This window comes from Pseudomonas xanthosomatis, assembly GCF_019139835.1.
Lineage (GTDB): Bacteria > Pseudomonadota > Gammaproteobacteria > Pseudomonadales > Pseudomonadaceae > Aquipseudomonas > Aquipseudomonas fakonensis.
Window position 1 is genome coordinate 3,927,598 of record NZ_CP077075.1, and the last position, 57,671, is coordinate 3,985,268.

Consider the following 57,671-nt stretch of genomic DNA (forward strand, 5'->3'; position numbering starts at 1 on the left):
GGCTGGTCAGGGCCTCGGCGCCCGGCACCGGCAGTGCCTTGCGGTCGAGCTTGCCGTTGGGGCTAAGCGGCAAGGCCTGCAGGTGCACGAACAGCGCCGGCACCATGAACTCCGGCAGGTGACGCAGCAGTTCGTCGCGCAGCACTTCCACTGCCTGTGCGTTGCCGGTGTAGTACGCCACCAGGCGGCGTTCGCCTTGCAGCTCGGGGGCCAGCACCGCAGCTTCCTGAATGCCGTCGATACGGGTCAGGCAGGCCTGGATTTCACCCAGTTCGATACGCAGGCCACGCAGCTTCACCTGGTCGTCGTTGCGGCCCAGGTATTCGAGGTTACCGTCCGGCAGGTAGCGGGCCAGGTCGCCGGTGCGGTACAGCCGGCCACCCGGGGTGAACGTGTCGTCGATGAAGCGCTCGGCGCTCAGTTCGGCGCAGTTCAGGTAACCGCGCGCCACCTGCACGCCACCGATGTACAGCTCGCCGGCCACGCCTTGCGGCGTCGGTTGGCCGTAGGCGTCGAGCACATACAGCTGGGTGTTGGCCACCGGTTTGCCGATTGGCGTGTTATCCGGCGTTTGTTCCAGCGGCTCGGCGCAGTGCCAGGCGCTGACGTCCACTGCAGCTTCGGTCGGGCCGTACAGGTTGTGCAGCTCCACGCCGGCCAGTTGTGCCTTGAAGCGGCGCACCAGGCTACCGGGCAAGGCCTCGCCGCTGCACAGCACGCGCTTCATCGCTGCCCGCTCGGCATCGCCGTGGGCCAGGAAGGCATCCAGCATCGAGGGCACGAAGTGCAAGGTGGTGACCTGCTGTTGAGCGATCACGTCACGCAGGTAGGCCGGGTCCTTGTGGCCGCCCGGGCGGGCCATGACCAGGCAGGCGCCGGTTTGCAGCGGCCAGAAGAATTCCCATACCGACACATCGAAGCTGAACGGGGTTTTCTGCAATACCACGTCATCTGCACCCAGCTGGTATTGCTGCTGGGTCCACAGCAGGCGGTTCACAACCCCGCGGTGCTCGTTCATGACGCCTTTGGGCAGGCCCGTGGAGCCGGAGGTGTAGATCACGTAGGCCAGGTGGTTCGGGGTCAGGCCGATGACTTCAGGGTTTTCTGCCGAGAGGTCAGCCCAGGTTTCGTAGTCCAGGTCCACCACCGGCAGCCCTTGCGGTACTTGCCGGGTAGCACCATGCACCAGCACCGCCACCGGCGCGCTGTCGGTGAGCATGTGGTTGATGCGTTCAGCCGGGTAATCCGGGTCCACCGGCACATAAGCACCACCGGCTTTGAGAATCGCCAGCAACCCCACCACCATCGCCAGCCCGCGCTCCACGCAGATCGCCACGCGGTCATCGGGTTTCACGCCCAAGGCAATCAAGTGATGGGCCAAGCGGTTGGCCTTGGCGTTGAGCTGGGCAAAGCTCAGCTCGCCTTCCTCGCCGCGCACGGCAATGGCCTCGGGGCTGATCTGCACTTGCGCCTCGATCAGGCCATGCACGGTCTGTTCAAGGTCGTAAGCCGCCGCCGTGGCATTGAAGCCGCGCACCAACCGGTTACGTTCCTCGGGCTCCAGCAGCTCGACCCCGGCCAACTCGGCCTGGTCGTTGGCCACCATCGCCCGCAGCAGTTGCTCGAAATAGCCGCCATAGCGGCGCACGCTGCTTTCATCGAACAGCGCCGTGGCGTATTCCAGCGAGCCGACGATGCACTCGCCCTGCTCGCCAAGGTTCAGCGACAGGTCGAACTTGGCCACCTGCCCGGCCTGCGCCACGCCCTCGATCTGCAAGCCGTCCAGCTCAAGCTCGCCCAGCGACCCCGGCAGCCAGTTCAGGGTGGTCTGCAACAGTGGTGCATGGGCCAGGCTGCGGGCCGGGCGCAAAGCCTCGACCACCTGCTCGAACGGCAACGCCTGGTGGGCCTGAGCCTCCAGCAGGCGGGCCTTGACCTGGCCGAGCAATACCTCGGTGCTGGCGGCCTCGGGCAGCGCGATGCGCAGCGCCAGGGTGTTGACGAACAACCCCACCAGCCCTTCCAGCTCAGCGCGGTCGCGCCCGGCGACCGGGCAGCCGATCACCACTTCCGGCTGCCCGGCCAGGCGTGCCAGCAGGCTGGCCCAGGCGCTCAGCAGCACCATGTACGGCGTGGCGCCGTGGCGCAGAGCCAGGCTGCGCAGGCCGGCGCTCAGGCCCGCGTCCAGGCGCAGCGGCAAGGTGGCCCCGGCATAATCCTGGCGGGCCGGGCGTGGCCGGTCCCAGGGCAAGGTCAGCAAGGCCGGCGCGCCGGCCAGGGTGGGTTGCCAGTAGGCCACCTGCTGCGCCAGGCGCTCGCCGTCCAGCCAGCGCCGTTGCCACAGGGCGTAGTCGGCGTATTGCAGGGCCAGCGGCGGCAACGGGTCGGCCAGGCCCTGGCGCAGGGCCGGGTACAGTTGCGAGAGTTCCGCGGTGAGCACCGCCAGCGAGCCGCCGTCGGCAACGATGTGATGCACGGTCACCGCCAGCACATGGTAGTCATCGGCCAGTTGTAACAGGCTGGCGCGCAGCAGCGGGCCGTTGCCCAAGTCGAACGGCTGCGCTGCCGCCTGCTGCAGGCTGGCGGCCATTTGCTGGGGCGCCTGGCGCAGGTCGAGGCGTTGCAGCCAGCCTGGCGCCGGGGTGGCGCCGGTCAGCACCTGCACCTGCTCACCCTCGGCCACAAAGCAACTGCGCAACGCCTGATGGCGCTCGACAATGCGCAACAAGGCCGCCTCCAGCGCTTGGGCATCCAGCGCACCGCGCAGGCCCAGGGCCAGGGGAATGTGGTAGGCCTGCCCCGCATCGCCCATCTGCGCCAAAAACCACAGGCGCTGCTGGGCATACGACAACACACCGGTTTGCCCGGCAGGCGCGGCGACGATCGGCGGCAGCTCGCTACCCTCGGCGCTGGCCAGGTAACCGGCCAGGGCGGCCAGCTCGGCATGGGCGAACAGCGCGTTGAGCGCCAATTCCGCGCCCAGGCGCAGGCGCACCTGGGACGCCAGGCGCATGGCCAGCAGCGAGTGCCCGCCCAGTTCGAAGAAGTGGTCGCGCCGCCCTACCCGCTCAACCTGCAGCAGCTCGCTCCAGATGTGCGCCAGGGTGTGTTCCAACTCGCCCTGCGGCGCCTCGTAACCGCGCTCGAACAACGCCGTGCGGTCGGGTGCCGGCAAGGCCCGGCGGTCAAGCTTGCCGTTGGCGGTTAGCGGCAGTGCCGGCAAGGCCACATAGGCCACCGGCACCATGTAATCGGGCAGGTGGGCCTGCAACTGCGCGCGCAATTGCGCAGGCGCAGCCACCTCTACCTCGGGCTGCGCCGTGAAGTAGGCAACCAGCCGCGCCTGGCCCGGCTGGTCCTCGCGGGCCACTACCACTGCCTCATTGATGCCCGGCAGGCTGTTCAGACGGCTTTCGATTTCGCCCAGTTCAATACGCACGCCGCGGATCTTCACCTGGTCGTCGTTGCGCCCCAGGTACTCCAGGGTGCCGTCGGCCAGCCAGCGCACCAGGTCGCCGGTGCGGTACATGCGCCCGCCGTGGAACGGGTCGTCAACAAAGCGCTCGGCGGTGAGGTCCGGGCGGCCCAGGTAGCCCCGGGCCACCCCGGCGCCGCCCACGTACAGTTCGCCCGCCACCTGTAACGGCACCGGCTGGCACTGGCCGTCGAGCACATACAGGCGGGTGTTGTCGACCGCCGCGCCGATATGCAGCACGCCACCGGCCTGCACCACGCCGGAGCTGGCCACCACGGTGGTTTCGGTGGGGCCGTAGTTGTTCACCACGCTGAAGGTCTGGTTGCGGTTGAACTGGCGCAGGCGGTCGCCGCCGATCAACAGGGTGCGCAGGGTCGGGTGGCCGATCTGCTGGCTGAAGGCGTATTCAGCCACGGGGGTCGGCAAGAAGCTCACATCCAGCGGCTGCGCCTGCCACCAGCTCAGCAGCACGTCGAGGTCGTCGTTACCATCGCCCGGTGGGGCGATGTGCACGGTCGCGCCGCCGCACAAGGCCGGCCACAGCTCCCAGGCCATGGCGTCGAAGCCAAAGCCGGCCAGGCTCGAGGTGTGCCGCCCTGGCCCCAGGTCGAAGGCCCGGCAGTGCCAGCCCACCAGGTTGGCCAGGGTGCGGTGCTCCACCATCACGCCCTTGGGCAGGCCGGTGGAGCCGGAGGTGTAGATCACGTAGGCCAGGTTGGCTGCATTCAGGCCGGTCACCTGCGGGTTGTCGTCACGGGCCGGCCAGTCGGGCTGGTCGAGGTTCAGCAGCGGCACTTGCACGGCGTCCAGGCGCCCGCGCAGTGCCTGTTGGGTCAGCACTACCTTGGGCGCGCTGTCGGCCAGCAGGTAGGCAATGCGCTCGTCCGGGTGCGCCGGGTCAACCGGCACATAGGCGCCGCCGGCCTTGAGCACCGCCAGCAGGCCGACCAGGGTGTCCAGGCCACGGCGGGCCACCACCGCCACCCGCGCATCCGGGCCCACGCCCAGCCCGATCAGCTGATGGGCCAGGGCATTGGCACTGTGGTTAAGGGTGGCGTAGTCCAGGGTCTGCCCCAGGCAGCTGGCAGCGATGGCAGTGGGCTGCGCCAGGGCCTGGTGCTCGACCTGCTGGTGCAGGGTCAGCGACAGGTCGTGGGGGTGCTGGCGGGTATTGATGTCGTCCAATAGCCACCGCCGCTCCGCCGCCGGCAGTACCGACAGGCTTTGCAGCGGCGCCTGGCCACCTTGCTCGAGGGCATCGACCAAGGCCTGCATGGTCTGTTCGAGGTAACCGCACACCCGCTCGCCAGGCACCTGGGCACTGGCCAGCAGGGTCAGGCGCAGGCCCTCGCCAAGGTCGTCCACGCTCAGGGTCAGCGGGTAGTTGCTGCGCTCCTCGGAATGCAGGATATCGATACCGGCCCAGGCCGCGCGCGCCTGGGCGCTGGCCTCGATGGCACTGTGGCGGTAGTTGAGCAGGCTGTTGAACAGCGGCGTCGGCGCCGCCACTGCGCTGCAGCGCTGGGCCAGGGCCAGCGGCGCATGCTCGTGGCGCATCAGCGTGGCCAGGCGCTGGTGGGTGGCCTTGAGCGCCTCGGCCACCGCCAGCGCGCCCAGCTCGACCCGCAGCGGCAAGGTGTTGATGAAAATGCCCAAAGCCCGGTCAGTGGCTTCGGCGCCTTGCAGGCGGCCCATCAGCACGGTGCCGAACACCACGCTGGCCTGCCCGGTCAGGGCGCCGAGCACCTGGGCCCAGCCCAGGTGGAACAGGCTGCCCACGCTGACCCCGCAGGCCCGGGCCTGGGCGCGGATGCGCAGGCACAGGGCGCTGTCCAGGGCCAGGCTGTGTTCCTCGGTCTGGCCGCTGTCGGCCTGTACGTCCTGCAACTGGTAGGCCAGGGTTGGGCTGTCGAGGTCACCCAGCATGGTGCGGAAGAACGCCTCGTGCTGGGCTTCGCTTACCCCCAGGCAGGCCTGGGCCACGTAGTTGCGAAACGGCACCGGCGTGCCCAGGCTCGCGCCCTGGCCTTGCAGCAGCGCCTGCATTTCGTGGCGCACCACGTCCAAGGCGCTGTGGTCCAGGGCGATATGGTGGAACTGCAGGCTGGCGAGAATGCTCCCGTCAGCGGCTGCGGCCCGGTGGCGCAGGCGAATCAACGGCGCCTGGGCAAGGTCCAGCCGGCGCGCGTCTTCGCCCTCCTCGACCTGCAGCGGCGCCTGGCGCCAGACCACTTGCAGCGGTTGCTCAAGCCCCTCCCAGTGCACCGAGGTGCGCAGGATGTCGTGGCGGGCGATCACCCCGCGCAAGGCTTCGGCGAAGGCGTCCAGGCGCTGGCGGTCGGCGAAGGCGAACTGCGCCTGCATCACGTAGGGGTCGCTGCCACTGCTGCTGGCGTGGTGGTAGAGGATGCCCTGTTGCAGCGGGGCCAGCGGGTAGATGTCCTGCACGTTGGCCGCCCCGCCCGGCACCTGGGCCAGCAGGCGGTCGATGGCGCCCTGGTCGAGCTCGGCCAGGGTCAGCATGGCGGGGGTTATATGGCTGCACCCGTCGGCGATGCCGTTGGCCGGCACCAGCACCGGGCCGCGCTGGCCCGGCTGGTAGCCGCCGCTGGCCAGCAGCGCGATCAAGGCTGGCTTGTGCTCGCGCAGTTGCGCCACCAGTTGCGGGTCGCCCAGCGCCTGGCGGTTGCCCTGCACGGCCAGCTGGCCATCCTTCAGGGCCAGCTGGATGTCGAGGCTGGCCAGGGTGGCCAGAAGTTGTTCGATGCTCACAGGACGATCTCCATTCTGTCTGTGATGGCTGCGTAGCCCGCCAAAGTGGGTTGTTCGAACAGGGCGCGCACGTCGGCCTCCAGGCCGTGTTCACGCAGGCGGGCGGTGAGGGTCACCGCCAGCAGCGAATGGCCGCCCAGTTCGAAGAAGTTGTCATGCCGCCCTACTCGCTCCAGCCCCAACAGCTCGGCCCAGACCTCAGCCAGCAGCTGTTCGGTGGCACCTTGCGGGGCCTCATACGGGCGGCTGGTCAGGGCCTCGGCGCCCGGCACCGGCAGTGCCTTGCGGTCGAGCTTGCCGTTGGGGCTCAGCGGCAAGGCCTGCAGGTGCACGAACAGCGCCGGCACCATGAACTCCGGCAGGTGACGCAGCAGTTCGGCGCGCAGCTCTTCCACCGCTTGTGCGTTGCCGGTGTAGTACGCCACCAGGCGGCGTTCGCCTTGCAGCTCGGGGGCCAGCACGGCGGCTTCTTGAATACCGTCGATACGGGTCAGGCAGGCCTGGATCTCGCCCAGCTCGATACGCAGGCCACGCAGCTTCACCTGGTCGTCGTTGCGGCCCAGGTATTCGAGGTTGCCGTCCGCCAGGTGGCGGGCCAGGTCGCCGGTGCGGTACAGCCGCCCGCCTGGGGTGAACGGGTCGTCGATGAAGCGTTCGGCGCTCAGTTCGGCACGGTTGAGGTAGCCGCGCGCCACCTGCACGCCACCGATGTACAGCTCGCCGGCCACGCCTTGCGGCGTCGGCTGGCCATAGGCGTCCAATACATACAACTGGGTGTTGGCCACCGGTTTGCCGATTGGGGTGTTGTCCGGCGTTTGCTCCAGCGGCTCGGCACAGTGCCAGGCACTGACGTCCACTGCTGCTTCGGTCGGGCCGTACAGGTTGTGCAGCTCCACGCCGGCCAGTTGTGCCTTGAAGCGGCGCACCAGGCTACCGGGCAAAGCCTCGCCGCTGCACAGCACGCGCTTCATCGCTGCCCGCTCGGCATCGCCGTGGGCCAGGAAGGCATCCAGCATCGAGGGCACGAAGTGCAAGGTGGTGACCTGCTGTTGAGCGATCACGTCACGCAGGTAGGCTGGGTCCTTGTGGCCGCCTGGGCGCGCCATGACCAGGCAGGCGCCGGTTTGCAGCGGCCAGAAGAATTCCCATACCGACACATCGAAGCTGAACGGGGTTTTCTGCAATACCACGTCATCTGCACCCAGCTGGTATTGCTGCTGGGTCCAGAGCAGGCGGTTCACCACCCCGCGATGCTCGTTCATCACACCCTTGGGCAGGCCGGTGGAGCCGGAGGTGTAGATCACGTAGGCCAGGTGGTTCGGGGTCAGGCCCAGAACCACCGGGTTGCTATCCGTTAGATGCGTCCAGGTGTCGAGGTCCAGGTCCACCACCGGCAGCCCTTGCGGTACTTGCCGGGTAGCACCATGCACCAGCACCGCCACCGGCGCGCTGTCGGTGAGCATGTGGTTGATGCGCTCGGCCGGGTAATCCGGGTCCACCGGCACATAAGCACCACCGGCCTTGAGAATGGCCAGCAGCCCCACCACCATCGCCAGCCCGCGCTCGACGCAGATCGCCACGCGGTCGTCGGGTTTGACGCCCAACGCAATCAAGTGATGAGCCAGGCGGTTGGCCTTGGCATTGAGCTGGGCAAAGCTCAGCTCGCCTTCCTCGCCGCGCACCGCAATGGCCTCGGGGCTGCGCTGCACTTGTGCCTCGATCAGGCCATGCACGGTCTGCTCAAGGTCGTAAGCCGCCGCCGTGGCATTAAAGCCCAGCAACAAACGCTCGCGCTCCTGCACCGGCACCACGTTCAGGCGCTGTACCGGCAGGTCCGGCTGGCGTTCAAGGGCTTGCACCAGCCCTTCCAGTACCGCCTGCATCTGCTGGCAGACCCGCGCCGCACCCACTTTGGCCGGCACTTGCGCGGTCAGGCGCAGGGCATCGCCGAAGTCATCCACGTTAAGGCTGAACAAGAAGTGCGTGCGCTCTTCGCTGGCCAGGGTCTCGATGCCCTGCCAGGCCTCGCGCTGGGCAGCCCCCTCAGCCTCGCCGTGGCGGTAGTTGAGCATGGCGCTGAACAGCGGCTGTGGCGCGGCCACTGCGCTGCAGCGCTGGGCCAGGGCCAGGGAGGCATGCTCATGGGCCAGCAGTGCGCTGAGCCGCTCATGGGTGTTGCGCACGGCCTGGCGCACGTCGAAGCCGTCCAGGTCCAGGCGCAGTGGCAGGGTGTTGATGAACATGCCCAGCCCATGGCTGGCGCCGTCGCCGCCGCCCATGCGCCCCAGCAGCACGCTGCCGAACACCACGCAGGCCTTGCCGCTGGCGGCCGCCAGCAGGCGCCCGAAGGCCAGGTGCAACAGGCTGGCGGTGCTCACCCCAAGCTGGCGGGCCTGGCTGCGCAGCTGGCGCTGCAAGGCTTCGGGCAGTTGCAGGCGGGCCTCTTCGATGGCTCCGGCCACCCCGGCTTGCGGGTTGAGGCCGTAGGGCAAGGTCGGCTCGTCGATATCGGCCAACTGGCCACGGAAGAACGCCTCGTGCTCGGCTTCACTCACGCCCAGCAACGCCTGGGCCACGTAGTTGCGGTACGGCACCGGCGCCTGGGCAGGTTCGCCCTGGCCGTTCAGGCAGGCGAGCATTTCTGCGCGCACCACCTCCAGTGCGGTGTGGTCGAGCACTATGTGGTGGAACTGCAATGTGGCCAACAGCCGCGGGCTGCCCTGGGTGCGGCTGTAGGTCAGGCGAATCAACGGCGCCTGGGCCAGGTCCAGCCACTGCTCGGCGGGCTCGCTTTGCTCGCGCACCAGCAGCGGGGCTTCACGCCACACCACCTGCACCGCTTGCGGCAAACCTTCCCACAGCACGGCGGTGCGCAGGATGTCATGCCGGGCGATGACCGTGCGCAAGGCCTCGGCAAAGGCCTGCAAACGCGCCTCGCTGTCGAACGCCATGCGCGATTGCAGCACATAGGGGTCGTGGCGCCCGGCGCCGAGGTGGTGGTAGAGAATGCCCTCCTGCAGCGGCGCCAGCGGGTAGATGTCCTGCACGTTGGCCGCCCCGCCCGACACGCTGGCGGTGATGCGCGCAATCTGCGCCGGGGTCAGCGTCACCAGGCTGAGCATGCCCGGGGTAATCTGCCGGCAGCCGGCCGGGATGCCGTTGGCCGGCACTTGCACTTGGCGCGCCGGCCCCTGGGCAGCAGCCAGCGCGGCCACGCTGGGTTGGCTGAACAGCTGGCGCACATCGCACTCGATACCCTGGCTGCGCAGTTGCTCCACCAGGCTTACCGCCAGCAGCGAGTGGCCGCCCAGGGTGAAGAAGTTGTCGTGCCGGCCTACCCGCTCCAGCCCCAAGACCTCGGCCCAGACCTGCGCCATGGCGGTTTCGCGCTCGCCCTGCGGCGCCTCGAAGGCCGGGCCGGCCAGGCTGGCCGGGTCGGGGTCGGGCAACGCGCGGCGGTCGAGCTTGCCATGGGTGGTCAGCGGCAGCGCCGCCAGGGGCATGAACGCCAGCGGCAGCATATGCGCCGGCAGGCGCGCTGCCAGGGCCTGGCGCAACTCATCGACGTTCACCTCGCCCTCGGCGCAGAACCAGGCCAGCAGCCGCTCACCGCGCACCAGCACGGCGGCCTCGGCCACCCCGGGTTGCGCGCTCAGCGCAGCCTCGACCTCGCCCAGTTCGACGCGCATGCCACGGATTTTCACCTGGTCGTCGTTGCGGCCCAGGTAATCCAGGGTGCCGTCGCTGTTCCAACGCACCAGGTCACCGCTGCGGTACATGCGCCCGCCATGGAACGGGTTGTCGACAAAACGCTCGGCGGTCAGGTCCGGGCGGCCCAGGTAGCCGCGGGCAACCCCGGCGCCGCCGATGTACAGTTCGCCCGCCACGCCCACCGGCACTGGCTGCTGCTGACCATCGAGCACATAGGCCCGGGTATTGGGCAACGGCCGGCCGATATGCGCCACAGTGCCCGGCGCCACCTGCCCGGAGGTGGCCACCACGGTGGTTTCGGTGGGGCCGTAGTTGTTGACCACGGCAAAGCCCGGGGCGCTGTCGAACGGCCGCAGGCGGTCGCCACCGGTCAGCAGCGTGCGCAGGGTCGGGTGGCCCTGGCCCTTGCGCAGCACTTGCTCGGCCAGCGGCGTGGGCAGGAAGGCCACCTCCAAAGGCGCCGCCTGCCACCAGTCCAGCAACCCCTGCACATCGTCACCGGCAAGCTCGGCCGGCGGCAGGTGCAGCACGGCCCCGGCGCACAGCGCCGGCCACACTTCCCAGGCCATGGCGTCAAAGCCAAAACCGGCCACGCTGGCGGTCTGGCTGCCGGCGCCCAGGCTGAAGGCCTCGCAGTGCCAGTGCACCAGGTTGGCCAGGGTGCGGTGCTCGACCATCACCCCCTTGGGCTGGCCGGTGGAGCCGGAGGTGTAGACCACATAGGCCAGGCCATCGTCAGCCAGGCCCGGCACCTGCGGGTTGTGTTCAGGCGCGGTGTGCCAGCCGCCGAGGTCCAGGTTCAGCCGGGGTACAGCCTCGCCCAGGCGGGTATTAGCCGACTCGGCCAGCACCAGCGCCGGAGCGCTGTCGTGCAGCAGGTAGGCGATACGTTCGGCAGGGTATGCCGGGTCCACCGGCACGTAGGCGGCGCCGGCCTTGAGCACCGCCAGCAGCGCCACCAGGCGTTGCGGGGTACGCGGCAGGCACAGCGCCACCCGCGCGCCCGGGGCCACGCCCAGGCCGATCAGGTGGTGGGCCAGGCGGTTGGCGGCGCGGTTGAGTTCGCCGTAGGTCAGCACCTCCTCGCCTTGCACCACGGCGCGGGCATTGGCTGCGCGCGCCGCCTGGGCCTCGATCAGGGCATGCACGGTCATCCCTTTCGGGTAGTGGCGGTGGTTGTCGTTGAAGCCTTCGAGCAGTTGCACGCGCTCTTCAGCGCCCAGCAGCGGCAAGAGCTCGACCGCCGCCTGCCCGCCTTGCTCCAGCGCCTGTACCAGCTGTTCGAGGGCATTGGCCATCCAGCCGGCCACGCGCCCGGCGCCGATGCCGGCCTGGGCCAGCACGCTCAGGGCAAAGCCTTCGCCCAGGTCGTCGACGCTCAGGGTCAGCGGGTAGTTGCTGCGCTCTTCGCCGCCCAGCAGGCGCACGCCCTGCCAGATGCCCTCGCCGTCACGGCGCGCCTCGGCGTTGCTGTGGCGGTAGTTGAGCAAGGCGCTGAACAGCGGCTGGCCTGCGGGCAAACCACTGCAACGCACGGCCTCGGCCAGTGCGGCATGCTCGTGGCCGAGCAATGCCGACAGCCCGGCATGGGTGGCGCGCAGGGCCTGGGCCACCGGGGCGCAGGTGTCGATGCGCAGCGGCAGGGTGTTGATGAACACCCCCAGGGCCCGGTCGGCGCCCTCGCCGCCTTGCAGGCGGCCCATCAGCACGGTGCCGAACACCACGTCGCTGCGGTTGGCCAGCACCCCGACTACCCGCGCCCAGGCCAGGTGCGCAAGGCTGGCGGCACTGACGCCCAGCTGGCGGGCCTGTTCGCGCAGGCGCCGGGCCAGGGCGCCATCCAGCGCCTGGTGCGCCTCCTCGATGGCATGGCCCTCGCCCTGCACGTCATGCAGGCCGAACGGCAGGGTCGGCTCGTCGATATCGCCAAGCAGCTTGCTGAAGAACGCCTCATGGCGCTGGCGGTCGTTGCCCAGGCGCGCCTGGGCCACATAGTTGCGGTACGGCACCGGCGCGCTCAGGGCGCTGTCGTCGCCGCGCATCAGCGCGAGCATTTCACTGCCGACCACGTCCATGGCGGTGTGGTCCAGGGCCAGGTGATGGAACAGCAGGATAGCCACCACCTGGCTATTACCCGGGTCGTGGGCGTAGACCAGCCGCAGCAGCGGCGCCTGGCCCAGGTCGATACGGTGCTGGCGGGCATCGAAGCGCGCCTGCAACTGGTCGATCACAGGTAGCGAGCTGCCTGCATCCAGCACGATTTCGTCCACGCCAAGCTCGGCATGGCGCCAGACCACCTGCACCGGCTCCGCCAGGCCTTCCCAGGCCAGCGAGGTGCGCAGGATGTCGTGCCGGGCGATTACCTGCTGCAGGGCCGCGGCCCAGGCTTGCAGGCGCACCAGGCTGTCGAAGGCCAGGCGCGACTGCAGCAGGTACGGGTCGCCCTGGGCGGCGCTCAGGTGGTGGTAGAGGATGCCCTCCTGCAGCGGCGCCAGCGGGTAGATTTCCTGCACGTTGGCGGCGCCGCCCGGCACCGTGGCGACGATGCGCTGGATGCTGGCCGGGTCCAGTTGCACCAGGCTGAGCATGTCCGGGGTGATGCTGTCGGCCCCGGCCGGCACCCGGTTGACGGGCACCTGCACTTCGCTGCCGCTGCCCACCGCAGCGGCCAGGGCGGCCAGGGTCGGCTGGGCGAACAGTACGCGCACATCGGCGCCCAGGCCGGCCTTGCGCATGCGCTCGATCAGGCTTACGGCCAGCAGTGAATGGCCGCCCATTTCGAAGAAGTTGTCGTGGCGCCCCACCCGCTCGACCTTGAGCAAGTCGGCCCAGATCGCCGCCAGGCGAGTTTCCAGCGCCCCTTCGGGGGCGGCGAACACGCGGCTGAGCACATCGCCCTGGCCCGGCGCCGGCAGCGCACGGCGGTCGAGCTTGCCGTTGGCGGTCAGTGGCCACCGGGCCACGCCCACGTAGGCGGCCGGCAGCATGTAGTCGGGTAGCTGGCCCTGCAGTTGCTCGTGCAGGCTGGCAATCGCCGGTGCTTCGCCCTCGGCCTGGAAGTACGCCACCAGGCGCTTGTCCCCCGGCACATCCTCGCGCACCAGCACCACGGCATCGCGCACCCCGGTGCAGGCGGCCAGGCGGGCTTCGATCTCGCCCAGTTCTATACGGAAGCCGCGCAGCTTGACCTGCTGGTCGCTGCGCCCCAGGTAGCGCAAGGTGCCATCGGCCTGCCAGGCCACCAGGTCGCCACTGCGGTACAGCCGCGCGCCGGGTTCGCCACTGAACGGGTCGTCGATAAAGCGCTCGGCGGTAAGCGCAGGCTGGCCCAGGTAACCCAGGGCCACGCCGTCACCGCCGATGTACAGCTCGCCCACCGCGCCCACCGGCAGCGGCTGGCGCCGGGCGTCGAGCACATAGCAGCGGCTGTTGCCGATGGGCGTGCCGATGGGGATCGCCCCTGCCCCCGCACTGTGGATCTCAAAGGTGGTGCTGAAGGTGGTGGCCTCGGTCGGCCCGTAGCCGTTGAGCAGATGCCCCGGCGCACCGCCCTGCAGCACACGGTTGATCACCGCCGGGTCCAGCACATCGCCGCCGACCATCAGGTAGCGCAGCGTGGCGAATACCGGCAACAAGGCATCGGCGTATTGGTGGAACAAACCCGCCGTCAGCCACAGCACCGTCACGCCGCCGTCGAGCAGCGCCTGGCCCAGGCTATCGGGGGCCAGCACCTGGTGCTGGTCGATCACCACCACCGCGCCGCCGTTGAGCAGCGGCGCCCACACTTCCAGGGTGCTGGCGTCGAAGGCCGGGTTGGAGGCGAAAGCCACGCGGTCGCGGGCGTTGAAGTCGGCAAAGCCGTTGTTGATCACCAGCCGCGCAACCGCCCGGTGCGGCACCTGCACGCCTTTGGGCGTGCCGGTGGAGCCGGAGGTGTACATGATGTAGGCAGCGCTGCCCGCAGCCACCGCCAGCTCCGGGGCATGCCCGGGGTAGGCGGCCAGGTTGAGGGTGTCCAGCTCCACGCGCTGGGTATCACCCGGGCGCGGCTGGTCGCTGTGGGTCAGCAGCAGGCTGGCGCCACAGTCTTCGAGCATGAAGGCCTGGCGCTCCAGCGGCGCGTTGCCGTCCAGCGGCACGTAGGTGGCGCCGCAGCGGCTCACCGCCAGTTGCGCGGCCACCAGGTCGAACGAGCGCGGCAGCAGCAGCGCCACCCGCTCGCCCGGGCGCAGGCCGAGGGCCAGCAGGTGGTGGGCCAGGCGGTGGGCGTGCTCGGCCAGCTCCGCGTAGCGCCACTGGCGCTGGCCATGGATCAGCGCCACGGCATCGCCCGAGGCGGCGGCGCGGGCCTGGAACAGCACATGCAGCGGTTGCTCGCGCGGGTAGTCGCGGCGGGTGTCGTTGAACTGGTGAAGCACCCGCTCACGCTCGCCGGCCGGCAGGCTGGCAACTGCATGCAGCGGGCTTTGCGGGGCTTGCTCCAGGGCCTGGGCCAGTTGCTCCAGGGCGCAGGCCAGCAGCGCGCAAACCTGGCTGCCATCGACCTCCGGCACCGCCTGCACGGTCAGGTTCAGGCCTTCGCCCTGGTCGTCGACGTTGACCACCAGCGGGTAGTTGCTGCGCTCGCGGGAGGCCAGCAGTTCGATGCCGGCCCAGCCCAGGCCGTCGCCTGCGGCCTTGGGGCTGGCATGGCGGAAGTTGAGCAGGCTGGTGAACAGCGCCTGGTCACTGGGCACGCCGCTGCAACGCAGGGCCTGGGCCAGCGAGGCCTGTTCGTGGCCGAGCAGTTGCGCCAGGCGCTGGTGGGTACGGCGCACGCCATCGGCCACGCCCATCGCATCGACACTGACCCGCAGCGGCAAGGTGTTGATGAACATGCCCAGCGCCCGGTCGGCCCCGGCGCCGCCTTGCAGGCGGCCCAGCAGCACGGTGCCGAACACCACCTCCTGGCGCCCGCTCAGTTGCGCCAGCACCTGGCCCCAGGCCTGGTGCACCAGGCTGGCGATGCTCACCCCCAGCTGACGCGCCTGCACCCGCAGGCGGGCAGCCAGTGCCGGGGCCACAGGCTGCTGGTGCTCGAGTACCTGCACGCCGTCGCCCTGCACATCGCGCAGGCCGAACACTTCGGTGGGCTCGTCGATGTCGCCGAGCATGTCGCGGAACAGCGCCTCGTCGCCGGCCGGGTCGGCGTCCAGGCGGGCGCGGGCCACGTAGTTGCGGTACGGCACGCTGTCGAGCGCAAGGGTACGCCCTTGCAGCACCGCGCCCACCTGGGCCACCAGCAGCTCGGTGGCGGTGTGGTCGAGGAGGATATGGTGCAGCAGCAGGGTCGCTTCCAGGCGCTCGCCTTCGCTGTGGCGCACCAGCTTCATCAACGGTGCGCGGTTCAGCTCCAGGCATTGCAGGTCGGCATTGGCCACCACCGGCAGGCGGGCCTGGCGGTGCACTACCTGTACCGCTTCGTCCAGGCCTTGCCAGTGGATGCTGGTGCGCAGGATGTCGTGCTCGGCAATCACCTTGTCCAGGGCCTCGACAAAACCTTGCAGCTGGCTTTCGCCGGCAAAGGCAAAGCGTGCGCGCAGCACGTAAGGGTCAGCGCCGCTGCTGGCCAGGTGGTGGTAGAGAATGCCCTGCTGCAACGGGGCCAGGCCGTAGATGTCCTGCACGTTGGCGCAGCCGCCGGGGATGCCGGCCACCAACTGGTCGATGGCCGCCTGCTCGAGGTTGGCCAGGGGCAGCATGTGCGGCTCGATGCGCGTGCAGCCGGCTGGCACCAGGTTGGCCGGCACCGGCGCCGCCTGCCCGGTGGTCACGGCAGCGGCCAGGGCCGCCAGGGTCGGCTGGCCGAACAGCACCCGCACATCGGCGGCCAGGTCTTGCTGGCGCATGCGCTCCACCAGCTTGACCGCCAGCAGCGAATGGCCGCCCAGTTCGAAGAAGTTGTCGTGGCGGCCCACCTCGGCGATGCCCAGCAGTTGCTGCCAGATCTGCGCGATGCACTGTTCGGCCTCGCCTTGCGGCGCCTCGAAGGCATGCCGGGCGAAGGCGGCGCCATCGGGCTCGGGCAGCGCCTTGCGGTCGAGCTTGCCGTTGCCGGTCAGCGGGAAGCTGTCCAGCCGTACGAATGCGGCCGGCACCATGTACTCGGCCAGGTCCTTGAGCAGCGCCTGGCGCAGCTCGGCGACGCTCGGCGCTGCGCCCTCCTCGGCCAGCCACCAGGCCACCAGGCGCGGCTCGCCTGCGCTGTCGGGGCGGGCCAGAACCACGGCCTCGCGCACACCGGCGCAGGCGGCCAGGCGTGCTTCGATTTCGCCCAGCTCGATACGGAAGCCGCGGATCTTCACCTGGTCGTCGTTGCGGCCCAGGTAATCCAGGCTGCCATCGGCGGCCCAGCGGGCCAGGTCGCCTGTTTTGTACAGGCGCCCTGCCGGGTTGAACGGGTCGCTGATAAAGCGCTCGGCGCTGAGTTCGGGGCGGTTGAGGTAGCCCCGGGCAACCCCGGCGCCCCCCACGTACAGCTCACCGGTAACCCCCACCGGCACCGGCTGGCGCTGGGCGTCGAGCACGTACAGTTGCAGGTCTGGGATGCGCTCGCCGATGGGGCTGACGCCCACCAGCTGGGCGTCGGCGGCCTGCAGCGGGCGGTAGGTGACGTGCACCGTGGTTTCGGTGATGCCGTACATGTTCACCAGGCGCGTGCCGGCATTGGCGATGCGCGCGTACCAAGGTTTGAGCGAGCCCGGCTCCAGCGCCTCGCCGCCGAAGATCACCTGGCGCAGCGAGTGCTGCAAGGTGCTGCGGCCTTGGGCTGCAATCAGCTGGCGGAAGGCGCTGGGGGTCTGGTTGAGTACGCTGACGCCGCTCTGGCACAGCAGCGCGTAGCACTCGTCGGGGTTGCGGCTGATGCGCTGCGGCACGATCAGCAACTGGCCGCCGTAGGCCAGCGCGCCCCAGATTTCCCACACCGAGAAGTCGAAGGCGAACGAGTGGAACAACGCCCACACATCCTGCGGGTTGAAGCCGTACCAGGCGTCGGTGGCGGTGAACAGGCGGCTGGCGTTGCCGTGCTCGACCATCACCCCCTTGGGCAGCCCGGTGGAGCCGGAGGTGTAGATGACATAGGCCAGGTGCGTGGGCAGCAGGCCCGGGCACTGCGGATCGTGTTCGGGCTGGCTGGCCAGGCGCGGGTCGTCGAGGTCCAGCAGTGGCGCCTCGGGGGTGCCCAGCAGGGCCAGGCAGTCGGCCTGGCTGAGCACCGCCGCAGGTGCGCTGTCGGCCAGGGTGAAGGCGATGCGCTGGGCCGGGGCGCCGGGGTCGATGGGCACGTAGCCGGCACCGGCCTTGAGCACGCCAAGCATGGCGACGATCATCGCCGGGCCGCGCTCCACGCAAATGGCCACCCGCGCCTCAGGGCCGATGCCCAGGCCGATCAGGTGGTGGGCCAGTTGGTTGGCGCGGCGGTTGAGTTCGCCGTAGCTGATGCTTTGCTGCTCGAAGATCAGCGCAGTGGCTTGCGGGCGCGCCTTGGCGTGGGCTTCGAAGCGCTGGTGCAACAGCGGCGTGGCGGCAAATGCCTGCAGCGGCTGGTTGCTGGCCTGCAGCAGCTGCTCGCGCTCGCCCGGCGGCAGAATGTCCAGCGCCTGCACCGGGGTGTGCGGTGCCTGCTCCAGGGCCTGGGCCAGTTGCCCGAGGGTTTGCGCAAGGTAACCGGCAACGCGCCGGGCGCCGATCTGGCTGGCCACCAGCGCGGTGATGCGAAACGCCTCGCCGAGGTCGTCGATGTTCACCGTCAGCGGGTAGTTGGTGCGCTCTTCGGCGCCCAGTACAAGGATGCCCGGCGCCACCTCGATCACCGCATCGGCGTCCCCTGCGGCGCTGTGGCGGTAGTTGAGCACGCAGTTGAACAACGGCGTGGGGGCGGCAACGCCGCTGCAGCGCTGGGCTTCGGCCAGTGATGCCTGCTCGTGGCCGAGCAGGCCGCTCAGGCGCTGGTGGGTGGTTTGCAGCCCTTCGCTGACGCTGATTGCGCCGACATCCACCCGCAGCGGCAAGGTGTTGATGAACATGCCCAGCGCCTGCTCGCCGCCGGCGCCGGCCTCCATGCGCCCCAGCAGAACGCTGCCGAACACCACCGCCTCGCGCCCGGACACCTGCCCCAGCACCCGCGCCATGGCCAGGTGCATCAGGCTCGCCGGGCTGACCCCAAGCTGCCGGGCCAGGCCGCGCAGGCGCAGGCTGAGGGCCGGCTCCAGGGTGAGCCGGGCTTCTTCCACCGACAGGCCGTCGCTTTCTGCCAGGCCAAAGGCCAGGGTCGGCTCGTCGATATCACCAAGCATCTGGCCGAAGAATGCCTGCTGCGCGCCTGCGTCACGGGCCTGGCGGGCTTCTGCCAGCAGGTCGCGAAACGGCACGGCGGGGCCGACCTGGGCGCTGTTGCCGGTCAGGTGCGCGTGCAGTTCGCGGCGCACGATATCCAGGGCGGCGTGGTCCATCACCGTGTGGTGGAACAGCAACAGGGCGACCACCTCTTCACCATGGCCCGGCGCATGCACCAGGCGCAGCAGCGGCGCCTGGCCGAGGTCGAGGCGGAACTGGCGGCTGTCGAAGCGCTCACGCAGTTGCGCCAGGGCATCGCCCGCACCGTCCAGCAGCACCCCTTCGCAAACCAGCGGCGCTTCGCGCCAGACCACTTGCAGCGGCTCGTCCAGGCGCTCCCACAGCAGCGCGCTGCGCAGGATGTCGTGGCGCTGGATCACCCATTGCAAGGCCTCGCGAAACGCCGCCAGGTGCGCGGCGCTGGCAAAGCGCAGCTGCGCCTGCAACAGGTAGGGGTCGCCGGCGCTGGCGCTGAGGTGGTGGTAGAGCATGCCCTCTTGCAGCGGCGCCAGCGGGTAGATGTCCTGCACGTTGGCCGCGCCGCCCGGCACCGTGGCGACGATGCGGTCGATGGCGGCCTGGTCCAGGCTCACCAGTGGCAGCATGTCGGGGGTGATGCGCAGCGCCGGGCTGACCCAGTCGTCGCCCTGCCCGGCCAGCATCGCCAGCAGCGCCGGCTTGTGGTCGGCCAGGGCCTGCCACAGGTGGTCGTCCAGGGCATCGTCGGCGCCCAGCACCACCAGGTCGTCGCCGTCACGTTGCAGTCGGATCGCGCGGGTGCACAGCACCGCCATCAGTTCGCTCAAGGGCATGGGTTAAGCATCCTGCTTTGCCAAGTGAATAAAAGTCGGGGGTGAAACTAAAGGATCGGTGCCTGCGGGGCTGACAGGGGAAGCCGGGACAATCGGTGGCCCGGGGCTTTGGCCCCTGTAGGAGCAATTGTCTTGCTCAGTTGCCAAAAGCTGGCGCGATCCCTGTGGGAGCGGGCTTGCCCGCGAAAAGGGCGACACAGTGTATGGCACGGGCTTCGCCCGTATTCGCGGGCAAGCCCGCTCCCACAGGATGCGCAGAGCCTGAATCAGGCGCTGTACCTGTAAGGGCGGCCTTGTGTCGCGTCAGGGCTGCGAGCTCAAAGCCGGCGGCGGGCGGCCAGGCCCGGGATGGTGGTGCGCGGCACCTCCACGCGGGCCGCCTGTAGCTGGGTGCTGGCGGCAAGGCCGGCCAGGGTCGGCTGGCTGAACAGGCTGCGGGCGTCGGCATGCAGGCCGGCCTGGCGCATGCGCGCCACCAGGCTGACGGCCAGCAGCGAATGGCCGCCGAGCTCGAAGAAGTTGTCGTCGCGGCCCACCTGCTCGATGCGCAGCACCTCGCCCCAGATCTGCGCCAGGGCGGTTTCCAGCTCGCCTTGCGGTGCCTGGTACTGGCGGCTGATCACCGAGGCCGGGCCGGGCGCCGGCAACGCCTGGCGGTCGACCTTGCCGTTGGGACTCAGTGGCCAGGCGTCCAGGGCCACGAAGGCCGAGGGCACCAGGTAGTCGGGCAGGCGCGCCAGCATATGGCTGCGCAGCGCTTCGAGCCCTGGTGCGGTGTGACCAGGGCGGCAGGTGAACCAGGCCACCAGGCGCTCGTCATGCATCGACACCACTGCTTGCTCAAGCCCTGGGTAGCTGGCCAGTTGCACCTCGATCTCACCGGGCTCGACCCGCAGGCCGCGCAGCTTGAGCTGGAAGTCGTTGCGCCCGAGGAACTCCAGCTCGCCGTCGGCGCGGTAGCGCGCCAGGTCGCCGGTGCGGTACAGGCGCTCGCCGGCCACGAAGGGGCTTGCGATGAAGCGCTCGGCCTGCAATGCCGGCAAGCCAAGGTAGCCGCGGGCCACGCCAACCCCGCCGATGTGCAGCTGGCCCACTGCACCGAACGGCACAGGGCGGTCGTGCGCATCGAGCAGGTACAGGCGGGTGTTGCAGATCGCCCGGCCGATCGGCGGCGCGCTGGCCGGCAGCGGCTGCTCGGGTTCGAGGGTCCAGGCGGTGCTGTCGACCGTGGCTTCGGTGGGGCCGTAGACATTGTGCAGCCGCACCCACGGCAGGCGCGCGCGCACCGCCGCAGCCATGGCCAGGGTCAGCTCGCCGCCGCCGCAGAAGATGTCGCGCAGGCGGGTGCAACGCTCTACGCCCTCCACGTCGAGGAACGGCTGCAGCATGGCTGGCACGAACTTCACGCAGGTCACCCGCTGCGCTTCGATCAGCCCGGCGAGGTAGGCCGGGTCGCGGTGGCCGTCGGGGCGTGCCAGCACCAGGCGCAGGCCGGCGCTGAGGGGCCAGAACAGCTCCCACACCGAGCCGTCGAAACTGAAAGGCGCCCGTTGCAGCAGGGCATCGCCCGGGCGTGGCGGGCACAGGCCGGTGCCCCAGTGCATCAGGTTGCACAGGCCGCGGTGCTCGACCATCACACCCTTGGGCGTGCCGGTGGAGCCAGAGGTGTAGATCACGTAGGCCAGGTTGCCGGCATGCAGGCCGGGCACTACAGGTGCATCAGCAGGTTGTTGCTGCCAACCGTCGTGGTCCAGGTTCAGGGTGGCCACACCGCTGCCTGTCAGCAGGCCGGCGGTGGCGCCATGCACCAGCAGCACCTGGGGCGCGCTGTCGGCGAGCATGTAGCGCAGGCGCTCGTCGGGGTAGCCGGGGTCCAGCGGCACATAGGCGCCGCCGGCCTTGAGAATGCCCAGCAGGCCGACCATCAGCGCAAGACCGCGCTCGACGCAGATCGCCACCCGGCTGTCCGGCTGCACGCCCATTGCTCGCAACTGATGGGCCAGGCGGTTGGCTTGTTCATCGAGCTGGCGGTAGCTCAGGCACTGCTCGCCGGCCTGCACGGCGACGGCGTCGGGGCTGCGGCGTACCTGTTCAGCGAACAGCGCGGGCCAGGTCTGCTCGACCGGGCTGCTGGCATCGTCGGTGGCGTTCAAACCAACCAGCAATTGCTGCAGCTCTTCGGCCGGCACGCTGCACAGTTGCTCCAGCGGGCGCTGCGTGCCGTGCTCCAGCAGGCCTTGAAGGGTGCCCAACAGGCACGCCTGCAATCGCGCCACACCCAGGGTGCGCGGGGCCCGCAGGCTCAAGTGAATGGCCTCGCCATGGTCGTCCACGGCCAGCATCAGCGGTTGGCTGACCACTTCGCTGGCCTGCAGCAGCTCGACACCGGGCAAGGCGGCCTGGCCGTGCGGCGCGCCCTGGCGGTAGTTGAGCAGGCTGTCGAACAGCGGCATGCCGGCAGGCAAGGCGCTGCACCGCTGGGCCTGCACCTGCGGTGCGTCTTCGTGGGCCAGCAAACCGGCCAACCCTTCATGGGTACGGGCCAGGGCCTGGCCCAGGCTCAGGCCGGCCAGGCGCACCCGCAGCGGCAGGGTATTGATGAACATCCCTAAGGCACGGTCGGCGCCTTCGCCTGCGGCCAGGCGACCAAGCAGCACGGTGCCGAACACCACCTCGTCATTGCCCGACAGGCAACCCAGCACCTGGGCCCAGGCCAGGTGGAACAGGCTGGCCAGGCTGACATCGTGATTGCGTGCCAGTGTGCGCAGGGCCTGGGCCAAGGCAGGCGGCAGCGCCTGCTCGAGGGTTTGCAGGGCATCGGGGTCGGCAGGCAGGCCGTCTACGCCCAACACCCGGGTAGGCGCCTGGAGGTCACCGAGCATCTGCCTGAAATAGGCTTCGTGCTGTTGCTCGCGACCCGCTGCACTGTGGGCCGCAGCGAAGTTGCGGTACGGCACCGGCGCCGGCAGGTCGGCGCCCTGCCCGGCCATGAACGCGCGCAGCTCGGCCATCAGCAAGCCAAGGGACACCGCGTCGTTGACCAGGTGGTGGAAGCGCAGCAGGCCCAGCCAGCGGCCCTGCCGGGTATCTTCGGCAACGCCAAGGGCCAGCAAGGGGGCCTGGCGCAGATCCAGAGGTTGGCAGGCAGCGCGCAGGCGCGCCTCGGCATCAACCCCAGGGGCCAACTCGTGTACCGGCAGTTCAGCGTGGCGCCATACCACTTGCTGGGGTTGCGCCAGGGCCTCCCAGGCCAGGCTGGTGCGCAGGATATCGTGGCGCGCGATCACCTGTTGCAGGGCCTGGGCGAAGGCCTGCCAGTGCTCGCGGCTGGCAAAACTGAACAGCGCCTGTTGCTGGTAGGGGTCGCGGGTATCGGTGATGTGGTGGTACAGCAGGCCCTGTTGCAGCGGCGCCAGGGGGTAGATCTCCTGCACGTTGGCCGCCCCGCCCGGTACTGCGCCGACGATGCGGTCGATATCCCCCTGCTCGAGGGTGGTCAGCACCAGCAGGTCGGGGGTCAGCTGTTGGCAGCCGGCAGGTACCCGGTTGGCTGGCACTCGCTGAAGCGGCGCGGCACTGGCTGCGGCGGCCAGGCTGGCCAGGGTCGGCTGGCCGAACAGCACCTGCACGTCGGCATGCAGGCCTTCGGCGCGCATGCGTTCGATCAGTTGTACGGCCAGCAGCGAATGGCCGCCCAGCTCGAAGAAGTGGTCATGCCGGCCCACCTGGGCTACCCCCAAAAGCTCGGCCCACAGCGCCGCCAGGCGTTGCTCGGTGGCGCCTTCCGGGGCGGCATAGGCGTGGCGGATGCAGGCCTCGCTGCCAGGAGCTGGCAGCGCCTGGCGGTCGAGCTTGCCATTGGCGGTCAGCGGCCAGGCCGGCATGGCCTGGTAGGCGCTGGGCAGCAATGCGGTGGGCAGGCGCTCGGCCAGGTGCTGGTGCAGCTGGCGCGGCGTCACTTCGCCCTGGGCGATGTACCAGGCCAGCAACTGGCCTTGGCGAACCAGTACCACGCATTCCTGCAAGGCCGGGTGGCTGGCCAGGGCCGCCTCGATTTCCCCCAGTTCTACCCGCACGCCACGGATCTTCACCTGGTCGTCGTTGCGCCCCAGGTACTCCAGGGTGCCGTCGGCCAGCCAGCGCACCAGGTCGCCGGTGCGGTACATGCGCCCGGCGTGGAACGGGTCGTCGAGGAAGCGCTCGGCGGTAAGATCGGGGCGGCCCAGGTAACCCCGGGCGACACCGGCGCCAGCCACGTACAGCTCGCCGGGCACGCCCGGTGGCAGCAGGCGCTGGCAGGCATCGAGCACGTACAGCCGGGCATTGTCCACCGGGCCGCCGATATGCAGCGGCCTGCCGGCGTGCAAGGCGCCGTAGCTGGCCACCACGCAGGCCTCGGTGGGGCCGTAGTTGTTCACCAGGGCGTGGCGCGGGTTGCGCTTGAGCTGGCGCAGGCGGTCGCCGCCGATCAGCAAGGTACGCAGGGTCGGGTGGTCGTCGCCCTGGGCCAGGGCGTGCTCGGCCACCGGCGTTGGCAGGAAACTCAGGTCCAGCGGCTGGGCGCGCCACCAGCGCAGCAGGGCGTCGATGTCTTCAGTGCCCTCTCGCACCGGGGCCAGGTGCAGGGTGGCGCCGGTGCACAGGGCTGGCCAGACCTCCCAGGCCATGGCGTCGAAGCCGAAGCCGGCCAGGCACGACACCTGCCCGCCAGCCTTCAGGGCAAAGGCCCGGCAATGCCAGTCGACCAGGTTGTCGAGCATGCAATGCTCGACCATCACGCCCTTGGGCAGGCCGGTAGAGCCGGAGGTGTAGATGACATAGGCCAAATTGCCTGGGCCCAAGCCTGGCACCACAGGGTTGTCTGCCACGGTTGGGGCGCATGGGTCGAGGTCGATGCGCGGCACCTCACTGGCAGGCAGATCGATGCCGACCTGGCTCAACAGCACCTTGGGGGTACAGTTTTCCAGCAGCCAGGCCAGGCGCTCTCGGGGGTGAGCCGGGTCCAGGGGTACATAGGCGGCACCGGCCTTGAGCACTGCCAACAGGCCTACCAGGGTGTCCGGCCCGCGCCGGGCGCAGATCGCCACGCGGTCCTCGGGCGCCACGCCCAGGGCGATCAGACGTTCGGCCAGCTGGTTGGCGCGCCCGTTGAGCTCGGCGTAGCTCAGGCTGAGCCCTTCGTGCCAGGCGGCGATGGCCTGGGGCATGCGTGCGGCTTGCGCTTCGATACGCTGGTGCACGCAGCGCGGGGTTGCCTGGGTGCTTGCCCCCTGCCCCCAGGCTTGCAGGTTTGCGTGTTCGGCTGGGGTCGGCAGGTCAAACCCGGCCACCACCAGCGCCGGGTTGGCCAGGGCCTGGTGGAGGATGTGCAGCAGGCGGTCGGCCAGGGCCTGGGCCTCCTGCTCGCTGAACCAGGCCAGGTTATACACCAGGTGCAGCCAGGCCTGGCCGGTGTGGCGGTTGCTGCGCAGGTGCAGGGCCAGCGGGGTCGGCTCGTGGCCACTGCTGACCTTCACGCTGCGCCCTTCGATCGGCCCGTAGCGCAGCGCGTTGCCGTCTTCTTCGAACGACACACTCAGCTCGAACAGCTGGCCGCGGTCTTCGCGCAGCAGGCCCAGGGCGCGGTTGAGTTCGCTCAAGGCAAAACGCTGGTGGCGGTAGTCCTGCCGCAAGCTGTCGCGAATGCCCTGTACCAGCTCTGCAAAGCCCAGCTGGCGGCCAAAGCCCATGCGCAAGGCACTCACCTGGGTGAACAGGCCCAAGGTGGCCTTGAAGCCCGGGTTGGCGCGGTTGCGCACCGGCAGCCCGACCACCCATTCGTCGCGCTGCCAGATCCGGCTGCAATACACGTGCAGCGCCGCCAGCAGCACATGCAGGGCCGAGGCGTTCAACTGCCCGGCCAGGCCCTGCATGCGGGCCAGCAGGTCGCTGCTGAACGGCAAGTCCAGGGCCTGGCTCGGGGTGTCGGCAGTGGCCGGGGCCAGGCCTTTGCGCTGGGCCAGGGGCTCAGGCAGGGCCTGGTACTTGGCTAGCCAGTAGGCGCGGTCACGGGCGTGGCGCGCCGAGGCCTGGTAGGCGACATCGTCATGGATGAACGCGCGGTACGACGGCGCCGTGGCCGGCAAGGGCTGGCCCTGCTGCAACAGCCCGTAGTACTGGCCCAGCTGGCTGAACAGCTGGTCGAAGCCCCAGCCGTCGATGATCAGGTGGTGGGCCTGGCCCGCCAGCAGGTGGCGCTGAGGGTGCAGCTTGACCAGGAAGAAACGCGCCAGGGGGCCGCCGAGCAGGTCGAAGCGCTGCGCCATGCGCTGGCGCATCAGTTGCCGGGCGCAGGCCTCGGGGTCGGCCTCGGCACTGAGGTCGAGCAGTGGCAGGCCGAGGGTGAGCGTGGGCTCGAAACGCTGGCGAGGCAGGCCGTCGGCCGCGCACGGCAGCAGTTGCGTGCGCAGGCCGTCATGCAGCGCCACCAGGTGCGCCAGGGCCTGGCCCAGCAGCGCCGTATCGAGCGCACCGTCCAGCTCGATGTAACCACCGATGTTGTACAGCGGCGAGTCGCCACGGCTGATCTGGTCCAGCCAGATGTCGCGCTGGGCGGTGGTCAGGGGGTAGGTGTCGGTGGCAGACATGGGGGTGGCGCGTCCTTGCGAATGATCGTCCGCGGATTCAAGCACCGGCCTTGGCGGCTGTATGGCCCCTGAAACCCGGACAGCCGCGCCTGGGCCCAAGTTACTGATTTTCTTGTAGGAGAATCGCTACAGCAGGCTGTCGGGCATGGCCTACCTGCCAGTCTGCAGTGGGCAAAATCCCCCAAAGCGGGGCTTTTTGGCGTCAATTGGTTGGCATTGCGCCAAGCTCAGCGCCCCTGGCGGTTTAGCGGTGGTGCAACGGTTTGCCGCCGACGTGGCATTTTCTGTCCCCCTTTTCCATGACAGACACCGGCAAGGCTGGGGGCTTGAATAGCGCCACACCACTTAGCCGAGGAGAGGACTCGACCACGAGACCGCCCGCAGAACGCCCCGAATCAAGGAAGACACCAGCATGAGACTGACCGACAACCTCGCCCGCCGCCCTGCCCCTCAGCTTTATCTACAGTTGGGCGAGCTGGTGGCCCGCAGCGGCGACCAGGACTTTGCCGGGCAGATGTTCCAGCTGCTCGAGCAACTGGTGCCGATGCAGCGCCTGGACCTCAGCGAATGGACCCTCGACACCCGCCAGCAACGCATCGAGCACATCCGCGCTCTGGGTAGCGCGGGCGCCTGCACGCCACTGCCTGCGCCCGAAGCGTTGCTGCAGAGTGTGATGCAGATGCACGACCCGGTATTGATCCAGATCAGCGCGCCGCTGGGGCGCCCGCAGCAACCGCACAGTGCACACCAGTGCAACCTGGTGTCGTGCCGCGGCGAGCGGCGTTGGGTGATCTGCTGCCAGCGCAGCCCTTGCCAGCGGGCCTTCACCCTGGCCGAGCTGTCGTTGCTCAAAAGCCTGTCCGACACTTTGTTGCCACTGGTCGAGCACCATGCCCTGCGGGCCCAGGCCTTGCCTGCCAACGACCCGCAGTTGGCCGACAACCAGGCGGCCTCGTTGCGCGCGGCCTTTGGCGAGCGCCTGGCACGCGGCGCCATCAGCCTGTCCAGCCGCGAGCAGGAGGTGTGCCTGGGGCTTTTGACCGGCGGCACGGTGCCGCAGATGGCGCAGCAGTTGAACGTCAAGAACAGTTCGGTGGAAACCTATCTCAAGCGCGCCACCGCCAAGCTGGGGGTCAGTGGCCGCCACGGGCTGGCCCGCTGGATGGCGGGTGCCTGACACCGCAAGGAAGCCTGCAATGTACCGATTCACCCTGACCCTGCTGGCCGCCACCCTGGCCGGCTGCAGCCTGGCACCGGATTACCAGCGCCCGGCGGCTCCGGTCCCCGTGCAGTACCCCCAAGGGCCGGCCTACCCGGCCGCATCGACCACTCCGCCCGCCCAGCATTGGCAGGCGGTGTTCCACGACCCGGCGCTGCGCCAGCTGATCGACGCTGCCCTGGCCAACAACCGTGACTTGCGGGTGGCGCTGCTCAATGCCGAGGCGACTCGCGCCCAGTACCGTATTCAGCGCGCCGAACAACTGCCCCGTGTCAGCCTTGACGGCAGTGGCCAGCGCCAGTACCTGCCGCGGCGTATGACCGGCACCGGCAGCGGCGTGATCAGCAGCACCCAGGCCGTCACCCTGGGCGTCAGCGCCTACGAGCTGGACCTGTTCGGGCGCCTGCGCAGCACCAGCGAGCAAGCGCTGCAAACCTACCTGGCCAGTGAAGAGGCACGCCGCGCCGCGCAACTGAGCCTGGTGGCCAGCGTTGCCAGCGTGTACCTCACCTGGCGCGCCGACCAGGAGCTGCTGGCACTGGCCGAAGATACCCTGGCCGCCGACGAGCACAGCCTGCGCCTGACCACCCGCCAGGTGCGCACCGGCACCTTGTCGGCGCTGGACCGCATTCAGGCGCAGACCCGGGTCGACAGCACCCGCGCTGCGGTGGCGCGCTACCGCCGCCTGGTGGCCCAGGACCTCAACCAGCTGGGCGTGCTGGTAGCCGGGCCCATCGCCGATGGCCTGCGTGGGCTGGCCCTGGCCAGCGAGCAGATCGCGCCGCTGCCTGCCGGCCTGCCGTCGGACTTGCTGCAACGCCGCCCGGACATCCTGCAGGCCGAGCACCAGTTGCAAGCGGCCAACGCCAACATTGGCGCCGCGCGTGCGGCGTTGTTCCCGAGCATCAGCCTGACCGCCAATGCCGGTACCAGCAGCCAGCAGCTGGCCGGATTGTTCGAGGCAGGCTCGGGTACCTGGCTGTTCAAGCCGCAGGTCAGCCTGCCGTTGTTCAACGCCGGCAGCCTGCGTGCCAGCCTGGAGTACGCGAAGTTGCAGAAGGACATTCAGGTGGCGCAGTACGAAAAGGCCATCCAGGGGGCGTTTCAGGAAGTCGCCGACGGCCTGGCGGCGCGCGCCACCTACCAGCGCCAGTTGCAGGCCCAGCGCGACCTGGTGGCGGCCAGCCAGCGCTACTACGACCTGGCGCAAAACCGCTACCGCACCGGGGTGGACAGCAGCCTGACCTTCCTCGATGCCCAACGCCAGCTGTTCAGCGCCCAGCAGGGGCTGATCGGCGACCGCCTGGCGCAGCTGGTGGCCGAGGTGAACCTGTATGCGGCGCTGGGTGGGGGTTGGCAGGATGATCAGCCCCTTGCTGGCGGGCCTGGCGGGTAGATCTGCATCAAGGTTGAGGGCCCTATCGCCGGCAAGCCGGCTCCTACAGGTATGGCGCCAGCCTTGAAATACATGCAGCAATTGTTGCCTGCCGTGGTCACAGGGTTACAGTGGCAGCACCAGCCTGCCCCTTGCGCCCAAGGCAAAAATGCAGCAACGCCCTGCAGATTTGCCAATTGTGCAAGGCAAATACGCATGACAGGATCCAGCGATCCGCCCGCGCATTCCAGGCTTGACCCTGGAAATCAATAACAAAGCAGGGAGACCGCGATGACCGCGCACGCTCAACCTTCGGCAACGGATCATGTACTGGCCGAAGTCCGCAACCACATCGGCCACCTCACCCTCAACCGCCCCGCCGGCCTCAATGCCCTGACCCTGGACATGGTGCGCAGCCTGCAGCGCCACCTGCACCGCTGGGCGCAGGACGACCAGGTGCACGCGGTGATGCTGCGCGGCGAAGGGCCCAAGGGCTTCTGCGCCGGCGGCGACATCCGCTCGCTGCACGACAGCCACAAGGCCGGCGAACAGCTGCACCACACCTTTTTCGAAGAGGAATACGCCCTCGACCTGTGCCTGCACCGCTACCGCAAGCCGGTGCTGGTGCTGATGGACGGCTTCACCCTGGGCGGCGGCATGGGCTTGGCCCAAGGCTGCGACCTGCGCATCGTCACCGAGCGCAGCCGCCTGGGCATGCCTGAAACCGGTATCGGCTACTTTCCCGATGTCGGCGGCAGCTACTTCCTGCCGCGCATACCGGGCGAACTGGGCATCTACCTAGGTATCAGCGGCGCCCAGATCAAGGCCGCCGATGCGCTGTATTGCGGCCTGGCCGACTGGTACGTGGGCAGCGAGCGCCTGGCGGCACTGGACGAAGGCCTGGACCACCTGCAGTTCGGCGACTACCCGCTCAAGGACCTGCAGGGCCTGCTGGCCACCCTTGGCACCCAGGTGCTGGACGACGCGCCGCTGGCCAGCCTGCGCCCGGTGATCGACCACTTCTTCGCCCTGCCCGATATACCCAGCATCGTCGAGCAACTGCGTGCGGTGGCCATCGGTGACAGCCATGCCTGGGCACTGGCCACCGCCGACCTGCTGGAAACCCGCTCGCCACTGGCCATGGCCGTGACCCTCGAACTGCTGCGCCGCGGTCGCCACCTGGCGCTGGAGGAGTGCTTCGCCATGGAACTGCACCTGGACCGCCAGTGGTTCGACCATGGCGACATCATCGAAGGCGTGCGTGCGCTGATCGTCGACAAGGACAAGCAGCCGCGCTGGAACCCGCCAACCCTCGCCGCCCTGACCCGCCAGCGCGTCGAGCAATTCTTCGAAGGCCTGTAAGGCCAGGAGCACCTGCATGCAAGACCTGGAATTGAGCGAAGAACAGATCATGATCCGCGACATGGCCCGGGACTTTGCCCGCGGCGAGATCGCACCCCATGCCCAGGCCTGGGAAAAGGCCGGCTGGATCGACGACGGCGTGGTACGCAAGATGGGCGAGCTGGGCCTGCTGGGCATGGTCGCGCCCGAGCAGTTCGGCGGCAGCTACACCGACTATGTGGCCTACGCCCTGGCGGTTGAAGAGATTTCCGCCGGCGACGGCGCCACCGGGGCGATGATGAGCATCCACAACTCGGTGGGCTGCGGGCCGCTGCTGGCCTACGGCACGCCCGAGCAGCAGCAGGCCTGGCTGCCGCAGCTGGCCAGCGGCGAGGCCATCGGCTGCTTCTGCCTCACCGAGCCGCAAGCCGGGTCCGAGGCGCACAACCTGCGCACCCGTGCAGAGTTGGTGGACGGCCAGTGGGTGATCAATGGCGCCAAGCAGTTCGTCAGCAACGCGCGCCGGGCCAAGCTTGCCATTGTCTTTGCGGTGACCGACCCGCAGCTGGGCAAGAAGGGCCTGTCGGCCTTCCTGGTACCCACCGACAACCCGGGGTTCAAGGTGGACCGCAGCGAACACAAGATGGGCATCCGCGCCTCGGACACCTGCGCGGTGACCCTGGACAACTGCCGCATTCCGGCCGCCAACCTGCTGGGCGAGCGCGGCAAGGGCCTGGCCATCGCCCTGTCCAACCTCGAAGGCGGGCGTATCGGCATTGCCGCTCAAGCATTGGGCATCGCCCGGGCGGCATTCGAGGCGGCGCTGCAGTATTCGCGCGAGCGCATCCAATTCGGCAAGCCGATCAACGAGCACCAGAGCATCGCCAACCTGCTGGCCGACATGCAGGTCCAGGTGAATGCCGCGCGCTTGCTGATTTTACATGCCGCGCGCCTGCGCACGGCCGGCAAGCCGTGCCTGTCGGAAGCCTCCCAGGCCAAGCTGTTCGCCTCGGAGATGGCCGAGCGGGTGTGCTCGATGGCCATCCAGGTGCATGGCGGGTATGGGTACCTTGAGGACTACCCGGTGGAGAAGTACTACCGCGATGCACGGATTACGCAGATCTACGAAGGCTCGAGCGAGATCCAGCGCATGTTGATTGCCCGGGAGCTGAAGCACTACACGGTCTGAGGCCGCCTCAGGCAGCGTCTAGACTCAACGAACCACGCCCGCACCGCAGCGCACGGTGCGGGCCTTGCCGTGAACGGGGGGCTGCCACACGTGGAGGTGTGCGATGAGCCAGTTCAAACGCCTGCTGGTCATGCTCGGCCCGCAGATGCGCCACTCCCCTGCCCTGCAGCGCGCCGCCGCGCTGGCTGAATCCTGCGGGGCATTGCTGGACCTGAACGTCTTCGTCGACGAGGTCGACACCTTCGGCCTGATGGGCAACAGCCAGGAACGCGAGCGCCTGCTGGCGCACAACCGCCTGTGGTTGGCCGATGAGGCTGAACAGCTGCGCAGCGCCGGACTGGATGTGTCCACCGAACTGCTACTGACCCGCGACCCGCTGGGCAGCGTGCTGCAGCAAGCAGAACGCCTGGGCTGCGACCTGCTGGTCAAGGACGTGCAGCACGAGCCGGTGCTCAAGCGCCTGCTGGTCACCCCGCTGGACTGGCAACTGCTCAAGGACAGCCCGGTGGCGGTGCACCTGGTCAGCGAAATCCGCCTGCCGCTGCCCCGGCAGATCGCCGCCGCGGTGGACCTGAACCATCACGGCAACGCGGAACAGCTGGACGACCAGGTGATCCGCAGCGCCCACGCACTGGCCCTGCAATGCAACGCCGAACTGCACCTGCTGCACGTGTGCGACGCGGCCAGGACCCATATCGCCGACTTTGGCGCCGGCGCGGTGACCATGCCAGGCTTCGATGCCAGTGTGCGCACGGCGCAGCGGGCAGCGTTCAACCGGCTGGGGGACCACCACCAGGTCGATCTGGAGCGCCGGCACTTTCTCGAGGGCCCGGCAATCAGGGCGATTGCCGGTTACATCAGCCACAGCCGGGTGGATGTGATCGTCATGGGCACCCACCGCCACGACGCGCTGCAGACGTTCCTGGGCGGGACCACCGCCCATGTGCTGGAACACCCGCTGTGCAACGTGCTGGCGATCAAGGCGGTGCGCTGACGGCAGGAGCCGGCGTGTCGGCGATGAGCTCGGTACAGGCTTCGCCGGTGTTCGCGGGCAAGCCCGCTCCCACAGGGGCCGCGGCGGGTTCGTGCCCAGTTCTCTGCGCGACAGCGCAGCCCAAAGGGCTGGGTGATCTCCTACAGGGGGATCGACGCCTTAGAAGCCCTTGCTGTAGAACAGCGAGTACGACTCGATGCCGTCGTTGGGCTGCTTGATGCCGGCATTGGAGTAGTGCATCAGGCGCAACCCGACCTTCTGCTCCCCCGGCAGCTTGAGGCCAAAGCCGATGCGGTCTTCGAAGTTGACCGACGAGCCCAGGCGCTGGTCGCCCACCTCGGTCTTGGAGAACGCCGCCAGGCCAATGCCGGCCTCGATGTACGGGGTGTAGGTGAAGCCGCTGAACTCGTAGACGAACACCGGGCTGAACGACAGCGAGTGGGCGCCGCTGTAGTCGCCACCTTCCCAGTAGGTGTAGGCGGCGTCCCAGTAACCGGTGACAAAGCCGGTGTTGCTTTCGAGCCAGCGTTTGTCCCAGTCGAACGACAGGCCGATGCGGTAGGTCAAGTCACCCTGGCTGGTGGCCCCCACGGCACCGGATACCTGGGCAGCCTGGGCCGAGCAGGCCCCGGCGAGCGCCAGCACAGCAGCGGCCAGCGAGCTGGCAAGACGGTTTTTCATCAATGTTCTCCTGATGGTCTTTCACGGGTGGGGGCTTTTGCCCCTCGTTATGCGCCTGTGCACCACCGCATCCAAGTGGTCACAAGTTGTAATACTTCCCGAAGTATCGGCCAATCAGCAGCAAAGATGAAAGTGTTTTGCCAGCATTTAATCCCCCTTTAGGAGCCGGCTTGCCGGCGATGCGGCCAGCGGCCTTGCGCCAAGGCCTGCCTTTGTATCGCCGGTACATGCCCTATCGCCGGCAAGCCGGCTTTTACAGGGAAGCGGGCCTCAAGCCTGGCGCTCCTCCAGCAACTTGATGAACATGCTCAAACTGCGCGACACCGTGCCCCGGCGCCACACCAGCCAGGTTTTCAGGTAGCGGAAGTCCTCGGCCATGGGCCAGGCGCTGACCGTGCTGCAGCCGGGCATGTTGTCGAGCATGCTGCGCGGCATCATCGCAAGGCCTGCGCCGGCGCTGACGCACGCCAGCATGCCGTGGTACGACTCCATTTCGTGGATCTTGCCGGGCACCGCCTGGTCGTGGACGAACCAGCTCTCGAAATGGTGGCGGTACGAGCAGTTGGCACGAAAAGCGTAGATGTTCGCGCCGTTGACATCGCGGGCGCGGGTGACCGGGGGGTGGTTCAGCGGTGCGATCACGGTCATCTCCTCCTCGAACACCGGCATGCCCTCAAGGGTTGGGTGCAACACCGGGCCATCGACGAACGCGGCCACCAGGCGCCCGGCCAACACCCCTTCGAGCATGGTCCCGGACGGGCCGGTGGAGAGGTCCAGGTCGACCTTGGGGTAGCGCTGGTTATAGGCCGCCAGCAAGGCCGGGATGCGCACCGCTGCCGTGCTTTCCAGAGAACCCAGGGCGAAGGTGCCTTGGGGGTCTTCACCAGCTACGGTCAGGCGTGCCTCGTGCACCAGCTCGAGGATGCGCCGGGTGTATTCGAGGAAATTCCAGCCCGCCGGCGACAGGCGCAGGCGGCTCTTTTCGCGGATGAACAGCTCAACGCCCAGGTCTTCTTCGAGCTGCTTGATGCGGGTGGTCAGGTTCGACGGCACCCGGTGGATATGCTGCGCGGCGGCGCTGATGCTGCCGTGCTCGGCCACGGCCTTGAAGATTTCCAGTTGCACCAGGTCCACGGTCATTCTCCAAACGTGAATGTTTCGCTCATTATTATTCAGTTTTCATTAAAGCGCGCCACCACTAGTCTGGGCTCACCGATTCATAACAACAGAGCACAGCGCCATGAGCGAGATCAGCAGCCTGACCCACGCCATCTCCGTCGACCCCTACACCGGCGAGCAGATCGGCCACTATGCCTTCGACACCGACGCCGCACTGGAAGCGGCGCTGCAACGCGCCAAGGTTGGTTATATCCAGTGGCGCAAGGTGTCGCTGGGTCAGCGCAGCGAGTATCTGAACGCCGTGGCCGATGCCCTGCAGGCCAACGCCGAAGCCTTTGCGCAGATGATCGCCCGCGAGATCGGCAAGCCGATCAGCCAGGCCCGTGGCGAAGTGAACAAGTGCGTCGGCCTGTGCCAATGGTACGCCGAACACGGCCCGGCGATGCTCGCACCGGAGCCGACCCAGGTCGAGAAAGCCCGTATCGAATACCGCCCGCTGGGGCCGATCCTGGCGGTGATGCCGTGGAACTTCCCGGTCTGGCAGGTACTGCGCGGCGCCATCCCGGCGCTGCTGGCGGGCAACACCTACGTGCTCAAGCACGCCCCCAACGTGATGGGCAGCGCCTACCTGATGGCCGACCTGTTCAAGCGCGCCGGGCTGCCTGAGGGCGTGTTCGAGGTGCTCAACGTCACCCCCGAGGGCGTTACCCGCGCCATCAACGACCCGCGCATCGCTGCCGTGACCCTGACCGGCAGCGTGCGCGCCGGCATGGCCATCGGTGCCCAGGCTGGTGCCGCGCTGAAAAAATGCGTGCTCGAACTGGGCGGCTCCGACCCGTTCATCGTGCTGGCTGACGCCGACCTGGACGCCGCCGTGAAAGCCGCCGTGATTGGCCGTTACCAGAACACCGGCCAGGTGTGCGCTGCGGCCAAGCGCCTGATCGTCGAAGAAAGCATCGTCGAGGCCTTCACCGCCAAGTTCGTCGAGGCCACCCGTGCGCTGACCATCGGCAACCCGCTGGAAGATGCCACCTACATCGGCCCGATGGCCCGCTACGACCTGCGCGACGAGCTCGACGGCCAGGTCCAGGCAACGTTGGCCGAAGGCGCTACCCTGCTGCTGGGCGGGCACAAGGTCGAAGGCGTGGCGAACTTCTATGCGCCCACGGTGTTCGCCAACGTTACCCCCGACATGACCGCCTTCAAGCAGGAGCTGTTCGGCCCGGTGGCGGCGATCATCAGCGCCCGCGATGCCGAGCATGCGGTGGAACTGGCCAACGACAGCGAGTTCGGCCTGGCCTCGACCATCTACACCGCCGACTATGCCCTGGCCGAGCGCATGACCGAGGCACTGGATACCGGTGGCGTATTCATCAACGGCTACTGCGCCTCTGACCCCCGCGTGGCGTTTGGCGGGGTGAAGAAGAGCGGTTTCGGGCGCGAGCTGTCACACTTTGGTGTGCGTGAGTTCACCAATGCGCAGACGGTGTGGCTGGATCGCAACTAACCTATGGACGCCGCTCCTACAGGGATTGCGCCAGCTGGGGCTGATCCGGGTTCTGTGTGGGAGCGGGCTTGTCCCGTGATGAGGCCGGTACAGTTACCTTGTTTCAGGGTTTTGTCCCGAAATTGCCAGGCTGGGCCGCATTCTTGCCCGGATCTGTATCTTTTATCCCTTCCTGCCCCTCAATAAGGTTCGGGTTTGGGTTCAGGATATGATGTTGATTGCTTTTGGAGATGTACGCACATTCGTTGACGATGAGCGCTTTTCGTCACCTTTCCGCCCTTACGGCGGGTAACTTTTTGAAGGATCAAAAAGTCACCAAAAAATCCATGCTCCCATCATCCGGCCCCCTACGCTGCGCTTCGGGGGTTCCCTCGCTCCGGGCTTGCTCCGGAGGTACGCGCCGACGGGCCGTCCCTGGCCCGATCGGCGCTCGACCGGCATCCATGCCGGTCGCCCTCCTACGCAATCCCTACGCTCGGCCTCCTGAAGTCGCGATTTGTGTTGCCTGAACTACCGCGCGCTTAGAAGCAAGATCAACAGCCAGATCAACAGCCAGATCAAAAGCTGGGATGTTGGTTTTATTGTTATTGATGTGTTGTTTGTTCTGGCCCTATCGCCGGCAAGCCGGCGATTGCAATCCTGAGTTCCCACAAATGCAACTAGCGACCGAGCTGCGTACTCATAGGCGCCGCCCCTAACTTCGCGACTTCAGGAGGCCGAACGCAGGGATTGCGTAGGGGGGGCGACCGGCATGGATGCCGGTCGAGCGCCGATCGGGCCAGGGACGGCCCGTCGGCGCGTACCCCCGGAGCAAGCCCGGAGTGAGGGAACCCCGGAGCGAAGCGTAGGGGCCGGATGAATGGAGCGAGGATTTTTTGGTGACTTTTTGATCCTTCAAAAAGTTACCCGCCGTTGAACTGACCCCCGAAAGTTGGACAGGTAGCGCTATGCGGCCAGCGCTTGGGTCCGGAATTGTACCGGACTCAAGCCATTCAGTCTGAGGCTGATGCGTTCTTGGTTGTAATAGGCGATGTAACCCTCTAATCCTGCTGCCAGTTGCTCAACACTCTCAAATGACTCCAGGTAAAAAAACTCGCTCTTAAGCGTGCCGAAAAAGCTTTCCATAGCGGCGTTGTCCAGGCAATTACCCTTACGCGACATACTCTGCTCGATATTCTTCCCAGCCAGCATATGCCGGTAAGCTGGCTGCTGATACTGCCAGCCTTGGTCAGAGTGAAGTATCGGTTTGTCACTTGGACTCAGCCTCTCGAAGGCCTGTTCCAGCATTGTCGAAACCATCTTGAACTCAGGGCGCCGGTTGATCTGATAAGCAAGGATTTCGCCGTTGTACAAGTCCATAACAGGCGAGAGAAACAGCTTCTGCCCCTTTACCTTGAACTCTGTCACGTCGGTAGCCCACTTCTGATTGGGGGCTTCAGCCTTGAATTTGCGCTTGAGCAGATCAGATGCAACAACCCCCTCGGAGCCTCGGTACGAGCGATATTTCTTCTCTTTGACCAGCGATTTGAGGCCCATTAACTGCATCAGTCGCTGCACCTTCTTGTGATTGACCACCTCACCATTTTGCCCGAGGACCGCAGTGATACGGCGGTAACCGTACCGTCCCTTATGCTCATGATAGAGGCTGTTGATGCGCTCCTTGAGAGCTGCATGCTTGTCATCCACCAGCACTTTGCTCTGGTAATAAAAGGTACTGCGCGCCAGCCCTGCAGCACGTAGCAGCAGAGCAAGTCGATGCCCGTGCCTCAATCCTTGGACAGCCTGCGTTTTCTTGCCTGCGCAGTTCGAGGGTCCGCTTGGATCAAGGCATCGAGCTTTTTTAGATAAGCATTCTCCGCGCGCAGGTATTCCAGCTCTTCGAGCATTTGCTTAGGTGTCAGCTCGCTATCCGCAGGGGCGGAGGAACTTGCGCTGGACTGTTTTGATGGCTTGCGGGGCATGCTGAACTCTCGGGTACGATGCGGATGAAGTGCTTCTACTCCACCTTTATCGTACAACCTTTTCCACTGCCTGATGCTGCTCGGGCCGCGGATGTCGAACCGTACACAAGCTTGCTGGGCGGACAGGCCGTCTTGCTCAATGCTCTGCAAAACCTTCAATTTGAACTGCGCGTCGTAGTGACTGTACTTGGCAATCAAGCCGGCTACGCCGTGTTGCTCGTAGCCCTTTACCCAGCGGCGTAACAGCGATGGACTCAGGTCATGCTTGAGCGCCACCTCATGAACACTGCGGGCAGAAAGGCACTCTTCGATGAGTGCCTGCTTGAGTGCTAGGTTGTACTTCGTCATGGAACACCCTCCGATTGGGGATCAGGTGTCCAACTTTCTGGGGTCAGTTCACGTAAGGGCGGAAAGGTGAATAAGCGTCACTACAAATAATGAATGCGCATAGAACCTTCAAAACCAGCTAAACCAACTAAACCAGAACACCAAACAACAGCAACTCACCACAAATCAAACCGCCACAACCGCAATATCCCCAGCCCCCTTGCCATCCCGCCGCTCCCCCATCCATTCATTGACCCTGTGCCCAAACTCCACAGGCGCCTTGCGCCCAAACCGCCGGGCCAGATCCAGAATGGTCTGCTGCGCCAAAGCCTCCTCCATGCGCTTCTGCGCCGAAAGCATCACCGCATGGATAGCGCAGGTCCCCTCGGTAGCCCAGGCCGGCGCCGAGCCCTCGAACACCGCGCAGCGCTCACGTATCTCGCGGCAATCGAAGATCTTCTTCGCCCCGTCGATGGCCGTGACGATGTCCAGCACGGTGATCTCGTCCGATGGCCGCGCCAAACGGAACCCGCCACGCACACCCTCGGTGGCAGCAACCAGCCCGGCCCGGGCCAGCTTGGTGAAGACCTTGGCCAGATACTCCTGCGGCACGCCCTGCAACTCGGCCAGGTCACGCACGCTGGCCTCGCGGCTGTCGCCGCGCTCGTCCACCAGGAACAACAGGCAATGGATGCCGTACTCGACGCCGGCACTGTAGAGCGACATATCAATCTCCGACTGGTTTTGTCGTAAATATTACGCCGTCCACAGCCATCAGGCAAAGCCCACCATGACCACCGGTCGCCAGCACAAAAATATCAGTCCCCCACAAAGCCAGATTCCATAAGGCCTCAAGCACAATTTCAGGGGCCGCGAACCGGGCCACGGCAAAAAAACCACTTGCGGCGAAAAACTACGATCAATAAAGTCGTAGTTATTCGGCAGCCATCCAACGCCCCGCCGAACACCCACACCTCACCCCTGCGGAGCACATACATGACCTCTCGTATCCTGATCATCGGTGCCGGCTTTGCCGGTGTCTGGAGCGCCCTGAGCGCCGCCCGCCTGCTCGACCAGGCCCAGCGCGACGACGTGCGCATCAGCGTGCTGGCCCCGCAACCGCAACTGCGCATTCGCCCACGCTTCTACGAAGCCGACGCGCACACCCTGCAGGCACCCGTAGACGCACTGTTCGATGCGGTCGGCGTCGAGTTCATCCACGGCCATGTACAAACCATCGACAGCGCCGCACGCCAGGTCGGTTATGTCGACGGCCAGGGCCAGGCGCAGCAGCTTGGTTATGACCGCCTGATTCTCGCCGCCGGCAGCCAGGTTGCACGCCCGGCCGTGCCGGGCCTGGCCGAGTACACCTTCGATGTCGACCAGATGGAATCGGCCGTACACCTTGAGCAGCACCTGAAGGGCCTGGCCGCCCTGCCCGCCTCGCCTGCGCGCAACACCGTGGTGGTGTGCGGCGGCGGCTTCACCGGTATCGAGACCGCCACCGAAATGCCCGCCCGCCTGCGCAGCATCCTGGGCGCCGGTAATGTGCGTGTGGTGTTGGTGGACCGTGGCACCAGCATCGGCGCAGCCTTGGGCGCCGGCATCACCCCATCCATCGTCGCAGCCAGCGAACAGGCCGGCGTCGAATGGCTGACCGGCACCTCGGTGGTGGCGGTGGACGCCGGCGGCGTGACCCTGGACAACGGCGAGTACATCGCCAGCAAGACCGTGATCTGGACCGTGGGCGTCAAGGCCAGCCCGCTGACCGCGCAAATTGCCGGCGAGCGCGACGGCCTCGGCCGCCTGCGGGTCGACGACCACCTCAAGGTGATAGGCCAGGCGCACATCTACGCCACCGGCGACACCGCCTGGGCTGCAGTGGACGAGCTGGGCAACCACGCCCTGATGACCTGCCAGCACGCCATCCCCATGGGCCGCCACTCGGGCAACAATGCCATGGCCGACCTGCTGGGCATCGCCCCTGTGGTGTACCGCCAGCCCAAGTACGTCACCTGCCTTGACCTCGGCGAGTGGGGTGCGGCCTACAGCGAAGGCTGGGAACGCGAGCTCAAACTGCAGGGCGAGGAAGGCAAAACCCTCAAACGGCAAATCAATTCGGTGTGGATCTATCCGCCCGAAGCAGATCGCGAGCTGGCACTGAAAGCCGCAGACCCCGCGATTGCCATAGTCTGAGCCCATAAAAGCTGACAGGTCCGTCAAATGGTGACGGATCTGTCTGTTTACGTTGTTACATTGAACAACTGGTCAATGATCAAGGCACCGTGCCATTATTGACGTCAAAAAAATACCTGAAGGTGAGGAATACCTAATATCCGCAGCGCATCGAGAGCCTGGCGATCACCGCCACGAGGCCCTCACGACCATGCTCTTGACGCCTGCCAGTACAACGTCAAGGAGTATTCATGCAGTTACGGAATATGAAGATCGGTAAACGGGCCGCCAGCGTGTTTGCTCTGTTGGGAGGCCTGGTACTGATCATGGGTTTGCTTGCACTGTATGAAACCAAACAGATGGACAGCGCCACCGACGAGATCCGCGTTACCTGGATGCCCGCCGTGGTCGCCCTCAACGACATCAGCACCAACCTCGGCCGCGTCCGGGCGATCACCCTGCGCACTGCGCTGGACGACGACCCAGCAGAACGTGAGCGCAACGTCGCCCTGCTGGGGCGGACCAACGACGAGCTCAAGCAAGGCCTGAAGGACTACGAGGACACCATCATCGCCGCCGATGACCGTGCCCTGTTCAACACCTTCAAAAGCGCTCACCAGCAGTACTACACCCAGCAACAGGAAGTACTGAAGGACATCACCGCCGGCCGCGCGGCCGATGCCAAGCGCAATATCAGCGGGCCTCTCACCCAGTACGCCGACAGCATGATGAAAGCCATGGGCGCACTCATCGCCTACAACGGCAAGGGCGCAGAAGACGCATCCCAACGCAGCAGTGACGTGGCCGACGAGGCGTTCTCGGTAATCATCGTGTCGCTGGCGGTGATCATGCTGGCGCTGGTCGCCATCGCCACCCTGCTCACCCGCAGCATCGTCGTGCCCCTGGCCGATGCGGTAGCCGTGGCTGAACGCGTAGCCACCGGCGACCTGACCCGTGACATCCAGGTAACCGGCCGCGACGAGCCGGCCATGCTGCTGCGCGCCCTGAGCCAGATGCAACAGAGCCTGCGCGACACCCTGCGCAAGATCGCCGCCTCCTCCGACCAGCTGGCCTCGGCCTCCGAAGAGCTGCACAGCGTCACCGAGGACACCAGCCGCGGCCTGCACCAGCAGAGCGCCGAAATCGACCAGGCTGCAACTGCGGTCAACCAGATGACCGCTGCGGTAGAAGAAGTGGCCAACAATGCGGTAAGCACCGCCGACGCCTCCAAGGGCGCCGACCAGACCACCCGCGATGGTCGCGACCAGGTAAACCAGGCGCTCAGCTCGCTGCAGCACTTGGTGGACGACGTTACCGGTACCTCCGAAGAAATCGAACAGCTGGCCACCAGCGCCAACGAGATCAGCCGCGTGCTCGACGTGATCGGCTCGATTGCCGGGCAAACCAACCTGCTGGCACTGAACGCTGCCATCGAGGCCGCCCGCGCCGGTGAGGCCGGCCGTGGTTTCGCCGTGGTCGCCGACGAGGTGCGTGCCCTGGCCCACCGCACCCAGCAGTCCACCGCCGAGATCGAGCAGATGATCGGCGGCATCCAGACCGGCACCGAGCGTGCGGTCAGCGCGATGCACAGCAGCCAGGGCCGTGCCAGCGGCACCCTGGAAGTGGCCCAGGGCGCCGGCCAGGCACTGGAAGTGATCGCCGAGGCCATTGCCTCGATCAACCAGCGCAACCTGGTGATTGCCAGCGCCTCCGAAGAGCAGGCCCAGGTGGCCCGCGAGGTGGACCGCAACCTGGTCAACATCCGCGACCTGGCCATGCAGACCTCGGCCGGCGCCAACCAGACCAGCGCCGCGGCGCAGGACCTGTCGCGCCTGGCGGTGGACCTGAACGGCATGGTGGCGCAGTTCAAGCTTTGATCTGAAGGTACTGGGGCCGCTTTGCGGCCCTTTCGCGGCACAAGGCCGCTCCTACACAAGCGAGCGCGCGCACCCTGTAGGAGCGGCCTTGTGCCGCGAAAGGGCTGCAAAGCAGCCCCAATTCCAGGCAACACAAAAGCATCGCGGGGCAAGCCCGCTCCCACGCAACCCGCTTCAACGGGCTACGTGGGAGCGGGCTTGCCCCGCGATGGTTTCAACCTGAGTAAAAGCTACAGGTCATTCACACCAACCGCCCTGCCCGCCTTCACCGGCTTGCCACGGCTGGCCAGGCAGTAATACAACGGCACAGTCACCAGCAAACCGAACAACCACGAAAGGTCAGCCCCTTCGACGATGTTGGAGTAAGGCCCCACATACAGCGAAGTGTTGGCAAACGGCAACTGCACCAGGATGCCGCAGGCGTAAGCGACGATCGCGTGGTGGTTGAAGCGGCCATAAATGCCGCCGTCGGCGCTGAAGATCGAGGCGATGTCGTACTCGCCCTTCTTGATCAGGTAGAAGTCCACCAGGTTGATCGACGCCCACGGCACCAGCACCAGCAGCAGCGCCAGAATCAGCCCGATGAACTCGCCGATGAAGTCGGACGAAGCGCTCAACGCCACCATGCCGCAGGCCACCAGAATGAACGCGGCCAGTACCACACGCACCTTGATGCTCGGGGTCCACTGGGCGGCGAAGGTCTGGATGGCGGTGACGATCGACAGCACCGCGCCGTACAGGTTGAGGGCGTTGTGGCTGATGATGTTGAGCAGGAACAGCACCATCAGGATCGGGCCCAGCCAGCCGGTAGCCTGCTTGACCGCCGCCATGGCGTCGGTGCCCTCCGGGACGCACAGCACCGCCACCGCACCGAAGCTGAAGCAAAGGATGGTACCCAGGGTGGCGCCGAAGTAGGTGGCCCAGAACGGCTTGGCGATACCGATTTCACGCGGCAGGTAACGCGAGTAGTCGGAGGTGTACGGCGAGAAGCTGATCTGCCAGATGGTGCCCAGCGACACGGTGGCGACGAAGCCCGACAGGTTGAACGCGCCACGGCTGAAGAAGTCGGCCGGCAGCTCCTGGACGAACATCATGATGAAGCCGGCCAGCAGCGCCGAACCCATCACCCAGGTACCGATGCGGTTGAGGGTGTGGATGAAGCGGTAGCCGATCACGCCGATGGCGGTAGCACTGAGCGCGCCGATCACGATGGCGCTGGGCATCGGCACGCTGGGGGCGATGCCGTGGATCGACTTGCCCGCCAGGACGATGTTGGAAATGAAGAAGCCGACATAGATGAGCGCTGTGAAGAACACGATCAGCAGTGCGCCGTAACGGCCGAACTGGCCACGGCTCTGGACCATCTGCGGAATGCCCAGCTGCGGCCCCTGGGCCGAGGCCAGGGCGATGACCACGCCGCCGAGCAGGTGGCCCAGCACGATGGCGATCAGGCCCCACAACAGGTTGAGATGGAACACCTGCACCACCATGGCCCCGGTGACGATGGGCAGCGGCGCGATGTTGGTGCTGAACCAGAGGGTGAACAGGTCGCGCGCCTTCCCGTGGCGCTCGGCAGGTGGAACGTAATCGACCGTGTGATTCTCGACAAACTGGTGCTGCGAAGACGGTTGGGACATAGGAATTCAGCTCGAAAGGTCGTTTTTATCTTTGTAAGGAAACCGCATCTAGGCGGCCTCTCAGCTGAAGACCATATTATGGTATTCCAAGCTTTTGACAACACTGATCCCCATGAAAAAACGCCAGCTGATCCGGTTGAGCAAGCTGCAGGGCAACAGCTATAGAAGCTGAACCCCAGGTTATTCGCGGCTTTGCGCCGTTCATCGCGTAGATGGCGGGCTTGAAAATTCCACTTGCAAAATAGGTATTACGGTATACCATCAGACACATCAACGATAAAAACCGCGGACCACCGCAGCCCTCGCGAGGTACACAAGATGATCGACGCAACTGTCTACAAGAACGTCCTGGGCTCCTTCCCGTCCGGCGTAACCGTCATCACCACCCTGGACGACGACGGCTCGATCGTCGGCCTGACCGCCAGCGCCTTTTCCTCGCTTTCGATGGACCCGCCGCTGGTGCTGTTCTGCCCCAACTACAGCTCCGACTCCTACCCCGTGCTGATCAAGAACAAGCGCTTTGCCATTCACCTGCTCTCGGGTGAACAGCAAGCCGAGGCCTATGCTTTTGCCAAGAAAGGCAAGGACAAGGCCACCGGTATCGAGTGGACGCTGTCCGAGCTGGGCAACCCGATCCTGGCCGGCGCCACTGCCGTTATCGAATGCGAGCTGTGGCGCGAGTACGAAGGTGGCGACCACGCCATCATGGTGGGCAAGGTACATAACCTGATCGTGCCTGCCGAGGCGCCCCGCCCGATGGTCTACTGCCGCGGCAAGATGGCCAGCCTGCCGGCATTCGCCTGATTTCAACGTGGGAGCGGGCTTGGCCCGCGATCACCGGCAACGCCGGTGCCATCCCGCGCCGCCGGCAATCAATATGAAAACCTGCCAACAGCAGGCGACAACAACAAGCTCCGAGGAAAACCCCATGAAATTTTCGTTGTTCGTGCACATGGAACGTTGGGATGAACAGGTCAGCCACCGCCAACTGTTCGAAGACCTGACCGAGCTGACCCTGATGGCCGAAGACGGCGGGTTCAGCACCGTGTGGATCGGCGAACACCACGCCATGGAGTACACCATCTCGCCGAGCCCGATGCCGCTGCTGGCCTACCTGGCTGCACGCACCGACAAGATCCGCCTGGGCGCCGGCACCATCATCGCGCCCTTCTGGAACCCGATCCGCGTGGCCGGCGAATGCGCCCTGCTGGACGTGATCAGCAACGGCCGCATGGAAGTGGGCCTGGCCCGCGGCGCCTACCAGTTCGAATTCGACCGCATGGCCGGCGGCATGCCGGCCACCGACGGCGGCAAGGCGCTGCGCGAAATGGTGCCGGTGGTGCGCAAGCTGTGGGAAGGCGACTATGCCCACGACGGCGAAGTGTACAAATTCCCCACCTCCACCAGCGTGCCGAAGCCGTTCAACGCCACCCCGCCGATGTGGGTCGCCGCCCGCGACCCGGACTCGCACAACTTCGCCGTGGCCAACGGCTGCAACGTCATGGTCACCCCGCTGATGAAGGGCGACGAAGAAGTGCTGGACCTGAAAAACAAGTTCCAGGCCGCCCTGGACAACAACCCGGATGTGCCGCGCCCGCAACTGATGGTGCTGCGCCACACCCACGTGCACAGCCCGGCAGAACCCGACGGCTGGAAGGTCGGCGCCCAGGCCATCTCGCGCTTCTACCGCACCTTCGATGCCTGGTTCGGCAACAAGACCACCCCGGTCAACGGCTTCCTCGAGCCGAGCCCTGAGTCCAAGTTCGCCGAGGTGCCGGCGTTCGAGCTGAACAACATCCGCAAGAACACCATGATCGGCACCCCTGAAGAGATCATTGCGCGGATCAAGTACTACCAGGAGCTCGGCGTCGACGAGTTCAGCTTCTGGTGCGACAACAGCCTGCCCCACGCCGAGAAGAAGAAATCCCTGGAGCTGTTCATCAAGGAAGTGGTGCCGGCGTTCGCCTGAATTCCCTTTGCCTGATTGCGGGAACGAGCCCGCTCCGCCTGCCCCTGTGGCCGGCGTGAGCGGGCTTTTTTTAAGCCTGTTTCGGCCCCTTCGCGGGCAAGCCCGCTCCCACAGGTGCAGTGCAGGCATTGAAGCTGCGCGAGTCCTGTGGGAGCGGGCTTGCCCGCGAAGAGGCCGGTACAGACAGCACTGAATTCGGGGCATCAGCCGACCTTTCGTCCCTCGGCGAAACAATTTTTCAGCCGCCCCTTGCGCAACAAATATTATGGTATACCATCAGACAACAAGAGCTGATAACCCTAACCAGGAGCCCCCCATGAGTTTCGAAATCCGCAAGATCGTCACCTACTCCGAAGAGACCCGCATCGAAGGCTTCAAAGCCACCGACAAGCCGGTGACCATGGTCGGCCTGGCCGTCGTGATCAAGAACCCATGGGCCGGCCGCGGCTTCGTTGAAGACCTCAAGCCGGAAATCCGCGCCAACTGCTCCGAGCTGGGTGCACTGATGGTCGAGCGCCTGACCGCCGCCATAGGCGGTGCCGACAAGATCGAAGCCTACGGCAAGGCTGCCGTGGTCGGCGCCGACGGCGAGATCGAGCACGCCTCGGCCGTCATCCACACCCTGCGCTTTGGCAACCACTACCGCGAAGCGGTACAGGCCAAGAGCTACCTGAGCTTCACCAACAAGCGCGGCGGCCCAGGCACCTCGATCCAGATCCCGATGATGCAGAAGGACGACGAAGGCCAGCGTTCGCACTACATCACCCTGGAAATGCAGATCGAAGACGCACCGCGTGCTGACGAAATCGTCGTGGTACTGGGCGCCTCCGACGGCGGCCGCCTGCACCCGCGCATCGGCAACCGCTACATCGACCTGGAAGAACTGGCTGCCGAAAAAGCCAACGCTCAATAACAACAACCAAGACGGGCCTGGGCGTGGCGTGCATACCCGCCGCGCCCGACCTTCAAGGAGCGCCCTCCATGATTCAGCCTGTCGCTGAACGTACACCCGCCGGGACCAGCTACATGGTCCAGGGCCAGGGCCAACCCGTGGTGCTGATCCACGGCGTGGGCCTGAACAAGGAAATGTGGGGCGGGCAGATCGTTGGCCTGGCCAGCGACTACCGCGTCATCGTCTATGACATGCTCGGCCACGGCCAAAGCCGCGTCCCGGCTGCCGACACCCCGCTGGAAGGCTATGCCGACCAGCTCGCCGAACTGCTCGACCACCTGCAGATTCAACAAGCCACGGTGATCGGTTTCAGCATGGGCGGCCTGGTGGCACGCGCCTTCGCGCTCAACTACCCGCAACGCCTGGCCGCATTGGTGGTGCTCAACAGCGTATTCAACCGCACCCCCGAGCAAAGCGCAGGCGTCATTGCCCGCGCCGCGCAAGCCTACGAGCAAGGCCCCGACGCCAACGTCGATGCCGCCCTGGACCGCTGGTTCAGCCGCGAGTACAAGGCCGCCAACCCGGCGCAGGTCGCCGCCATCCGCCAGATCCTGGCCAGCAACGACCCGCAGGGCTACCACACCACTTATTCGCTGTTCGCCACCCAGGACATGTACCGCGCCGCCGACCTTGGCAGCATCCAGGTTCCGGCCCTGATCGCCACCGGCGAACTCGATGCCGGCTCCACCCCGGCCATGACCCGCCAGCTCGCAGCCAGCATCCCTGGCGCGCAAAGCGTGGTGCTGGCCGAGCAACGGCATATGATGCCGGTGGAAGCGCCGCGCGAAGTCAACAAGATGCTGCTGGACTTCCTCAAGCAGGCCCGCACCCTCACCGAATCCGCCAAGGGGATTGTTGCATGACCCTCGTTCGTTTCCAGATGTGCATCGACGGCCAATGGCTCGATGCCCAGAGCGGCAAGACCTTCGACAGCCTCAACCCGGCCACCGCCCAAGTGTGGGCGCAACTGCCCGACGCCGACGAAGCCGATGTGGAGCTGGCCGTACAGGCCGCCCAGCGCGCCTTTGAAAGCAAGGAATGGCGCAGCATCACCGCCACTGCCCGCGGCAAGCTGCTGCGCCGCCTCGGCGACCTGATTGCCGAGAACAAGGAACACCTGGCCCAGCTTGAAAGCCGTGACAACGGCAAGCTGATCCGCGAAACCCGCGGCCAGGTCGGCTACCTGCCGGAGTTCTTCCACTACACCGCAGGCCTTGCCGACAAGATCGAAGGCGGCACCCTGCCGCTGGACAAGCCGGACCTGTTCGCCTACACCGTGCACGAGCCGATCGGCGTGGTGGCCGGGATCATCCCGTGGAACAGCCCGCTGTACCTGACCGCGATCAAGCTGGCCCCGGCCCTGGCCGCCGGCAACACCATCGTGCTCAAGCCATCCGAGCACGCCTCGGCGACCATCCTCGAGCTGGCCCGCCTGGCGCTTGAAGCCGGCTTCCCGGCCGGTGTGGTCAACGTGGTCACCGGCTACGGCCCAAGCACCGGCGCGGCGCTGACCCGCCACCCGCTGGTGCGCAAGATCGCCTTCACCGGCGGCGCCGCCACTGCCCGCCACGTGGTGCGCAGCAGCGCCGAGAACTTCGCCAAGCTGTCGCTGGAGCTGGGCGGCAAGTCGCCGAACATCATCTTCGCCGACGCCGACCTGGACAGCGCCATCAACGGCGCCGTGGCCGGCATCTATGCCGCCTCCGGGCAAAGCTGCGTGGCAGGTTCGCGCCTGCTGGTGCAGGACGAGATCTTCGATGAGTTCGTCGAACGCCTGATCGCCCGGGCCAAGCGCATCCGCATCGGCAACCCGCAGGACGACGCAAGCGAAATGGGCCCCATGGCCACCGCGCAACAGCTGGCCGTGGTCGAAGGCCTGGTGGCTGCGGCCAAGGCCGAGGGCGCCAAGCTGCACATGGGCGGCAAGCGTGCCGAGGTCGAGGGCGACGGCTGGTTCTATGAGCCGACCCTGTTCGAGTGCGACAGCAACTCGATGACCATCATGCAGGAAGAAGTGTTCGGCCCGGTGGCGGCGGTGATCCGCTTCAAGACCGAAGAAGAAGCCCTCGAGATTGCCAACGACTCGCAGTTCGGCCTGGCCGCCGGTATCTGGACCCGCGACCTGGGCCGTGCCCACCGCCTGGCCCGTGACGTGCGCTCCGGCATCATCTGGGTCAACACCTACCGCGCCGTGTCGGCCATGGCCCCCATCGGCGGCTTCAAGAACAGCGGCTACGGCCGTGAAAGCGGCATCGACTCGGTGCTGGCCTATACCGAGCTGAAGACCGTGTGGATCAACCTGTCCACCGCCCCGATGCCCGACCCGTTTGTGATGCGCTAAGAGGTAGCACGAGATGATCGAACCAGGCATCTACAAAGACGTGATGGGCTCGTTCCCGTCCGGTGTCACCGTGGTCACCACCCTGGACGCCGACGGCGCCATCGTCGGCATCACCGCCAGCGCGTTCAGCGCGCTGTCGATCGAGCCTGCGCTGGTGCTGTTCTGCCCCAACTACGCCTCGGACACCTACCCGATCCTGCGCGACAGCAAGCAGTTCGCGATCCACCTGCTGTCGGCCGAGCAGACCGCCGAAGCCTACGCCTTTGCCGGCAAGGGCAAGGACAAGGCCAAAGGCATCGAGTGGCACATGAGCGAGCTGGGCAACCCGCTGCTGACCAAGGCCACGGCGATCATCGAGTGCGAACTGTGGCGCGAGTACGACGGCGGTGACCATGCGATCATCGTCGGTGCGGTGAAGAACCTGGTGCTGCCCGAGCAGCCGGTCACCCCCATGGTGTACCACAAGGGCAAGCTCGGCGCGCTGCCGCCGTTGGGCTGAGGCCCGATCGGCAATCGGCGCTGGCTTCTTCGCGGGTAAACCCGCTCCCACAGTTCCTGTGCAGTACCTGTGGGAGCGGGTTTACCCGCGAAGAAGCCAGCGCCGATGCCACTGTTTCCGGGGGCCGCGCACACCCCCTCACCTTCGGTTGCGGCCCCCATTTTTATTCCACGTGCAAGGACTTCGGCAGATGAGCAACGAAAAGTACGAGAAAGGCCTGCAGATCCGCACCCAGGTGCTCGGCGAAGACTACGTCAACCGCTCGATCCAGAACGCCGACGATTTCACCAAGCCGCTGCAGGAACTGGTCACCGAGTACTGCTGGGGCCATGTCTGGGGCCGCGATGGTTTGTCGCTCAAAGAGCGCAGCATGATAAACTTGGCCATGATTTCCGCGCTCAACCGGCCCCACGAACTCAAGCTGCACATTCGCGGCGCCCTGCGTAATGGCCTGAGCCGCGAACAAATTCGCGAGATCCTGCTACAAGTCGGTATTTATTGCGGCGTACCTGCGGCGGTGGACAGTTTCCGCCTGGCCCGTGAGGCGTTCGCCGAAGCCGACGCAGAGTCAACCCGTTAACAACGGGCTGTTTCGAACCACTGCAAGGAGCGCCACGGTTCGTGGCTCTTCGCGATGTTGGCGCAACAGCCTCATAAAAGAGCGCACCTGATGAAACGCCAGCCACTCGACGACAGCTTCAAGGTCAACCGCAACCCCGTCACCCTTCGTGAAATCGTGCTCGACAAACTGCGCAGCGCGATCATGAACTTCCACCTGCTGCCGGGCGATCGCCTGGTCGAGCGCGACCTGTGCGACCGCCTCGGCGTCAGCCGCACCTCGGTGCGCGAGGCCCTGCGCCACCTCGAGTCCGAAGGCCTGGTGGAATTTGCCGACGCCAAGGGCCCGCGGGTAGCCATCATCACCCTGGAAGACGCCCGCGACATCTACGAGCTGCGTTGCGTGCTCGAAGGCCTGATCGTCCAGCTGTTCACCCTCAATGCCAAGAGCAAGGACATCCGCGCCCTGGAGCGCGCCCTTGAAGTAAACCGCGAGGCGCTCGAAGAAGGCGAACTGGCCCAGGTGCTGGACTCGGTGCAAGGCTTCTACGACGTGCTGCTGGAAGGCTCCGGCAACCAGGTGGCGGCGCAGCAGCTGCGCCAGCTGCAGGCACGCATCAGCTACCTGCGCGCCACCTCGGTTTCGCAAGAAAACCGCCGCGGCGCCAGCAACCGCGAGATGGAAAAGATCGTCGAAGCCATCAAGGGCGGCGACCCGATGGTGGCGCACCAGGCCTCGGTCGACCACGTGCGCGCCGCTGCGAAAGTGGCACTGGATTACCTGCGCCAGAAGCAGGACGACAACGCCAAGGTCCGCGAAATCGTCGCTCCCCTGCCCCTCAAGGACCCCCGTATAGGCCGCTGACCATGCCCACCGCCCCGCGCTACTGCCCGCACTGCACCACAGAACTGGCCCGGGGCGTCCCCACAGGCGACACCCACGAACGCCTGCACTGCACCGGTTGCGGCTACATCCATTACATCAACCCGAAGATCATCGCCGGTTGCATCATCGAGCGCGATGGCAAGTACCTGTTGTGCCAGCGCGCCATCCCCCCGCGCCCCGGCACCTGGACCCTGCCCGCAGGCTTCATGGAAGCCGGCGAAACCACCGAGCAGGCGGCCCTGCGCGAGGTGTGGGAAGAAAGCGGCGTACGCGCCGAAATCGTCTCGCCCTACTCGATCTTCAGCGTGCCGAACATCAGCGAGGTGTACATCATCTTTCGCGCCATCGCCACCGAAGAGACCGGGCAGTACGGGCCTGAGACCATGGCCTACAAGTTCTTCGAGCCGGACGAGATTCCTTGGGAGGAGATCTACTACCCAGCGATCCGGCAGATTCTCGAGCGGTACATTCTGGAGCGCCAGGCCGGGGTGTACGGGATTTATATGGGCAATGACGACAGCGGCAAGGTGCATTTCATACGCTGAAACCAGACGCAGCACCCTGCAGGAGCACGGCTCGCCACAACAAATCACTCGCCAACCCGCCCGTCTGGGTGCACCCTGACACCCTGCCCCAGCATAAGGACCGGCAAATCCATCATGGCGAAATGGCTAGAAGGCGGCGGGCTCATGGCCGAGCGCATCCGCAACCACGACTGGGCCGACACCCCCCTCGGCCCGCTGCATAACTGGCCCGACGTGCTCAAGACCACGGTCGCCCTGTGCCTGGCTTCGCGTTTCCCCCAGGCGGTGCTGTGGGGCGACTCACTGATTACCCTGCACAACGACGCCTTCTCGCAGATTCTCGGCGACAAGCCGCTGGCCCTTGGGCGGCCGTTCAGCCATGTGTGGCAGGAGGCCTGGAGCGATATCGAACACATGGCCCACCGCGCCCTGGCGGGCGAGGCGGTGTTCATCGAAGATTTCCCGCTGCTGATCGAACGCCACGGTAGCCCCGAGCGGGCCTACTTCACCTTTTGCTACAGCCCTATCCGTAGCCATGACGGCGCGGTGGTAGGCATGCTCGACACAGTCACCGAAACCACCGCCAGCGTGGTCGCCAACCGCCGCCTGAACTTCCTCGACAGCCTCGGCCGCGCTGCTGCCAACGCCACCGACCCCGAACGCATCATGGCCACCACCACGCAACTGCTGGGTGAGCACCTGCAGCTGTCCAGTTGCGCCTATGCGGTGATGGACGCCGACCAGGACGGTTTCACCATCTGCGGAGACTGGGTGGCGCCGGGCTCGCCGCGCCTGCTTGGTCAGTACCACCTGGCCGACTTCGGCCGCCTGGCGGTCAGCCGCCTGCGCGCCGGCCTGCCGTTGGTGATCGACAACAACCTGACGCAATTGCCGGCCCGCGCCTCGGCCACCTTCCAGGCCATCGGCATCACCGCTACCATTTGCATGCCGCTCATAAAGGAAGGCCGCCTGACCGCGCTGATGGCCATTCACGACAAGGCGCCGCGGGCCTGGACGCGCTACGAGCAGACCCTCATCAGCGAAGTCACCGAGCGCTGCTGGGCGCATATTCAGCGGGTGCAGGCGCATGCCGAGGTGCGCGAGACGATGTCGGCCCTCGAAGCGCTCAACGCCACCCTAGAGCAGCGCGTAGAAGAGCGCACCAGCCAGCTGCTGCACACCGAAGCCGTACTGCGCCAGACACAAAAGCTCGAAGCCATCGGCCAACTTACCGGCGGGGTGGCCCACGACTTCAACAACCTGCTGACCATCATTCGCTCGTCGCTGCACTTTTTGCAGCGCCCCGACCTGGACGAGACCCGCCGCAGCCGCTACCTCAAGACCATGGCCGACACCGTCGACCGCGGCGCCAAGCTCACCGGCCAGTTGCTCGCCTTCGCCCGCCGCCAGGCCCTGAGCCCGCAGGTGTTCGAGGCCGGCCCACGGCTCGAGGCCATGGCCGAGATGCTCGACAGCGCCACCGGCGCGCGGGTGCAGGTGCAGCTTGAACTGCCGGCTACGCCCTGCCACGTGCACGCCGACCTGGGCCAGCTGGAAACCGCAGTGATCAACCTGATGATCAACGCCCGCGATGCCATGGCCGGGGAAGGCACCCTGCGCCTGCGCCTGGAGGCCGGCCAGCCATTGCCGGCCATGCGCGACCAGCCGGCCCAGGCCGGGCCGTTTGCGGCCATTTCGGTGATCGACGGCGGCGTCGGCATTGCCGAGCACCTGCTCGAGCGCATTTTCGACCCGTTCTTCACCACCAAGGCCGCCGGCCAAGGCACCGGCCTGGGGTTGTCGCAGGTGTTCGGCTTCGCCCGCCAGTCCGGCGGCGACGTACAAGTGAACAGCGTCGAGGGCCAGGGCACCACCTTCACCCTGTACCTGCCGCAGGTGGCCCAGGCCGCCAGCGAGCCGCCCTGCCCCGGCACCACGCCCGCCCCCCACGGCCAGCGCCGGCGCATCCTGGTGGTGGAAGACAACGCCGATGTCGGCAGCTTCACCGCGCAGATACTGCGCGACCACGGCTACCAGATCAGCTGGGCGACCAGCGCCGAGGACGCCCTGGCGCAGATCGCCAGCGCCGACAGCGCCTTCGATGCGGTGTTTTCCGATGTGGTGATGCCCGGTATCGGCGGCCTGGAGCTGGGCCGCGAACTGCGCCGCAGCCATCCGCAACTGCCGGTGATCCTCACCTCCGGCTACAGCGAGGCGATCGCCGAAGGCGGCCACCAGGGCTTCGAATTCCTGGCCAAGCCGTATTCTGCCGAGCAGGTGTGCAGCCTGCTCGGCAAGGTGCTGGGCGAACCCGTCAACCCGACGGTGAGTTGAACTTCTTCACATCGATGGCCGGGGCGACGAACTCCGGCCCCTGCCCGGTCGGCCGCCAGCGCACGTTGCTCAGGCCGTAGCGCTCGGCCATCGGCCGGCTGACCTTGCGCACCTTTTGCTGGCCGAAGCGCGGAATGATGCCCACCCCGGCATCGCAACTGGCCCAATGCCAGGCTTCGGCGTTGTCCATGCGCTCCAGGCGAATGATGAAGGTGCGGTACTGCCCATGGATTTCATACTCGATCACGTACAACTGCTGCCCTGCCATTGCTCGCCTCCTCAAACGTCGCAAGCTATGGAGCCGGGCGGGTTGCGAAAAATTCATTCGGATTTTCAAGGGGACAGTGACTGGCGCGTAACAGGCTGTCTGTGGGCAATTTCTTGTGCTGCCTGAACCGGCCTGATCGCCGGCAAGCCGGCTCCTACAGATACGGCGCTGGCGTCAAGCTTATGCAGTCCTTGTGGAAGCAACTGTCTTGCTCAATTTCTAAAAGCTGGCGCGATCCCTGTGGGAGCGGGCTTGCCCGCGAACACGGGCAAAGCCCGTGCCAAGCCCCGCGGTGCTTGCTGCTTGGGCAAGTCGACCCTCGGGTATAGCGCTCAGCGCACCTCCCGCTCCAGCGACTTCCACAGCTCGAGCATGGTCTGGTTGCTGTTGCCGATGGAGCGGAACGACCAGATCTCAAGCGATGCCTCCCATTGTGCCCCGCCAGCACGCACCAGGCGGCCGGCGGCCAGTTCCTCCTCCACCGCCGACTCCGGCAGCCAGGTAATGCCATAGCCTTCACGGGCCATGCGCAGCAGGTGCATGGCCATGTCGGCCTCGTAAAAGCGCTTGAGCTGCGCGGGCGCCGCCTGGTCTTGAAGGATCACATCCACCACCCGGCCCAGAAACGAGGTGGCGGTGTAGCCCAGGTACGGGATCGGCTCAGCCGCTGTGCCCGGCAGGCTGAACAGCGGCCGGCCCTGGCTGTCCGGCGCCGACACCGGAAACAGCGCATCAGTGCCCAGGCGCAGGCCAACGAATTTGTCCGGGTCGAGAAAGATCGGTGCGCGCGGGTGGCTGTAGCCAATCATCAAATCGCAGCCGCCCTCTGCAAGCGCGATCACAGCCTCCTGCACGTTGGCCGCCAGCACCCGGGCGTTGAAGTAGCCGTTGCGCCGCTGAAACTCGGCAAACCACTTGGGCACGAAGGTCATCGACAAGGTGTGCCCGGCCACCACCTGGATCGAGCGCCCCGGCATGCGCTCGCCGCGGCGCAGGGATGAGCGCAGGTCCATGAACGCCGCCAGGGCGTCGCGGCCTTCGTCGCAGAAGGTGCGCCCGGCCTGGGTCAGTTGCACCGGGTAGGTGCCACGGTCGACCAGCTCTACCCCCACCCACTCTTCCAATGAGCGAATGCGCCGCGACAGCGCCGACTGGGTGATGCAGCGAATTTCGGCCGCGCGGGAGAAGTTGCTGGTTTCGGCGACTGCCAGCAGGTCGTCTATCCACTTGGTTTGCATGCTTGGCCTGCGCGGGGTGATTTCATGGGGGTTGGCTGATTTTAGCCGCCCATCGCAGCCAGTCAGCAACTATGACGATTTTGCATCGAACTATGGCGCATCCTCATCATCTGCCCGTTGCCCTCGCCGTAACCTGCCCATGCCGCCCCTCGGCGTGCCAACCCCCATCGAGGTCAACAATGAATAACAACAAGCTCCCCCGCTACATCGCCGTGGCCATCGGCCTAGGCATCCTCGTCGGCTGGGCCTGCAACCGCTTCGCGGTCAGCCCCGACGCTGCAAAAGAAATTGCCGGCTACTTCAGCCTGGTCACCGATATTTTCCTGCGCATGATCAAGATGATCATCGCCCCGCTGGTGTTCGCCACCCTGGTGGCCGGTATCGGCAGCCTGGGCAACTCGGGCTCGGTGGGGCGCATCGGCCTGCGCTCGATGCTGTGGTTCGTCAGCGCCTCGGTGTTTTCCCTGGCCCTGGGCATGCTGCTGGTCAACCTGTTCCAGCCAGGCGCCGGGCTTAACCTGAGCGTCGAGCATGCCCAGGCGGCCAGCGCGGTCACCGTCAATGCCGGCGACTTCAGCCTGAATACCTTCATCAGCCACGTGTTCCCGCGCAGCATCGCCGAGGCCATGGCCAACAACGAGATCCTGCAGATCGTGGTGTTTTCGCTGTTCTTCGGCCTGGCCCTGGCCTACGTGAAAAAGCAGGGCGACGAGCGCATCGGTGCGCTGGTGGACGACCTGGCCAAGGTAATGTTCCGCATCACCGACTACGTGATGATGTTCGCCCCGGTGGGCGTGTTCGCCGCACTGGCTGCAGCGGTGACCACCCAGGGCATTGGCCTGCTGCTGGACTACGGCAAGCTGATTGGCCAGTTCTACGTGGGTATCGCCCTGCTGTGGGCGGCGTTGTTCGGGGTGGGCTATCTGTTCCTCGGGCGCCCGGTGCTGCAACTGGGCAAGTTGATTCGCGAGCCGGTGCTGCTGGCGTTCTCCACCGCCAGCAGCGAGTCGGCCTACCCGAAAACCATCGATGCGCTGGAAAAGTTCGGCGCCTCCAAGCGCGTGTCCAGCTTCGTGCTGCCGTTGGGTTACTCGTTCAACCTCGACGGTTCGATGATGTACCAGGCCTTCGCCATCATGTTCATCGCCCAGGCCTACGGCATCGAGCTGTCGTTCACCCAGCAGGTGCTGATACTGCTGACCCTGATGGTCACCAGCAAGGGCATGGCCGGGGTGGCCCGGGCGTCGGTGGTGGTGGTCGCGGCCACCCTGCCGATGTTCCACCTGCCCGAGGCGGGCCTGCTGCTGATTCTGGCCATCGACCAGTTCCTCGACATGGGCCGCACCGCCACCAACGTGGTGGGCAACAGCATCGCCACCGCGGTGATCGCGCGCCTGGAAGAGCGCCACGGCGAAGCCCCTGCCGCCCAAGCCAACCCGCAAACTGCCTGAGCCTGCCTGCATGAACCAACCTTCCCCCCGCACCCTTGGCATCATTGGCGGCCTCGGCTCCCTGGCCGGCGGCGACCTGTTTTTCAAGCTGCTCAAAAGCGACGCCGTACTGGCCGACCAGGGCCGCTACCGCCTGGTGTTCGAGCAGCAACCATTCAACGACCTCGCCCTGCCGCTGGCGCACGGCGCCAGCATGACCTCGCGCAAGCTATACGTGTATCGCCTGTGCCAGGCCTTCGCCGCCAGCGGCGCCGATGCCGTGCTGCTGCCGTGTTTTGCCAGCCACACCTTCATCAACGAGTTGCGCGCCGAGCTGCAGGTACCGGTGGTAGATATGCTTGCGGCGCTGCAGCAACACGTGGCCAGCCGGGTTGCCCCGGGCGCCCGGCTGGGGGTGCTGACCTCGGACTATGTACGCGGCGCCGGCCTGTTCGAGCGGCACTTTGCAGCGCACTACGAGCTGGTCTACCCGTCCAGCGACAACCAGGCACGGCTGATGGATGCGGTGTACGGCCCTGCCGGGATCAAGGCCGGGCACTGCGAAGGCGTGGCGCTGGAGCAGGTGCACCAGGCCTGCCTGGACCTCGCCGCCCAGGGCGCGACCTTGCTGTTGCCTGGCATGACCGAGCTGTCTTTGATTGCCGCCGACCTGCGCCGACGCGGCCTGGACTGCGTGGACGTGAACCAGGTGTACGCCGAGTTCGCCGGCGCCAGTGATGCAGTCAGCGGGCGGGCGCCGTTTCGCCTTGGCATCGTTGGCGGCGTAGGGCCTGCGGCGACGGTGGACTTCATGGGCAAGGTGGTGGCCAACACTCCGGCCGGGCGTGACCAGGAGCATATCCGCATGGTGGTGGAGCAGAACCCGCAGATCCCCGACCGCACTGCCAACTTGCTGCACGGCGAGGCCGACCCCACGGTGGCCTTGTACGCTACCTGCAAGCGCCTGGAATGCGAAGGTGCCAATGCCATCGCCATCCCCTGCAACACGGCCCATGCCTATGTGCAGCGGATTCAAGGGCAGTTGCAGGTGCCCATCGTGCACATGCCGGCGGAGACCATCGCCTTCATTGCCCGCCGATATGGAGCTGGGGTGGCGATCGGGCTGCTGGCCACCTCCGGTACCCTGGCCAGCCGGGTGTACCACTCGGTCGCGGCGGCTGCCGGGCTTGAGTTGCTGGTGCCGGATGAGGGTGCGCAGGCGCGGGTGATGCGGGCCATTTATGGCGAGAGGGGGGTCAAGGCGGGGTTTGTCGACGGCCAGTGCCGGGAAGACCTGCTGGCTGCGGCGGAGCACCTGGTGAGCCGGGGGGCCGGGGTTTTGATCTTGGGGTGTACGGAGTTGCCGTTGGTGTTGCCGCAGGCGCAGAGCTACCGGATCGGGGGGCGGATGGTGGCCCTGGTGGACCCTACTGATGTGCTGGCGCGGTGTTGTGTGGGGTTGGCTTTGGCCTGATTGGGTTCGGGTTCGGGATTTGAT

The 57,671-nt window shown here is 66.7% G+C and carries 30 protein-coding genes (1 of these 30 running past the window's edge); 20 read left to right on the forward strand and 10 right to left on the reverse strand.

Annotated features, from left to right (window positions below; translation table 11 throughout):
- The 3 genes from KSS93_RS17470 to KSS93_RS17480 form a co-directional block, all read right to left on the reverse strand.
- A protein-coding gene (locus KSS93_RS17470) for a non-ribosomal peptide synthetase (RefSeq protein ID WP_217885234.1) crosses the window boundary here: on the reverse strand, positions 1–6,247 show its 5' portion. Its footprint begins 5,120 nt before the window's first position; only the first 6,247 of its 11,367 coding nucleotides appear in the window; its start codon is at positions 6,245–6,247; its stop codon lies beyond the left edge, outside the window.
- The gene (locus KSS93_RS17475) at positions 6,244–19,146 is read right to left on the reverse strand and encodes a non-ribosomal peptide synthetase (RefSeq protein ID WP_217885235.1); all 12,903 of its coding nucleotides are present in this window, start codon (positions 19,144–19,146) and stop codon (positions 6,244–6,246) included. Before KSS93_RS17475 ends, KSS93_RS17470 begins: the two co-directional genes overlap by 4 nt.
- Positions 19,147–19,463: 317 nt before the next feature.
- Positions 19,464–25,772: a non-ribosomal peptide synthetase gene (locus KSS93_RS17480; protein ID WP_217885236.1), complete on the reverse strand. Its 6,309-nt coding sequence runs from the start codon at positions 25,770–25,772 to the stop codon at positions 19,464–19,466.
- 412 nt (positions 25,773–26,184) lie between these two features.
- On the opposite strand from KSS93_RS17480, the gene KSS93_RS17485 reads away from it, so the two are divergent.
- The 5 genes from KSS93_RS17485 to KSS93_RS17505 all read left to right on the forward strand — a co-directional run bounded on the left by KSS93_RS17485 (position 26,185) and on the right by KSS93_RS17505 (position 31,890).
- The gene (locus KSS93_RS17485; RefSeq protein ID WP_217885237.1) at positions 26,185–26,949 is read left to right on the forward strand and encodes a helix-turn-helix transcriptional regulator; all 765 of its coding nucleotides are present in this window, start codon (positions 26,185–26,187) and stop codon (positions 26,947–26,949) included.
- A gap of 19 nt (positions 26,950–26,968) precedes the next feature.
- A complete protein-coding gene (locus KSS93_RS17490; RefSeq protein WP_217885238.1) occupies positions 26,969–28,387 on the forward strand; it encodes an efflux transporter outer membrane subunit in 1,419 nt (472 codons plus the stop codon).
- 270 nt (positions 28,388–28,657) lie between these two features.
- Positions 28,658–29,728 (forward strand): enoyl-CoA hydratase/isomerase family protein, encoded by a 1,071-nt coding sequence (locus KSS93_RS17495; protein WP_217885239.1) that lies wholly within the window; start codon positions 28,658–28,660, stop codon positions 29,726–29,728.
- A gap of 16 nt (positions 29,729–29,744) precedes the next feature.
- A complete protein-coding gene (locus KSS93_RS17500) occupies positions 29,745–30,896 on the forward strand; it encodes an acyl-CoA dehydrogenase family protein (protein WP_217885240.1) in 1,152 nt (383 codons plus the stop codon).
- 103 nt (positions 30,897–30,999) lie between these two features.
- Entirely contained in the window at positions 31,000–31,890 is an 891-nt protein-coding gene (locus KSS93_RS17505; RefSeq protein WP_217885241.1) for a universal stress protein, read from the forward strand.
- A gap of 159 nt (positions 31,891–32,049) precedes the next feature.
- On the opposite strand, the gene KSS93_RS17510 is transcribed toward KSS93_RS17505, so the two are convergent.
- Positions 32,050–32,571, reverse strand: coding sequence for an acyloxyacyl hydrolase (locus tag KSS93_RS17510; protein WP_217885242.1), 522 nt, complete (start codon positions 32,569–32,571; stop codon positions 32,050–32,052).
- A 270-nt stretch (positions 32,572–32,841) separates the two neighbouring features.
- Positions 32,842–33,705, reverse strand: a complete 864-nt coding sequence (gene ptrR, locus KSS93_RS17515) for a putrescine utilization regulator PtrR (protein WP_217885243.1) — start codon at positions 33,703–33,705, stop codon at positions 32,842–32,844.
- Positions 33,706–33,811: 106 nt separating this feature from the next.
- Between ptrR and KSS93_RS17520 the strand changes: the two genes are divergently transcribed.
- On the forward strand, positions 33,812–35,197 hold the full coding sequence (locus KSS93_RS17520; protein ID WP_217885244.1) for an aldehyde dehydrogenase family protein: 1,386 nt from the start codon (positions 33,812–33,814) through the stop codon (positions 35,195–35,197).
- Positions 35,198–36,142: 945 nt separating this feature from the next.
- Here KSS93_RS17520 and KSS93_RS17525 read toward each other — a convergent pair.
- Together KSS93_RS17525 and KSS93_RS17530 are read right to left on the reverse strand one after the other, a co-directional pair.
- A protein-coding gene (locus KSS93_RS17525; protein ID WP_217885245.1) for an IS3 family transposase occupies positions 36,143–37,506 on the reverse strand; the annotation gives its coding sequence in 2 pieces (ribosomal slippage) (positions 36,143–37,041 and positions 37,041–37,506; 1,365 coding nt in all).
- A 165-nt stretch (positions 37,507–37,671) separates the two neighbouring features.
- Complete coding sequence (locus tag KSS93_RS17530; protein ID WP_217885246.1) at positions 37,672–38,211, reverse strand: RrF2 family transcriptional regulator; 540 nt, start codon at positions 38,209–38,211, stop codon at positions 37,672–37,674.
- A gap of 270 nt (positions 38,212–38,481) precedes the next feature.
- Here KSS93_RS17530 and KSS93_RS17535 point away from each other — a divergent pair, with 270 nt between their 5' ends.
- Together KSS93_RS17535 and KSS93_RS17540 are read left to right on the forward strand one after the other, a co-directional pair.
- Positions 38,482–39,681 (forward strand): NAD(P)/FAD-dependent oxidoreductase, encoded by a 1,200-nt coding sequence (locus tag KSS93_RS17535; protein WP_217885247.1) that lies wholly within the window; start codon positions 38,482–38,484, stop codon positions 39,679–39,681.
- Positions 39,682–39,911: 230 nt separating this feature from the next.
- A complete protein-coding gene (locus KSS93_RS17540) occupies positions 39,912–41,537 on the forward strand; it encodes a methyl-accepting chemotaxis protein (RefSeq protein ID WP_217885248.1) in 1,626 nt (541 codons plus the stop codon).
- 230 nt (positions 41,538–41,767) lie between these two features.
- Here KSS93_RS17540 and KSS93_RS17545 read toward each other — a convergent pair whose 3' ends face one another.
- The gene (locus KSS93_RS17545; protein WP_217885249.1) at positions 41,768–43,174 is read right to left on the reverse strand and encodes a purine-cytosine permease family protein; all 1,407 of its coding nucleotides are present in this window, start codon (positions 43,172–43,174) and stop codon (positions 41,768–41,770) included.
- Between the two features lie 318 nt (positions 43,175–43,492).
- Here KSS93_RS17545 and KSS93_RS17550 point away from each other — a divergent pair, with 318 nt between their 5' ends.
- The 10 genes from KSS93_RS17550 (at position 43,493) to KSS93_RS17595 (ending at position 53,237) form a co-directional block, all read left to right on the forward strand.
- Positions 43,493–43,978 (forward strand): flavin reductase family protein, encoded by a 486-nt coding sequence (locus KSS93_RS17550; RefSeq protein WP_217885250.1) that lies wholly within the window; start codon positions 43,493–43,495, stop codon positions 43,976–43,978.
- A 124-nt stretch (positions 43,979–44,102) separates the two neighbouring features.
- Positions 44,103–45,143: an LLM class flavin-dependent oxidoreductase gene (locus KSS93_RS17555; protein WP_217885251.1), complete on the forward strand. Its 1,041-nt coding sequence runs from the start codon at positions 44,103–44,105 to the stop codon at positions 45,141–45,143.
- A gap of 316 nt (positions 45,144–45,459) precedes the next feature.
- On the forward strand, positions 45,460–46,056 hold the full coding sequence (locus KSS93_RS17560; protein ID WP_217885252.1) for an amino acid synthesis family protein: 597 nt from the start codon (positions 45,460–45,462) through the stop codon (positions 46,054–46,056).
- 68 nt (positions 46,057–46,124) lie between these two features.
- On the forward strand, positions 46,125–46,958 hold the full coding sequence (locus tag KSS93_RS17565; protein WP_217885253.1) for an alpha/beta fold hydrolase: 834 nt from the start codon (positions 46,125–46,127) through the stop codon (positions 46,956–46,958).
- Positions 46,955–48,436, forward strand: coding sequence for an aldehyde dehydrogenase (locus KSS93_RS17570; RefSeq protein ID WP_217885254.1), 1,482 nt, complete (start codon positions 46,955–46,957; stop codon positions 48,434–48,436). Before KSS93_RS17565 ends, KSS93_RS17570 begins: the two co-directional genes overlap by 4 nt.
- Before the next feature lie 13 nt (positions 48,437–48,449).
- Positions 48,450–48,935, forward strand: a complete 486-nt coding sequence (locus KSS93_RS17575; protein ID WP_217839108.1) for a flavin reductase family protein — start codon at positions 48,450–48,452, stop codon at positions 48,933–48,935.
- Between the two features lie 190 nt (positions 48,936–49,125).
- Complete coding sequence (locus KSS93_RS17580; protein ID WP_012314144.1) at positions 49,126–49,515, forward strand: carboxymuconolactone decarboxylase family protein; 390 nt, start codon at positions 49,126–49,128, stop codon at positions 49,513–49,515.
- A 90-nt stretch (positions 49,516–49,605) separates the two neighbouring features.
- Positions 49,606–50,358, forward strand: coding sequence for a GntR family transcriptional regulator (locus tag KSS93_RS17585; protein ID WP_217839109.1), 753 nt, complete (start codon positions 49,606–49,608; stop codon positions 50,356–50,358).
- 2 nt (positions 50,359–50,360) lie between these two features.
- Positions 50,361–50,924 carry an NUDIX hydrolase gene (locus tag KSS93_RS17590; protein ID WP_217839110.1) on the forward strand — a complete coding sequence of 188 codons (564 nt, stop codon included), beginning with the start codon at positions 50,361–50,363 and terminating at the stop codon, positions 50,922–50,924.
- A 114-nt stretch (positions 50,925–51,038) separates the two neighbouring features.
- Entirely contained in the window at positions 51,039–53,237 is a 2,199-nt protein-coding gene (locus tag KSS93_RS17595; RefSeq protein ID WP_217885255.1) for a GAF domain-containing hybrid sensor histidine kinase/response regulator, read from the forward strand.
- On the opposite strand, the gene KSS93_RS17600 is transcribed toward KSS93_RS17595, so the two are convergent.
- On the reverse strand, positions 53,218–53,505 hold the full coding sequence (locus tag KSS93_RS17600) for a DUF6555 family protein (RefSeq protein WP_217885256.1): 288 nt from the start codon (positions 53,503–53,505) through the stop codon (positions 53,218–53,220). The two genes, KSS93_RS17595 and KSS93_RS17600, sit on opposite strands and share 20 nt — an antisense overlap.
- 332 nt (positions 53,506–53,837) lie before the next feature.
- Positions 53,838–54,743 carry a LysR substrate-binding domain-containing protein gene (locus tag KSS93_RS17605; protein ID WP_217885257.1) on the reverse strand — a complete coding sequence of 302 codons (906 nt, stop codon included), beginning with the start codon at positions 54,741–54,743 and terminating at the stop codon, positions 53,838–53,840.
- Positions 54,744–54,922: 179 nt separating this feature from the next.
- Here KSS93_RS17605 and KSS93_RS17610 point away from each other — a divergent pair, with 179 nt between their 5' ends.
- Both KSS93_RS17610 and cuyB read left to right on the forward strand, forming a co-directional pair.
- A complete protein-coding gene (locus tag KSS93_RS17610; protein WP_217885258.1) occupies positions 54,923–56,194 on the forward strand; it encodes a dicarboxylate/amino acid:cation symporter in 1,272 nt (423 codons plus the stop codon).
- A gap of 10 nt (positions 56,195–56,204) precedes the next feature.
- Positions 56,205–57,647, forward strand: a complete 1,443-nt coding sequence (gene cuyB / locus KSS93_RS17615; protein ID WP_217885259.1) for a cysteate racemase — start codon at positions 56,205–56,207, stop codon at positions 57,645–57,647.
- Positions 57,648–57,671 lie beyond the last annotated feature (24 nt).

Bases quoted from the DNA above. Each gene is read 5' to 3' on its own strand.
- KSS93_RS17495 (WP_217885239.1), top strand. From the start codon at position 28,658: ATGACCGCGCACGCTCAACCTTCGGCAACGGATCATGTACTGGCCGAA.
- KSS93_RS17520 (WP_217885244.1), top strand. From the start codon at position 33,812: ATGAGCGAGATCAGCAGCCTGACCCACGCCATCTCCGTCGACCCCTAC.
- KSS93_RS17500 (WP_217885240.1), top strand. From the start codon at position 29,745: ATGCAAGACCTGGAATTGAGCGAAGAACAGATCATGATCCGCGACATG.
- KSS93_RS17605 (WP_217885257.1), bottom strand. From the start codon at position 54,743: ATGCAAACCAAGTGGATAGACGACCTGCTGGCAGTCGCCGAAACCAGC.
- KSS93_RS17550 (WP_217885250.1), top strand. From the start codon at position 43,493: ATGATCGACGCAACTGTCTACAAGAACGTCCTGGGCTCCTTCCCGTCC.
- KSS93_RS17580 (WP_012314144.1), top strand. From the start codon at position 49,126: ATGAGCAACGAAAAGTACGAGAAAGGCCTGCAGATCCGCACCCAGGTG.
- KSS93_RS17545 (WP_217885249.1), bottom strand. From the start codon at position 43,174: ATGTCCCAACCGTCTTCGCAGCACCAGTTTGTCGAGAATCACACGGTC.
- KSS93_RS17575 (WP_217839108.1), top strand. From the start codon at position 48,450: ATGATCGAACCAGGCATCTACAAAGACGTGATGGGCTCGTTCCCGTCC.
- KSS93_RS17610 (WP_217885258.1), top strand. From the start codon at position 54,923: ATGAATAACAACAAGCTCCCCCGCTACATCGCCGTGGCCATCGGCCTA.
- KSS93_RS17510 (WP_217885242.1), bottom strand. From the start codon at position 32,571: ATGAAAAACCGTCTTGCCAGCTCGCTGGCCGCTGCTGTGCTGGCGCTC.
- KSS93_RS17560 (WP_217885252.1), top strand. From the start codon at position 45,460: ATGAGTTTCGAAATCCGCAAGATCGTCACCTACTCCGAAGAGACCCGC.
- KSS93_RS17485 (WP_217885237.1), top strand. From the start codon at position 26,185: ATGAGACTGACCGACAACCTCGCCCGCCGCCCTGCCCCTCAGCTTTAT.
- KSS93_RS17590 (WP_217839110.1), top strand. From the start codon at position 50,361: ATGCCCACCGCCCCGCGCTACTGCCCGCACTGCACCACAGAACTGGCC.
- KSS93_RS17595 (WP_217885255.1), top strand. From the start codon at position 51,039: ATGGCGAAATGGCTAGAAGGCGGCGGGCTCATGGCCGAGCGCATCCGC.
- cuyB (WP_217885259.1), top strand. From the start codon at position 56,205: ATGAACCAACCTTCCCCCCGCACCCTTGGCATCATTGGCGGCCTCGGC.
- KSS93_RS17535 (WP_217885247.1), top strand. From the start codon at position 38,482: ATGACCTCTCGTATCCTGATCATCGGTGCCGGCTTTGCCGGTGTCTGG.
- KSS93_RS17480 (WP_217885236.1), bottom strand. From the start codon at position 25,772: ATGTCTGCCACCGACACCTACCCCCTGACCACCGCCCAGCGCGACATC.
- KSS93_RS17570 (WP_217885254.1), top strand. From the start codon at position 46,955: ATGACCCTCGTTCGTTTCCAGATGTGCATCGACGGCCAATGGCTCGAT.
- KSS93_RS17475 (WP_217885235.1), bottom strand. From the start codon at position 19,146: ATGCCCTTGAGCGAACTGATGGCGGTGCTGTGCACCCGCGCGATCCGA.
- KSS93_RS17600 (WP_217885256.1), bottom strand. From the start codon at position 53,505: ATGGCAGGGCAGCAGTTGTACGTGATCGAGTATGAAATCCATGGGCAG.
- KSS93_RS17540 (WP_217885248.1), top strand. From the start codon at position 39,912: ATGCAGTTACGGAATATGAAGATCGGTAAACGGGCCGCCAGCGTGTTT.
- KSS93_RS17555 (WP_217885251.1), top strand. From the start codon at position 44,103: ATGAAATTTTCGTTGTTCGTGCACATGGAACGTTGGGATGAACAGGTC.
- KSS93_RS17490 (WP_217885238.1), top strand. From the start codon at position 26,969: ATGTACCGATTCACCCTGACCCTGCTGGCCGCCACCCTGGCCGGCTGC.
- KSS93_RS17530 (WP_217885246.1), bottom strand. From the start codon at position 38,211: ATGTCGCTCTACAGTGCCGGCGTCGAGTACGGCATCCATTGCCTGTTG.
- KSS93_RS17505 (WP_217885241.1), top strand. From the start codon at position 31,000: ATGAGCCAGTTCAAACGCCTGCTGGTCATGCTCGGCCCGCAGATGCGC.
- KSS93_RS17585 (WP_217839109.1), top strand. From the start codon at position 49,606: ATGAAACGCCAGCCACTCGACGACAGCTTCAAGGTCAACCGCAACCCC.
- KSS93_RS17565 (WP_217885253.1), top strand. From the start codon at position 46,125: ATGATTCAGCCTGTCGCTGAACGTACACCCGCCGGGACCAGCTACATG.